General features: G+C 40.7%; 42 protein-coding genes. 21 read left to right on the forward strand and 21 right to left on the reverse strand.

Translation table 11 applies throughout. The features are described 5' to 3' along the window. The first annotated feature begins 64 nt into the window (after positions 1 to 64). From ACM0OY_RS10820 to ACM0OY_RS10835, 4 genes are all read left to right on the forward strand, one after another. Complete coding sequence (locus ACM0OY_RS10820; protein ID WP_414568858.1) at positions 65 to 328, forward strand: hypothetical protein; 264 nt, start codon at positions 65 to 67, stop codon at positions 326 to 328. A gap of 56 nt (positions 329 to 384) precedes the next feature. Further along, the gene (locus ACM0OY_RS10825) at positions 385 to 738 is read left to right on the forward strand and encodes a type II toxin-antitoxin system VapC family toxin (RefSeq protein WP_414568859.1); all 354 of its coding nucleotides are present in this window, start codon (positions 385 to 387) and stop codon (positions 736 to 738) included. A 314-nt stretch (positions 739 to 1,052) separates the two neighbouring features. Beyond that, positions 1,053 to 1,274 carry a hypothetical protein gene (locus tag ACM0OY_RS10830; protein WP_322731732.1) on the forward strand — a complete coding sequence of 74 codons (222 nt, stop codon included), beginning with the start codon at positions 1,053 to 1,055 and terminating at the stop codon, positions 1,272 to 1,274. After that, a complete protein-coding gene (locus ACM0OY_RS10835; RefSeq protein WP_414568860.1) occupies positions 1,262 to 1,705 on the forward strand; it encodes a type II toxin-antitoxin system VapC family toxin in 444 nt (147 codons plus the stop codon). Before ACM0OY_RS10830 ends, ACM0OY_RS10835 begins: the two co-directional genes overlap by 13 nt. Positions 1,706 to 1,812: 107 nt before the next feature. Here the strand turns inward: ACM0OY_RS10835 and ACM0OY_RS10840 are convergent, their stop codons facing one another. Genes ACM0OY_RS10840 through ACM0OY_RS10850 form a run of 3 tightly spaced genes read right to left on the reverse strand, consistent with a single transcriptional unit; the run spans position 1,813 to position 2,517 of the window. Then, the gene (locus ACM0OY_RS10840; RefSeq protein ID WP_414568861.1) at positions 1,813 to 2,109 is read right to left on the reverse strand and encodes a type II toxin-antitoxin system RelE/ParE family toxin; all 297 of its coding nucleotides are present in this window, start codon (positions 2,107 to 2,109) and stop codon (positions 1,813 to 1,815) included. After that, positions 2,106 to 2,330, reverse strand: coding sequence for an addiction module protein (locus ACM0OY_RS10845; RefSeq protein WP_414568862.1), 225 nt, complete (start codon positions 2,328 to 2,330; stop codon positions 2,106 to 2,108). Before ACM0OY_RS10845 ends, ACM0OY_RS10840 begins: the two co-directional genes overlap by 4 nt. Before the next feature lie 37 nt (positions 2,331 to 2,367). Beyond that, complete coding sequence (locus tag ACM0OY_RS10850) at positions 2,368 to 2,517, reverse strand: hypothetical protein (protein ID WP_414568863.1); 150 nt, start codon at positions 2,515 to 2,517, stop codon at positions 2,368 to 2,370. Between the two features lie 188 nt (positions 2,518 to 2,705). Here ACM0OY_RS10850 and ACM0OY_RS10855 point away from each other — a divergent pair, with 188 nt between their 5' ends. Next, complete coding sequence (locus ACM0OY_RS10855; RefSeq protein ID WP_292853812.1) at positions 2,706 to 2,921, forward strand: hypothetical protein; 216 nt, start codon at positions 2,706 to 2,708, stop codon at positions 2,919 to 2,921. Then, positions 2,914 to 3,342 carry an aspartyl protease family protein gene (locus tag ACM0OY_RS10860; RefSeq protein WP_414568864.1) on the forward strand — a complete coding sequence of 143 codons (429 nt, stop codon included), beginning with the start codon at positions 2,914 to 2,916 and terminating at the stop codon, positions 3,340 to 3,342. Before ACM0OY_RS10855 ends, ACM0OY_RS10860 begins: the two co-directional genes overlap by 8 nt. A gap of 418 nt (positions 3,343 to 3,760) precedes the next feature. On the opposite strand, the gene ACM0OY_RS10865 is transcribed toward ACM0OY_RS10860, so the two are convergent. The 9 genes from ACM0OY_RS10865 to ACM0OY_RS10905 all read right to left on the reverse strand — a co-directional run bounded on the left by ACM0OY_RS10865 (position 3,761) and on the right by ACM0OY_RS10905 (position 14,412). Continuing rightward, complete coding sequence (locus ACM0OY_RS10865) at positions 3,761 to 4,330, reverse strand: hypothetical protein (protein ID WP_414568865.1); 570 nt, start codon at positions 4,328 to 4,330, stop codon at positions 3,761 to 3,763. Beyond that, positions 4,311 to 4,559, reverse strand: a complete 249-nt coding sequence (locus tag ACM0OY_RS10870; RefSeq protein ID WP_414568866.1) for a type II toxin-antitoxin system RelE/ParE family toxin — start codon at positions 4,557 to 4,559, stop codon at positions 4,311 to 4,313. The genes ACM0OY_RS10865 and ACM0OY_RS10870 overlap by 20 nt, the downstream gene beginning before the upstream one ends. Before the next feature lie 58 nt (positions 4,560 to 4,617). Continuing rightward, complete coding sequence (locus ACM0OY_RS10875) at positions 4,618 to 5,193, reverse strand: Uma2 family endonuclease (RefSeq protein WP_414568867.1); 576 nt, start codon at positions 5,191 to 5,193, stop codon at positions 4,618 to 4,620. A 53-nt stretch (positions 5,194 to 5,246) separates the two neighbouring features. After that, complete coding sequence (locus tag ACM0OY_RS10880; RefSeq protein ID WP_414568868.1) at positions 5,247 to 9,233, reverse strand: magnesium chelatase subunit H; 3,987 nt, start codon at positions 9,231 to 9,233, stop codon at positions 5,247 to 5,249. A gap of 1,101 nt (positions 9,234 to 10,334) precedes the next feature. Continuing rightward, complete coding sequence (locus ACM0OY_RS10885) at positions 10,335 to 11,123, reverse strand: hypothetical protein (RefSeq protein ID WP_414568869.1); 789 nt, start codon at positions 11,121 to 11,123, stop codon at positions 10,335 to 10,337. Positions 11,124 to 11,211: 88 nt separating this feature from the next. Continuing rightward, on the reverse strand, positions 11,212 to 12,078 hold the full coding sequence (locus ACM0OY_RS10890) for an MBL fold metallo-hydrolase (RefSeq protein ID WP_414568870.1): 867 nt from the start codon (positions 12,076 to 12,078) through the stop codon (positions 11,212 to 11,214). Between the two features lie 406 nt (positions 12,079 to 12,484). Beyond that, positions 12,485 to 12,649: a hypothetical protein gene (locus ACM0OY_RS10895; protein ID WP_414568871.1), complete on the reverse strand. Its 165-nt coding sequence runs from the start codon at positions 12,647 to 12,649 to the stop codon at positions 12,485 to 12,487. Positions 12,650 to 12,880: 231 nt separating this feature from the next. Beyond that, the gene (locus tag ACM0OY_RS10900; RefSeq protein ID WP_414568872.1) at positions 12,881 to 13,153 is read right to left on the reverse strand and encodes a GlsB/YeaQ/YmgE family stress response membrane protein; all 273 of its coding nucleotides are present in this window, start codon (positions 13,151 to 13,153) and stop codon (positions 12,881 to 12,883) included. Between the two features lie 314 nt (positions 13,154 to 13,467). Beyond that, positions 13,468 to 14,412 (reverse strand): pentapeptide repeat-containing protein, encoded by a 945-nt coding sequence (locus tag ACM0OY_RS10905; protein ID WP_414568873.1) that lies wholly within the window; start codon positions 14,410 to 14,412, stop codon positions 13,468 to 13,470. A gap of 151 nt (positions 14,413 to 14,563) precedes the next feature. On the opposite strand from ACM0OY_RS10905, the gene ACM0OY_RS10910 reads away from it, so the two are divergent. From ACM0OY_RS10910 to ACM0OY_RS10935, 6 genes are all read left to right on the forward strand, one after another. Next, positions 14,564 to 15,160: an aromatic-ring-hydroxylating dioxygenase subunit beta gene (locus tag ACM0OY_RS10910; protein ID WP_414568874.1), complete on the forward strand. Its 597-nt coding sequence runs from the start codon at positions 14,564 to 14,566 to the stop codon at positions 15,158 to 15,160. A gap of 147 nt (positions 15,161 to 15,307) precedes the next feature. After that, entirely contained in the window at positions 15,308 to 16,645 is a 1,338-nt protein-coding gene (locus tag ACM0OY_RS10915; protein WP_414568875.1) for an aromatic ring-hydroxylating oxygenase subunit alpha, read from the forward strand. Positions 16,646 to 16,654: 9 nt separating this feature from the next. Continuing rightward, positions 16,655 to 18,145: a glutamine synthetase family protein gene (locus ACM0OY_RS10920; RefSeq protein WP_414568876.1), complete on the forward strand. Its 1,491-nt coding sequence runs from the start codon at positions 16,655 to 16,657 to the stop codon at positions 18,143 to 18,145. A gap of 81 nt (positions 18,146 to 18,226) precedes the next feature. Next, positions 18,227 to 19,786 carry a hypothetical protein gene (locus tag ACM0OY_RS10925; protein WP_414568877.1) on the forward strand — a complete coding sequence of 520 codons (1,560 nt, stop codon included), beginning with the start codon at positions 18,227 to 18,229 and terminating at the stop codon, positions 19,784 to 19,786. 19 nt (positions 19,787 to 19,805) lie between these two features. Continuing rightward, a complete protein-coding gene (locus ACM0OY_RS10930; RefSeq protein ID WP_414568878.1) occupies positions 19,806 to 20,888 on the forward strand; it encodes an AAA family ATPase in 1,083 nt (360 codons plus the stop codon). Between the two features lie 5 nt (positions 20,889 to 20,893). Continuing rightward, the gene (locus ACM0OY_RS10935) at positions 20,894 to 25,078 is read left to right on the forward strand and encodes an SAV_2336 N-terminal domain-related protein (protein WP_414568879.1); all 4,185 of its coding nucleotides are present in this window, start codon (positions 20,894 to 20,896) and stop codon (positions 25,076 to 25,078) included. A 44-nt stretch (positions 25,079 to 25,122) separates the two neighbouring features. Here the strand turns inward: ACM0OY_RS10935 and ACM0OY_RS10940 are convergent, their stop codons facing one another. Beyond that, complete coding sequence (locus tag ACM0OY_RS10940; protein ID WP_414568880.1) at positions 25,123 to 26,922, reverse strand: ShlB/FhaC/HecB family hemolysin secretion/activation protein; 1,800 nt, start codon at positions 26,920 to 26,922, stop codon at positions 25,123 to 25,125. A gap of 438 nt (positions 26,923 to 27,360) precedes the next feature. On the opposite strand from ACM0OY_RS10940, the gene ACM0OY_RS10945 reads away from it, so the two are divergent. From ACM0OY_RS10945 to ACM0OY_RS10960, 4 genes are all read left to right on the forward strand, one after another. Further along, the gene (locus tag ACM0OY_RS10945; protein WP_414568881.1) at positions 27,361 to 29,709 is read left to right on the forward strand and encodes a filamentous hemagglutinin N-terminal domain-containing protein; all 2,349 of its coding nucleotides are present in this window, start codon (positions 27,361 to 27,363) and stop codon (positions 29,707 to 29,709) included. Between the two features lies 1 nt (position 29,710). Next, positions 29,711 to 31,996, forward strand: coding sequence for a CHAT domain-containing protein (locus ACM0OY_RS10950; RefSeq protein WP_414568882.1), 2,286 nt, complete (start codon positions 29,711 to 29,713; stop codon positions 31,994 to 31,996). Positions 31,997 to 32,162: 166 nt separating this feature from the next. Continuing rightward, positions 32,163 to 34,118 (forward strand): protein kinase domain-containing protein, encoded by a 1,956-nt coding sequence (locus ACM0OY_RS10955; protein ID WP_414568883.1) that lies wholly within the window; start codon positions 32,163 to 32,165, stop codon positions 34,116 to 34,118. Positions 34,119 to 34,177: 59 nt separating this feature from the next. Continuing rightward, entirely contained in the window at positions 34,178 to 34,759 is a 582-nt protein-coding gene (locus ACM0OY_RS10960) for a COP23 domain-containing protein (RefSeq protein ID WP_414568884.1), read from the forward strand. 38 nt (positions 34,760 to 34,797) lie between these two features. Here the strand turns inward: ACM0OY_RS10960 and ACM0OY_RS10965 are convergent, their stop codons facing one another. Next, on the reverse strand, positions 34,798 to 35,802 hold the full coding sequence (locus ACM0OY_RS10965) for an SDR family oxidoreductase (RefSeq protein ID WP_414568885.1): 1,005 nt from the start codon (positions 35,800 to 35,802) through the stop codon (positions 34,798 to 34,800). A 90-nt stretch (positions 35,803 to 35,892) separates the two neighbouring features. Here ACM0OY_RS10965 and ACM0OY_RS10970 point away from each other — a divergent pair, with 90 nt between their 5' ends. Both ACM0OY_RS10970 and ACM0OY_RS10975 read left to right on the forward strand, forming a co-directional pair. Further along, positions 35,893 to 36,612, forward strand: coding sequence for a TetR/AcrR family transcriptional regulator (locus ACM0OY_RS10970; RefSeq protein WP_414568886.1), 720 nt, complete (start codon positions 35,893 to 35,895; stop codon positions 36,610 to 36,612). Between the two features lie 82 nt (positions 36,613 to 36,694). Further along, complete coding sequence (locus tag ACM0OY_RS10975; RefSeq protein ID WP_414568897.1) at positions 36,695 to 42,364, forward strand: AAA family ATPase; 5,670 nt, start codon at positions 36,695 to 36,697, stop codon at positions 42,362 to 42,364. Between the two features lie 249 nt (positions 42,365 to 42,613). Here the strand turns inward: ACM0OY_RS10975 and ACM0OY_RS10980 are convergent, their stop codons facing one another. From ACM0OY_RS10980 to ACM0OY_RS11010, 7 genes are all read right to left on the reverse strand, one after another. Beyond that, entirely contained in the window at positions 42,614 to 42,901 is a 288-nt protein-coding gene (locus tag ACM0OY_RS10980; RefSeq protein WP_414568887.1) for a Mo-dependent nitrogenase C-terminal domain-containing protein, read from the reverse strand. Positions 42,902 to 43,297: 396 nt separating this feature from the next. Further along, complete coding sequence (locus tag ACM0OY_RS10985) at positions 43,298 to 43,741, reverse strand: response regulator (protein ID WP_414568888.1); 444 nt, start codon at positions 43,739 to 43,741, stop codon at positions 43,298 to 43,300. A gap of 83 nt (positions 43,742 to 43,824) precedes the next feature. After that, positions 43,825 to 44,250 (reverse strand): sensor histidine kinase, encoded by a 426-nt coding sequence (locus ACM0OY_RS10990; protein ID WP_414568889.1) that lies wholly within the window; start codon positions 44,248 to 44,250, stop codon positions 43,825 to 43,827. Positions 44,251 to 44,337: 87 nt separating this feature from the next. After that, complete coding sequence (locus ACM0OY_RS10995; RefSeq protein WP_414568890.1) at positions 44,338 to 45,357, reverse strand: response regulator; 1,020 nt, start codon at positions 45,355 to 45,357, stop codon at positions 44,338 to 44,340. Beyond that, entirely contained in the window at positions 45,326 to 47,326 is a 2,001-nt protein-coding gene (locus ACM0OY_RS11000; protein WP_414568891.1) for a CHASE3 domain-containing protein, read from the reverse strand. The genes ACM0OY_RS10995 and ACM0OY_RS11000 overlap by 32 nt, the downstream gene beginning before the upstream one ends. Positions 47,327 to 47,689: 363 nt before the next feature. Next, positions 47,690 to 48,106: a response regulator gene (locus tag ACM0OY_RS11005; protein ID WP_414568892.1), complete on the reverse strand. Its 417-nt coding sequence runs from the start codon at positions 48,104 to 48,106 to the stop codon at positions 47,690 to 47,692. A 293-nt stretch (positions 48,107 to 48,399) separates the two neighbouring features. Further along, positions 48,400 to 48,729 (reverse strand): hypothetical protein, encoded by a 330-nt coding sequence (locus ACM0OY_RS11010; RefSeq protein WP_414568893.1) that lies wholly within the window; start codon positions 48,727 to 48,729, stop codon positions 48,400 to 48,402. Between the two features lie 264 nt (positions 48,730 to 48,993). Between ACM0OY_RS11010 and ACM0OY_RS11015 the strand changes: the two genes are divergently transcribed. The 3 genes from ACM0OY_RS11015 (at position 48,994) to ACM0OY_RS11025 (ending at position 55,624) form a co-directional block, all read left to right on the forward strand. Continuing rightward, positions 48,994 to 50,076 (forward strand): class I fructose-bisphosphate aldolase, encoded by a 1,083-nt coding sequence (locus ACM0OY_RS11015; RefSeq protein WP_414568894.1) that lies wholly within the window; start codon positions 48,994 to 48,996, stop codon positions 50,074 to 50,076. A 173-nt stretch (positions 50,077 to 50,249) separates the two neighbouring features. After that, positions 50,250 to 51,092 carry an HAD-IIB family hydrolase gene (locus tag ACM0OY_RS11020; protein WP_414568895.1) on the forward strand — a complete coding sequence of 281 codons (843 nt, stop codon included), beginning with the start codon at positions 50,250 to 50,252 and terminating at the stop codon, positions 51,090 to 51,092. Between the two features lie 626 nt (positions 51,093 to 51,718). Beyond that, positions 51,719 to 55,624, forward strand: coding sequence for a DUF2157 domain-containing protein (locus ACM0OY_RS11025; protein WP_414568896.1), 3,906 nt, complete (start codon positions 51,719 to 51,721; stop codon positions 55,622 to 55,624). The last annotated feature ends 103 nt before the right edge of the window (positions 55,625 to 55,727 follow it).

Raw genomic sequence — 55,727 nt, forward strand, 5'->3', positions numbered from 1 at the left:
TAGTGAGCATCAAACCCATATTTGTTAGAATATCTTTTGTTACTAAAAAGAGAGAAGTTATCTGGTGGACTCTACATTTAACTGGAAACTGGAACAAGCTTTACTAGAGAAAGTCATAAATCTGGCTAGTCAGCGAGGGCAATCTCCTGAATCAATAGTCAGTGAAGCTGTTAGGCTATATCTAGAAACCCAATTACTAGAAACAGTTGATAATCCTGCGTCTGACCCATTAATTGGCTTATTTGCAGGAACACCTGATTTGGCTACAAACTCAGAAGATATTCTCCAAGAGGAGATTACTGAAAAATCTGGTTGGACGTGGAAATAACCTTAGCAGTAGCTGATACGGGTTTTGTTGTAGCATTGTTGAACCGTTAGGATGCAATGCACAGTATTGTTGTAACAGTATATACACAACAAAAACAAATTTTGTTGCCACAAACAGTATTGGCAGAATTAGCTTATTTGGTAGGACGTAATGCAGGTATAGCGACAGTAGTAGCTTTTTTGCAAGGACTATCTGCGAGTCGATTTAGTTTAGTCGCTTTAACAGAGCAAGATGTAATTCGTGTAGCAGAAATCTTGGATGAGTATGCAGATAGTCGGATTGATTTTGTAGATGCAAGTGTTATGGCTATAGCTGAACGCTATGGTATTAAAAAAATATTTACTTTAGACCAGCGAGATTTTAGATTATATCGACCTCAGCACTGCGATAGCTTTGAGATTTTGCCCTAAATAAAATAATAGTTAATAAAAGAGCGATCGCCTTGCAGAAAAGCTCAAAAACTAAGCGATTGCTTTTTGTGGAAGAGTGAGCGATGTCTACGACGGGCTACGCCTACGCTTTGCAGAAAACCTTAAAAATAAAGCGTAGACGCGTAGCGGCTTGTCGTTAGACATCGCCTGTTGTGGAAGAGTTAGCGATCGCAGTAGTTATTCTGATAAACAAGCAGATATCAAGCCTGTCTACGTTTATTTGTAAAATAAAGAAATGCAGTCTGTCTGTGTATATTTGACTTAGAATCCAGAGAAGTAGAAGTGTAAATTTTATGTCTAATTATCAAGAAGTACTACTGCAAGCTCAAAGCCTAACTCCTGAAGAACAAATACGCTTAATTGAACATTTGTCGAGCTTAATTCGTCAACAGGTAACGATGACACCTAAGCCAAAGCGTAGCATCCTCGAATTACGTGGGTTAGGTAAAGAAATCTGGAATGACGTTGATGCTCAAGAATACGTTAATCAGGAACGTGATTCATGGAATGGCTAGTCCAGCTACAGGGGCAAATTGTGAGTTTGGATACTGCTCCACTGATTTACTTTATTGAAGAAAATCCTAATTATTTGGATGTTACAGATGCTTTTTTTGAAGCTATGTTTTGTGGTGAATTTAGCGTTGTAACATCAGTTTTGACTATTACGGAAGTATTAGTCTATCCCTTGCGACAAGGAAACACAGCATTAGCTCAACAATATCGTGAAATTCTATTTAATTCCCAAGGTTTAACAGCTATCGAGGTTTTTCCCGACATCGCTGAAAATGCGGCACAATTAAGGGCAGATTATAACTTAAGAACCCCAGATGCTATTCAGATGGCTACTGCTATTCGTGGAGGTGCATCATTTTTCTTGACAAATGATGCGCGGTTGCCCTCTTTACCAGCGTTATCAGTGTTAGTGTTGGATACACTCATAGTTTGAGTCTTTTTTGTATGTTGCGCTCTTCGTAGCTTCCCGTTGGTGTAGCCTCTCGTAGAGAAGCAGCTTGTCGTTAGACTGTTGTGTAAGAATGGTGCAATATCTAAGCGTTAGGTTCGCGTCTGCCACGATTTTGGATCTCTGCGACCATGAAAAATTGCTGTGACAATCACTCGACTCGAAACAATTCGATAGTACACAGCATAGGGAAATCGTCGTACTATTGCTCGTCGAATATCACGGTAGGCAACTGCATAGGATTCTGGCATCTGGCAAATTAGATTCACCGTCTCGTCTACACAATCCAAAAACTCATCGCCCAGACCAGGTTTCTGGCTCTCGTACCAACTGTACGCTTCATCGAGTTCTTCTTGAACCTCTGGGCGAAATAGCAGGACATAATTCATTGCTGTCCCTTAATTGATGCTTTGATTTCCTTCCAAGTCAGCACATTATCTGGATTTGAATCGGAATCAGCTATTCGACGATCAAGCTCTTGCTTCTGTGCATCGGTTAAATCAGGGTAAACTTGCTCGGCTGCGATGCTATCCCAAATTGCCTGTACAAGACGGATTCTATCTTCAACACTGAGAGTTGCGATTTCGTTCAAAGTAGCTGTGATATCCATGCTGATTAACTGGGAGTGAGGAAGCAACTGGTACACTTTAAATATAGCGGACAAGATTCTGCCCATCAAACTGAACGCTATATATGCTTTGATACCTAATAGTGCGATGTCTACGACGGGCTACGCCTACGCTTTGCAGAAAACTCACAAATAAAGCGTAGACGCGTAGCGGCTTGTCGTTAGACATCGCCATTTGTGGAAGAGTGAGTGCAATGTCTACGACGGGCTATTCGGCGTCGCATTATTAGCTGTTTGAATTGTCTCGTCTGTAAGTTGCAGACGTGATTATTCTAGTTGTAGCTTGAGGTAAACGCAGTGAAACCCAACGAATAAACTATGATCAAGAAGCAGACTTGATTTACTAGAGTGCTTTGCATGGTTTCAGCAGAATTAATCTCCACTTTGCGAGAACTTAGTCGAGCAGATAAGTTTTACATTATGCAGGTTTTAATCTCAGAGTTAGCCCAACAGGAAACCGATCTGATTAAGCCCGATCAGTCTTATCCTGTGTGGTCGCCTTATGATGCAGTTGAAGCAGCAGATACTATGTTAAAAGTGCTAGAAGCTGCTAAAACTCAAGATCATGCGTAACGCACAACGGTATTCCTTTATCCCGATTGATGTTGCATTGGGCGAAGCCAGTTTCCGCCCCTATCTACCCCTTACTTTGATCTACCAGCAAAGTTCTGTGATAACATCCGGTCTGTTGGATACTGGAGCAAGCGTGAATGTGCTTCCTTATTCGGTAGGAGTTGAGCTTGGGTATGTGTGGGAACAGCAGACAACTGTATTGAGTTTGACAGGTAATTTAGCTCAATACGAGGCGCGTGCCGTGGTTCTTCAAGCAGTAGTTGGGCAATTTGAACCTGTACAACTTGTATTTGCATGGACACAGGCTACAAACGTACCGCTAATTTTGGGGCAAGTTAACTTCTTTATGGAGTTTGATGTTTGTTTCTACCGTTCCCATTTACAGTTTGAGATCAGCCCTAAATCGTTAGCCTCAGAGTAGATTTATTGCAGTTGCCAGCTACCTAACGCATCAATGTAGAGGACGGAAGCTATTGGTGAAGATAATTATAAAGAGCGATCGCCTTGCAGAAAACCTTAAAAGAAAGCGTAGACGCGTAGCGCAAAGCCGGAGACGTTTCCGTTACTCCGGGTTTGTCGTTAGACATCGCCTGTTGTGGAAGAGTGGTGCGTTAGCGTAGCTTACCATAGATAAAGAATTATCCAGATTTTAATAAAAATATTACTGAGTTTTTTCTGTTTAATTTAACGTGAGTTCGACGGCTCTAAAAACCCCTCTCCAAACCTCTCCCCCACAGGGAGAGAGGCTTTGAAACTCTAATTTTTTCGTTGGAAACTAAAAATATTTCTGCCCCTCTCCGCCTCGGAGAGGGGTTGGGGAGAGGTTCATCGAACTCACGTTAATTTACTTTAAAAATTCCTTCTTTTTGAAGAAGATCAACAATGATTTTTAGGATTTCGCAAGCAGGTAGAACTAACTCTAAATCATCTGGATATAACTGCTGAAATAATTCAATTGATTCTACAAGAATATTGTAAAAAATAATTAAATGTATTGCATAAAAAGTCTTAGCAATATCTGGATTAAATATAGGTGTAATAGATACTCCTCTAAATGTACCCCCATCAACTGAAGTTAAAACATTTAGTACATCTGGTTTAGAAATATGCGCTATATCATTCATATCGCCATAATGTAAATTAAACATAGGAGGTGCATATTTAACATTTGGGGTCTTACCATCTTTAGCAACCCCTTTTTTAATTTCAGCAATACGAGTAATTATCTCAATTTCTTGCTTTATTGCCGCAGAAGCTAGAACATATTGTCCTTCTGAAATAATCTTCTCCGTATAAAATTGTCCTTGCCAAAATATAGTTATAAGTTGCAATATCTTGCCTAATTGTTCATTTGTATTTCCAGGAATACCTTCTTTAAAAGTTAGTAAATCAGCAATTGTTGTGAGCATTAAAAGTTATACGCCAGTTTCCTGATACCTTTATTGACCAAGTTCCTTTTCTGTCTCCTTTTAATTCATGCAAATCATAACCGGGTAATCTAATATCTTCTACAATTAATGCTGAGTCTATAACTTCAAGCCTGATTCTAATTTTCTTTTCTAAGTTTGCAGGAACTCCTTTATTAAAATTTTCTCTAAATAAATTTTCTAATGCTTTATTTTGAAATGTTTGAATCATTTCAATTTCGACCTTCCTAACCTACATAAATTATTTGACAATGGATGCCTTCATTCTGTTACCACACTAGTCCAAGATTTAAAATAAACCCCTGTAAAACATCTTCTCCTGACAAAGTAACAGGGGATTCCAACACCTCAACCTCTTTCTCTTGTCGATAAATCTCCACTTGCCGTGATTTACGATTAATTAACCAACCCAAACGCACACCATTATCTATGTATTCCCTCATCTTTTCCTGAGCAACTTTCAAACTATCACTTGGCGAAAGTAACTCAACCACAAAATCAGGAGAAATCGGAGGAAACTTTTGTTTTTCTTCTTCAGTTAAAGCATCCCATCGTTCTAACTTTATCCAAGAAGCATCGGGAGAACGATCTGCACCATTAGGGAATTTAAAACAAGTAGAAGAATCAAAAGCGATGCCAGTACTATCGGTATCTGACCAATTAAATAATTGTTGATTTAGTCTACCATTACGATTCCCGGTTTCTCCCCCGGTTGGTGGCATGATAATTAATTCTCCGGTTGCAGTGCGTTCAAACCTCAAATCACGGTTTGCCTGACATAGATTAAAAAACTGCTCATCTGTCAGTTCCAATACTGATTGCAGGTTGACGGTTAAAGCATTCATAGTCATATCTCGGATTGAAAAGTTAAGGCAGGTATCATACCTGCCTTGTAATCCTATTCTATTCCTTCAATCCGGTCTTCAACTTCTTGGTACAACTCGCGCAGTCGATCTAAATTCTCCTCGCTAGTCTCCCAATAACCGCGTCCATTCACTTCCAATAAAGTTGATACAACTTTGCGGAAAGAATGAGGATTCAGGTTCATCAAACGTTTCTGCATTTCTTCATCTTTGATGAAGGTTTCGTTAGTATCCTCGTAAATCCAGTTATCTACAGCGCCGGCTGTCGCACTCCAACCCATTGTATTTACCAATCGTTTGGAGAGTTCGCGCACACCTTCATAACCGTGATTCAGCATCCCCTCGTACCATTTTGGATTTAATAATTTGGTACGGGCATCTAAGCGCACGGTTTCTGATAATGTCCGCACTTGGGCGTTAGCTGTGGTGGTGTCTGCAATATAAGATGCTGGTTTTTTACCATCACCGCGCAGACTTGCAACTAACTTGGTGGGATCTGAATCGAAGTAATGGGAAACGTCCGTTAAGCTAATCTCGGAAGAATCTAGATTTTGGAAAGTTGCATCAGCAGTTTTCAATGTACTTTCAAAAATCTGCCGCGATTCGTCCATGATTCCGGGGTTATCGGAATTGAAGGCGAAAGATTTCCGGTTGAGATACATTTCCTGCAACTCGGCTTCGCTGTCCCAAGTGCTGTTTTCTACCGCCAAGTTGATATTTGACGAATAAGAACCAGAAGCATTGGAGAAAACGCGGGTTGCTGCTTGACGCAAGTTAACCCCCATATCTTGGGCTTGTTGCAAAGCATGTTTGCGAACAAAGTTCATTTCCAAGGGTTCATCTGCCTCAGCGGCCATCTTCACGCCTTGGTCTAGCAGGTTCATTTGGTTGATGAACAAGTCGCGGAATACACCGGAACAGTTGATTACGACATCAATTCTGGGGCGTCCCAACTCTTCTAAAGATATCAATTCCAACTTGTTTACCCGTCCCAAGGCATCGGGAACTGGACGCACGCCCACCATCCACATAATTTGCGCTAGGGATTCGCCGTAAGTTTTGATGTTATCGGTTCCCCAGAGGACGCAGGCGATGGTTTCTGGCCATTTTCCATCATTTTCGGCTTTGTTACGTGCCAAAAGCCTATCTACGACGATTTTGGCTGATTGGACTGCTGCTGTTGTTGGGATGGATTGGGGGTCAAGTGCATGAATATTCTTACCCGTGGGCAAGACATCCGGGTTGCGGATGGGATCGCCGCCAGGACCGGGTAGGACATACTCGCCTTCTAAGCCTTTGAGTAATGCTCCCAATTCGTTGTCGGCGCAAACTTGCTGGAGGCAGAATTCCAAATACTCAAACAGGGGTTTTAGAAGTGCGGTGTCAACTTTGGGATAGCCGAGTTTATGTAACGCTTCTACCCAAGGTTCTTTTTTGCCCATGTTGAAGAAATTCAACCGAGAAACCAGAGAAACTCGCCCTTCGGCGTCGATTTGCTCTTGAACAAGGGCGCTAACTGCTGCACGGGTGGCTAAGGTGATGTCTTGCAATAACTGGACATCTTCTAAAATGCCTTTGTCGTTATTGTGGTAAATATCGTCAATGTTACGCCCAATGCTGTTAGCGATAATTCGCGGTAAGCTGACAATTTCTTCTTCTGGACGATCTAAGCTGGCGATGTTAACAAGAGTGGCGATCGCTTCTTCTGCACTTGGCGGTTTCCCAATGACGTGTAACCCACAAGGCAACAAGCGTGACTCGATTTCCATCAACTTGCGGTAGACGTTGCCAACAATATTATCGCGATCGTCGGCGCTCATGTCTCTGGCATCGGTTTCTGGCAGGTTAATATCCTTATCCAGATTGACGATCCGGCATTTATCCATGATGGAGTTGACAATGGAAACACCGCGTCCAGTATCTTTTAAGGTTTGGTAAGAAGCAATTAATTCGCTGAGTTCCTTCAAACCTTTATACAATCCAGCATTTTCCGCCGGCGGTGTCAAGTAAGAAATTGTTTCGGCATAACCCCGACGCTTGGCAATTGTCGCTTCACTAGGATTATTCGCTGCGTAATAATACAGATTGGGTATGGAACCAATTAAGTTATCTGGATAACATTCTCCAGACATCCCCATTTGCTTACCCGGCATGAATTCTAAGGAACCGTGAGTGCCAAAGTGCAACACGGCGTCAGCTTGCCAAACTTGCTCTAGGTAGGTGTAGTAAGCAGCAAAACCGTGATGAGGACTAGCAGAACGGGAGAACAACAGCCGCATCGGGTCGCCTTCATAACCAAATGTAGGTTGTACACCAATGAAGACGTTACCGAATTGCTTACCATAAATCAGTAGGTTTTGTCCATCGCTGTTGAGATGTCCCGGAGGTGGCCCCCAGTTTTCTTCTAGGCGTTGGGAATAAGGGGTGAGTGCCTCATATTCCGGCACTGACATTTTGTAGGCGATGTTCAGTTCCGGGCTGGCGTACTGCGCTTGGGCGTCATGGATGACTTCTTGCATCAGCGCTTCGGCTGATTCTGGCAACTCTGGAAGGTCGTAGCCGTTATTTTTTAGGGCTTTCATCACTTCGTAGATGGAACCGAACACATCCAAGTAAGCGGCGGTTCCCACGTTGCCTTTATCTGGCGGGAAGCTGAAAACGGTGATGGCGACTTTTTTATCTAGCTTGGGCTTGCGGCGGAGGTTAGCCCATTTTAATGCTCTTTGGGCTACAGCTTCCATGCGGTCTTGGAGAGCGATCGCCTTTCCTGTTGCCCCATCTCTACCCGATAATATAATCGGCTCAATTGCCCCATCCAATTCGGGAATGGCAATTTGCAAAGCTACTTGAATCGGATGCAAGCCCAAATCGCTATCCATCCACTCTTCTGTGGTTTGGAAAACTAAAGGCAATGCCACCATGTAAGGGCGGTTTAAGCGTTTGAGTGATTCAATTGCCTTGGGATGGTCTTGTCTAGCTGGCCCGCCCACTAAAGCAAAACCAGTCAGCGATATCACTGCATCTATCAACTGGACGTTGGTGGTTGGTTCGTAAAAGTAGGCATCCACAGGCTTGGAGAAATCCAAACCACCAGCAAACACAGGTAATACCCGTGCGCCTAGTGCTTCTAACTCCTGCACCATTGCTACATAATGGGCATCATCCCCTGTAACTAGGTGAGTGCGTTGTAATACCAACCCAATACAGGGCGCTAGGGGATCTTTGAGATCCTTAGAGATATCCTTACGGGCTGTGTACCAATTGAGGTACTCTCTGACATCCTCAAACATACTGGGAGCCAAAGGGTGCCAAATCCCCATATCGGGATAAACCACTGGCTGTTGATATGTAGAAGGTGCAAAATTTTGTTTCTCTAAACCTTTAAATACGTATTTATCAGCTAGCATCAGCAAGAAGTTTTCCAGGTTTTCTGGAGAACCACCTAACCAATACTGAAAGCTGAGCATGAAATTTCGTGCGTCCTGTGCCTTGTCCATTGGCAGGAACTTCAGCACTTGCGGTAGCGTTCGCAAAAGCTTGAGCATCCCGTCTTGAAATCCCGCACCGGATTTTTCTTTGCGTTTCCGCATGAATTGGGCGATCGCACTTTTGGACTGACCCAACTGCGCCAGGGAAAAGCTGCCCATTTTACTCAGGCGCATAACTTCTGGCATAGAGGGAAACACAACGGCAACATCTAAGCGATCGCGATGTGGTTCTACTGCTGTTACTACTTTTTGTGCTAAGTCTTCGATAAAAATCAGGGAGGCGATAAATATATTGGCACTCTCCATATCCCTTTGGAACTCCTTATAGTTCTCTGGATCTCGGAGTTCCTCAATTAAGTAACCGCTGATTTCAATCGCCAGGTCTGGGTTGCTAGCGTTAATCGCCCGCACCGCTTGTGACAATGCACTCTGGTACTGGGACTCAAGCACGACATAGACCACCTTGATTAAATTACGTCCGCGTAAATTATCAGGCGCAATGTGTCTAATGGTGGACTTGACGTGGGTGAACATGCTTCCTCGGCTCCTTTGATGCGTGTTCTCTACTGGAAGTTCGTAGCTGCATCAGCCGCTACAGTTAACTTCGTTTTTATTGGGCAATATGAGTTTTTTATCAGAAAATGCTTGCCCAGAGGGCATTTTATCGTCTATCTGACACAATTCGATATAAAAAAAGAAATATTTATTAACCTATATTGACAACTTATTAAAGTAATTACTCTTTTTTATGTAACAGTTTATTTACATTTTTATTTAACTATTGAGTTATAAACTTAATATAGAATATAGCTTCTGCGATCGCAGAGATTTTGAATGCCTGTTAACAAAATTATCAATTAAGATTACCAACGCAGCGATCGCCTGTTCTCTCTTGGTTATAGGCACTAAGAGGTTGTTTGAAAAATGATTGGCTGTATCTTTGCACTTATTGATCTCCCCTAAGTAGAATGGCGCAAAAAAACCAAAGTATGTAACGGAAAGTAAAGTTGCTCAAAAAGCTTTTCCCTTCTGCCTCCTGCCTCCTGCCTTGTCATAACGATAATTTTCAACACCGACCTACTTAGCCCACGCCAGCCGCTTCACTTGGGGAGACCCCAAGACCGCGCTGGCTCCCCTTAAAAAGGCTACGGTGTACACACAAGTCGGAAATAGTAGTCTGTGAACGAATAATTGACGAGTAAATTCTCTGTAGAGACGGCGATTTATCGCGTCTTGTGAACGTGTCAGTCTTTTAGACGCGATAAATCGCGTCTCTACATGAGGGCTTTCTGGCTTATCCCAAGCGTATTGGAATAAAACTCGATCTGACTTGTGTCTACACCGTAGCCTTAAAAAGGGGGGAACCGGAATCAAAGTCCCCCTTTTGAAGGGGGATTTAGGGGGATCTAAAACGTTCTGCTACTGACAAGAGGACTTTTCAGACATCCTCTAAGATAACAAGTAACTCAATTGTAAAATTTATAACTGTCCGTCCTAATTGCTTTGCCAAAATTTTCCCACTTATGTGTGGCAGTCCTAAATCATTTGTGAAAAATCAAAGTACATTTGTAACCCTTGTTTCCTGTTCCCTACCTCAACGAGAAATTTCACGACTCATTTAGGAATGCTATATATCTAGTTCAATATTTTTGCTGAAGTCTCCCTAATGTCTCGATGCCATCGTCCATCTTCACCGAGTCCAGGAATTTCATTGATTCCTAAGGTTTTTCTCAAAGCTAAATACGATTTTCCTTCTTCCGTAATCTGAAAATACTTTTTTAAATCTCCTTCTCCCTGTTGTTGAAGTTTTTCAATACCTTTGCCCACAAAATTATTAATAAATCCCATAGCTCGAAGATGCTTCAGTTCCCTTGCTAAATCTTCGTCAAATTTAAAGTTAAATTCTTCTGGAGAATTAAGCTGAATCAGATGCTTCAGTTCATTACCATCAATCAGATATCTAACTAGAAATTGCAATGTTGCTGATTGTTGCTCCTGAAGCAAGTCAATCCGCCTTTGTTGTGTATTAAGTTCTGCTATTTGCTCATCTTGCAACTTATTTATATCATCCAAAACTTCTTGCTTAAGTCTCCTTAATGCAATCCCCGTACCAGAAATTGAAATATCATCGATGCTATCTAGCAAACCTGAGTTAAATAGCAAAATCAAACTAAATATAATAACTTCTGTATTACCAATTCTACGGTTTTCTTGAGGAGTGGGGTTAGGAGTAATTACGATAAAGAGTAAATACAATAATCCTAAAATAGACGCTATCTTTAGCAACCACCAGTTCATATTTCGCTTAGGCTTTTCTTTGTCTAAGCTAGTGTTGAATTCTGCTGGTGATAATGGCTGTTCTGAACTGTTTTCAGATTGCTTAAAAGCTAGTTTTTTGAGCGTTTCTAGCTCTTTGTTAGTCATTTTGCTTAGCTGGTGGCATAGAAGGCAAAAGATACTGTTTTACTCAACTTATAAATCGTTTTGAGCAACTCATAAACCTCTGTTTAACTCAGTTGACAAAGGGTGAATCATGTTTGGGCAATTGCGAATTATTTTGCTCTACAAAAGTTTTGAACTCAATAGCATCATGACTGCAAAACAGCTGCACGTCAGTACTGTGAGCCAGCGATAAAGCACGCAACTTTTGTTGATTATCAAGTCGAGCTTTGCGGTCTACCTCCATCATCCACTGATAGGCACGCAGGCCTGGTGTACAATGTCGTTGAGCAGAGCCGACTTCATGACGGTAAAAGTAAGCATCGCCTGCATGTAAAAGCCAGCCTTCCGATGTTTGGATGGCTATACCTGCATGACCTTGGGTGTGACCAGCCAGTGGTATGAGCAGAATTTCCGGCGGTAGTCCTTCAAGGTTGCGTACTGCTTTAAAGTCGAACCAAGGTTCGCCCCCAGCCTCATAAAACTTCCAGCGTTTTACCTCGTCCCACTGAGACTGACGATAGCGTCGGCTTTGAATAAAACCACGCCGCTGTTGCGCCGCTTCCATCTCGGCTTGCATGACATGGACAGTTGCTTCAGGAAAATCTTCTAAACCCCCTGCATGATCGAAATCAAGGTGGGTCAGCACAATATGACGCACGTCATGTTTAGAATAGCCGAGTTGCTCGATTTGAGCCAGCGCCGTGTATTTTTGCTCAAACTGGATGCCATTGAAATAAATGAAAAACTGGCTCAATCGTGATGATGGGGCTTGAATATCACGCTGACCAAACCCAGTATCAATCAATACTAAGCCTTGTTCTGTCTCTATGAGCAAACAATGGCAAACAAGATGGGCTACTAGACCGCGACTGAACCCATCAAAGAGTGCCCCACCAATTGGACACATACAGCCGCAATTGAGATGATGAATGTGCATGAATAGTTTTATTTAGCACTAGAGCAATCCTAGCAAGTTCTTTTACTGCTGTTAGTCCCCCATTAGTTGAGAAATTATCCAATTTTAAATATTAGTCTTTAGGCTGATGACGAGTGACTGAACTTAACAAAACAGTTTAAAAAACATCCCATTCCTGCGGGACGCTCCGCGAACGTAGGGGCGCACAGCTGATCGCTCAACTGTGGTTTAATTCCTAGAACACGAGCGTGCAAGCAACAACGATCGAATCGAGAGCAGTGCTGGAGCGTACCTGCTGTATGAATTACTTCGATTTGCGCGATCGCACTTTAGCAACTTGTCAACGAAACCGCAAATAATAATAGCGCCTACCTAAATATAGGTAAGCGCTATTGTTTTATTTCAATTCAGGCGGTAAAAGAGCTTACTAATATTTCTCTGTTTGTAAAATGTTACACTCGCATTCTGGTATATTATGCACCCAAATAATTTGGGAACCATCAAATAAGGGAATTTCTACTTGCCACCACTCCCCACGCCGTAGGCGACGATACCAGCAAAAGTTTGAGTAAGTCCAATCCAAAAATTGCATAAGCTAATTTGAAGCTATCTTGGCCTTGGTGTGAGCGAGTCTATATCTACCCCTGTGTAGGGTTTGCGCTATTAGTTATAGGACTTACGCACAGGTAACGGAAAATCAGACCACAGAGGAATAAGAGTTTCAGAGAGTTTTTGGGTAAGTCCTAAGTTAATTAAATTCAGGGAGAAAAATAGTTAAATTAATTCCCTGAACTTTACTCTTAATTGAGCAATATTTAATTTATTACAAAGCACTGCGGCTAGTTAACGCGTTCCACAAGAAAACTGCGACAATTGCGCCAAGAACTGCTACTGCAATGCCAGCAATGCTGAGTGTGGGGGCAGCTAATGTCAAGCTTCCTGTACTGAAGAATACGCCCAAGCTACCACCAACAAAAGCACCAATAATTCCTAATAAGATTGTTCCTAGAATTCCGCCGCCTTGATGACCGGGGTAGATAGCTTTCGCAATAGCACCAGCAATTAGACCTAAAACAATCCAAGCAAGAATATTCATTGTTTTAATTTCATAAACGCTTTTTATTGACAAATACACAATAGCAATCTAAACATTGACATTCAATCTCTCAACAGAACCAATTATTAATAGCCTTGAGGATGAATGCTATTACTTCTCGTGATTAACTCCGCTAATTCCAATGAATAATTAATTCAAAAAAGCTCCATAAAAAAAGCTTCTAGCAGGTCTAAAGCTGGAAGATAATAAGTTTATTGCTTGATAATTACAGTATAGATATTTCTGATTCCTTTTCCGATCTACTTGAAGAATGAAGCTCAAGTTTGAAAGCCGAATATTAAATATTAAGAATATTAAAAGGTACGAGTCATAATAGCTTTTCTAAAATCCGTACTTTTAAGTATGGCTCCCGTAAAATTAGCATCAGTTAAGTTGGCGTTGCGAAAGCTTGTACCACCTTTAGCTGCAAAAGCAACAGCGATGTTGCGAATCAAGGAGTATTTTTCATCTCCTTTTATTGCTCTCCAAGCAATGTAAGTACTAAGTAAAACTACGGCGAAAGCGAGAACGAAGGTAACGGCGAAGGCCAAGCCTCCGGCTGTGAGGAAGATGAATAAGTTGGCTCCGATTCGGGCTAAGGTGAAGGCTACGGCGAAGGCGAAGGTTAATGCTCCGGCTAAGGCTCCGGCTAAAGCCATGACCAAGGTAACGGCGAAGGACAATGCTTCGGCTAAGTCCAAGGCTAAAGCGATAGCGACAACGTGGGCAATGGCGATGGCGAAGGCGACAGCGAAAGACAAGGCTCCGGCTAAGCCCAAGGCTAAGACTAAGGCAACGGCTAAGGCTAAGGCAACGACGAGGGCTAAGGCGACAGCGAAGGCGACGGCGAAGGAAAAAGCTCCGGCTAAATCCAAGGCTAAGGCTAAGGCGACGATGAGGACGAAGCCTACAGCAAAGGCAAAGACTACAGCAAAGGCGAAGGCCAAGACCAAGACCAAGGCAGTCCAGCCTGAAACCTGATTCTCTAGACTTGGACTGTTAAATATCGAAATTAGAAACCCTCCAGTGATGGCTAAGAAAAATCCTGAAATTCCAGAGAGCAAGCACGAAACACAAACTAGAAAACTAGCCCAACGCTTTTGCAGTCCAGCTTGAGCATAGCTAAAGTTTGCCCCTCTGAGATTTGCCCCTGTAAAATCTGCACTCTTGATATCTGCATAGCTAAAGTTTGCACCCTCAAGGTTTTGTCCTTTAAAAGAACGACCTCTGAGATTTTGATAGGAGTTGTCCTGCGGCATGACCTTTAAAATTTTAGTTAATTATGATTCGGAGCGTAGCGAAACAACTTGCATGATTTTTTACCTACTTGGACTTTTCAAACATTCTCTAATTTTATAGTCTTTGAGACGGTAAACTAAGATAATATATTGACATTAAAAGAAGTAAATTGTGTCATTTAACAAAGAAGAAAACGGCGAAAGCTCACGAGATTCTTATCACGTAGATGAAAAATTTTATAGTGAATTAATTCAAAGACTTCCAGAGTGGGAGAATGTAGGAAAACCAGTTAATCAATCAATTGAGTTAGAGTGCCAAGCGTTGCTGTTTCTGGAAGCACGGTTACTGGATGATGGAAAATTTGATGATTGGCTGGGGTTGTTTACTAGCAAATGCCTTTATTGGATTCCCTGCACTCCAGGTGGTGGAGACCCTAGAAAAGAAGTATCCATCGCTTTTGATGACCGCAGACGTTTGGAAGATAAGGTATTTTGGTTGCAGTGTGGTTTTGCTTATGCTCAAACACCGCGATCGCGTACTAGCCGAATAATTAGCAACATTGAAATATTTTCGTCTGCAAAGGAACAAGAAGTCAACATTCGTTCTAACTTTCTCATCCATGAATTTCGCCAAGGACGGACGCAAGCCTTTGCTGGTTGGTATGGACACAGGTTGCACCAGCAGGATGGCAAATGGAAAATAGCTCTCAAACAGGTAAATTTAATTGATGCAGATCGAGGTCATGAAAACCTCAGTTTCTTGCTTTGATCGAGCTTAACCAGAGATCGCCTTTTAGCAGGTATTCATCAAGTTATAGAAAATGGGAAAAAAATGTGTAATTGAGACGGGTATTAGCTTAAAGTTAGCAATATCACATCAAGTTATTCGTCAAATTTATTTTGAGAAAAGCTAACCATGTTGCATGGAAACAGCGAAGTCAAGCAAGGCTATGATTGGGATTATCTAATTCAGCCAGAACGAGTCCACCGTTGTGTTTATACGGATGCGAGAATTTTCCAGGAGGAAATGATTCGGATTTTTGGGGGAACTTGGGTTTACCTTGCTCATGAAAGCGAAATACCCAACCCCAACGATTTTAAGACATCGAATCTGGGGCATCGTCCAATTATTATTCTGCGCGATCGCCAAGACAAAATTCGCGCCTTGTTCAACCGCTGCACCCATAGAGGCGCAACGGTTTGCCGTGAAACTCGTGGTTGTGCTAAAACTTTTACCTGTCCTTATCATGGCTGGACTTATAGCAACACAGGCAAACTCACAGGAGTTCCTTGGGCAAAGGCTTACGCTGCTGACTTGCATCGCCCAGAATTTGACCTGGGACAAATTCCTTGGGTAGAAAGCTATCGTGGTTTTATCTTTGGAACTTTGAATTCCCAAGCGCCAGATTTAATTACTTATCTCGGACGAGCCAAAGATTTATTAGATCAGTGGATTGACCGTTTTCCTAATGCTCAAATTACCGTCCAAAGTAGTGCACATAAAATGATTTATCAAGGTAATTGGAAGTTTACCTACGATAATGCTGCTGATGGTTATCATGTTGCGTTTTCACACCGTTCTTTGCTGGCTGTGGCCAATCGTTTAGAATCCGACAAAGACATGCAATATTTTGCCCACAATCCCGATGAAGGGCCAATGTACGTGCAATACCTCGGTCATGGGCACATGTTCATCGACCAGCGCCCTAGTTACGAAAAACGAGCCGGCGCTTTCTGGCAACAACAACGACCCCAGCCAGGACGGGAAGCTTATGAAACAAAGATCCGCGAACAGTGGGGCGATCGCGCGCCTTTCTGGTTAGATTTGTCTATTGGTTCGCAGATGAATTTAAGTATTTTTCCCAATCTGCTCATTGTTGGCAATCAAATCGAAGTCATTGAACCGCTAGCTGTTGATCGCACTCAATTAACAATATATGCTACGACGATCTCTGGAGTCCCAGATGAAGTTAATGTTTTGCGGATGAGAAGTCAAGAAGACTTTCCCAGTTTTGGGATTCCTGACGATATGATGAATTTTGCCGAATGTCATCGGGGGCTAAGTATTCCAGAAATCGAGTGGGTGGCAATGAATCGCGGATTTGGCATTAGCGATCGCCATTATGTAGATGAAGATGGTGTCATCACCGGGCCTGTAACAGATGAGTTAGCAATTCGCGGTTATTACCAAGAATGGAAACGCCTGATGAAGGCTGATTTGAAACTCACCGCACAACCTGTTGAATGTGATTAGGCAATGCAAATGAAAAGACCTGGATTTATTGAACGTCATCACCTGTGGACAGACATCCAAAAAGAAGCAGCACAAAAGATTAAGGCTGTTGTGAAAGAACAGGATCTATTGTTGATTCGTACTGCTTGGTCTGACCAGCATGGCATTGTTCGCAGTAAGTCGCTGTTACCGCAAGCGTTTTTGGCTGCCTTGGAAAACGGTATGCAAATCAGCACGGGGACATTCCTGTTTGATACTGGTGGTGCGATGGTATTTAATCCTTTCGTTCCCGGCGGTAGCTTAGACATGCCTTTAATGACCGGTGCGCCAAATCTGGTGGCTGTTCCCGATCCTCATACTTTTACAATTGTGCCTTGGGCAAAACGCACTGGCTTTATTCTCTGCGACGAGTACTTTCAAAATGGTCAGCCAATGCCGTTTTCCAGTCGCGGGATTTTGCGCCAAGCATTGCTAGAGTTACATCAAAGAGGATTAGAGCATATTGTCGGGTTAGAAGTTGAATGGTATCTGGCAAAATTGGAAGATCCGATGTTAGCGATCGCTAATGTTGGTACTTCTGGAAAACCCAGCGAACCTGCCAAAGTCAGCGCCGTAGAGCATAATTACCAATACCTTTTAGAATCCCACAATCCAGAAATTCATGATTTGCTGGGCCTTCTGGCAGAAAACTTAGTTGCAATGAAATTGCCTTTAAGGAGTGTAGAAAACGAAGGCGGTGCCGGTCAATTTGAATTTACCTTTGACCCGATTCCGGCATTGCAAGCTGCGGATACAATGATGATATTCCGCATGGCCACCAAGCAAATTTGCCGTCAGCAAGGTTACATCGCTTCGTTTATGTGTCGTCCAGGATTGCAAGGTTGTTCTTCCAATGGTTGGCATTTGCATCAATCCCTTGTAGACAAAACCACAGGCGAGAATGCTTTCATGTCTGCAAACTCCGAAACTCTCATGTCAGACTTAGGTCAACACTTCATTGGCGGTCTTCTCAAACACGCCCATGCAGCTTCTGTGTTCGCAGTCCCCACAATTAACGGCTACAAAAGATTTAGACCCTATTCCCTAGCCCCCGACCGTGCCGGGTGGGGATTGGAAAACCGAGGGGCAATGATTAGATTACAAGGCGGTTTTGATGACCCCACTACCCACATAGAAAATCGAATTGGAGAACCAGCAGCTAATCCTTATCTCTACATGGCATCACAATTGATTTCTGGTTTAGATGGTGTAGATAATAAACTTGACCCTGGCTCCCCAACAGAAGAACCTTACACTACAGAAAACCCCACCTTACCCAAAAGTTTGCCAGAGGCAATTTCATATTTGAGCCAAAGCGAACTTTTTTCTCAAAAAATGGGGCAGCAGTTCATAAGCTTCATCGTGAAGATGAAACAAAGTGAAATTAATCGCTTTTTGCAGTCCGTTGGCGACATACCAGCAGAGGAATATTTAAAGCAAGTGACTAACTGGGAGCAAAGAGAATATTTTGAATTATTTTGAGTTGAGTTTGGTTTAAAGGACTTCTCAAAAATCAGGTTCTTCAGTACATACGTATGCAAAAATATTTACATTAATCGACAGATGGCAGAATCAGATAATCCAGCCCAACCGCAAAGCCAACAAGAGCGATGGCAGAAGGAAAGAGACTCACTAGCAGAAGCCTACGAGTTACAAACAAAGAAAGTTGCAGAACTGCGAAAAGCATGGGTAATTGAGACAGACCAGGCTCTCAAGTTTAAATACGAACAAAATCTTCAGTCAGCGCAATCCGAACTAAAGAAGCTTGATGATGATTTGAATTCAATTGAACAAAAATTGAATTCTCCAAGCATTTTTAATTATACTAATATTTCACCTACAGTTTTTATTTTTCCAGACCAATATTGGGAAAATTTAGTTGATATTATCTCACAAATAAATTCCAATATATGGACACAAGCTTGTGATTCAACTCTAAAAGATATTACTCAAGATGTTCGGGGTAGTTACCCAAAGATTGAAGAACTAAAAAAAATAAGTATATTGAAGAAAATTTTTTTAAAAGATTACCCATTCAATAATAAAGATATTCCCACAATCATTGAATTTGCCCACCGTTTAAGTAAATATGAGGAAGTTGATAAATTTTATCGATATGAATTAAAAGAATGGATTGAATGTGTAACTAGAGAACTTAACATTGAGTTACCAAATTGTAATGAATCTAAATTAGCTGGAACTGCTCAGTCTTATTTACTCATCATAGTAATTCCTCAAGGAAACAATAAATTTAATTTAAAATCTGAGTTAATTTGTAATTTTACTAATATTAATGATAGTCCTAAACATATTAATCTAGAATTAGAATCTGGAATATCAGCAAGTAAGTGTTCTTGGAATGAAATCATAGATAAAATTTATAGTTTTATCAAAATCAGCCGCAATCATCTTCGAGACTATGAAGATTACAATCTAACAATTGAAATTTTTTTACCTTTGCCTTATTTAGATAAGAGCATAGATATTGAAGAAATTCCCATTGGGTTTGGAGAAAAAAGGGCGATCGCTAATGAATATCAGTTTGTAATTCGTTCTCTGGAGCGGGTTATTGAGGAAGATGGTAAATATTTAATGTTGTTGCGTCGCCGATGGAAGATATTAACTCAATTCTTAGATCGGAAACCTACATTTAAAACTTTTCATGAAAAAATTGAGCAAATTCCTCCAAGAAAAAAATCTTGTTCTTCTAATTTTACTTGGGAAAATTGTAACTTGAAAGAGTTTGAAAATGATTGGGATAGTAAAAAAAGTTTAGGTATTAAAGTTACTTGTGATTTACCAATAGATAAAGAGGCAAAAATAAAATTTTTTATTGCTTTAATTAGAAGTGGAGTACCGATATCTTTATGGACAAGATCTACTGCTATTCCAAATCTAGATACAGAATTTAATGAAATATTTGTTGATCAAACAGAAATTATTGCTGATTTAAACAATATATGTGAATCTATATGGAAGTTACGCAGAAAAGCTCATGCAAAAAAAGATGAAGAAAAGCAAAATTATTTAGGTTACCATTTAGGATTCTTATGTGATAATCCTGATCGAATTCCGTTTAGTTTGACGAATCAAAATCAATGGCTTTTAGAACCAGGTCAATAAAAAACAGGAAAATTAATATATGCAGGACTGGCGCTTTTTTTATGGTAATGGCGAACAAAATAAAGAAGTTGAAGATAAATTAAAAGCTCTTGACCCGCCTCCTTGGCGACAGTTTGCTAGAAAAGAAGATATTCAAATTAATTCTGAAGATGATAAACGCTGGCAAAAACTTCGGCAATTAGCTGAAAATCAAGATAGGAATAGAAAACGGGGACAAAATTTTCGCATTTCCCAAAATGCAACTGATGTAATTAATGCGGTTAATGCTGCCATTTACTTACGAAGACCATTGCTAGTTACAGGTAGGCCTGGAGCCGGAAAAACCTCTTTGGCTTATGCCATTGCTTATGAATTGAATTTAGGCTCTGTTCTATCTTGGCCTATCACAGCCCGTTCTACCTTGCAAGAAGGGCTTTATAGTTACGATGCATTAGCCCGATTACAAGATTCTCAACAAGATAAAAAGATAGCTCAAAATATAGGTAAATACATTAAATTGGGGCCGCTAGGTACCGCCTTCTTGCCTTCTATTTTGCCTAGAGTTCTCCTAATTGACGAAATTGATAAAAGTGATATTAATCTTCCCAATGATTTATTAAATATTTTAGAAGAAGGAGAATTTGAAATTCTAGAATTAGTCAGACGTTCTCAATCTCAAGAGGGAATATTTAAACAAATTCAAGAGAATGAATTTAAAGTTCTTACCCAAGATAAGGGTATCGATGCTTTAATTAATGCAGGTCGGGTAGGCTGTTGTGCTTTTCCGATTATTGTGATGACTAGTAACGGAGAACGAGATTTTCCGCCAGCTTTTAAGCGCCGATGTCTGCGGGTTAGAATGCCAGATCCCAACCAAGAAACACTAAAAGCTATTGTTGAAGCTCATTTTGGAGAGAAAGGAAAAATAGCTTTCAAACAAGCAGAGTCTAAAATTAATGAATTGCTCAAAGAGTTTATGCCGGATGAAAACCAACCCTTGGAGAGAGCAACAGACCAATTACTAAATACTATTTACTTGTTAACTCGTGAGGTCAATATTCAAGAAGAGGATGAAAAGTCAGTGAAAGAAATATTATTTAAAACCTTAACCAGTGGTGATTAATGTCAATGACTAATGAATCATTGGCAAATAATCCACTAGAACAGCTAATTGCTATTTTAAGTAGCAAAAATTTTGACCTGACTGGAGAAGAAATTGCTGATATTCTCTGGTTAAACCTCCAACGGCAATCAATCGAGCAACAAAAAATCAGCGTAACTTCTCCCTCAACATCCTCAACCTCCTCAACATCCTCAACCTCCTCAACCTCCTCAACGTCGCCAACGTCCCCAAGTGCTGAAATTTATCCACAAACTCTACCCAGCAATAATCCAAATCTCCACAGGACAAAAGCGCTTCCCTTGCGAGTACCGGATGCACCTTCCTTACGAGAACCCCTAATTTTGGCCCAAGCGCTAAAACCTTTGATGCGCCGGGTTGAGTCTGGAAAAAAAACAGTATTAGATGAAACCACTACATCAGAACGTACCGCCGCCGAGGGAATATGTATACCTGTTCTCAAGTCTGAACCAGAACCTTGGTTAGAGTTGGCATTGGTGATTGATGAGAGCAAATCAATGCTGATTTGGCGACATACAATAAGGGAATTAAAACGACTGCTAGAACATTATGGTGCTTTCCGGGATGTGCGGACTTGGGGATTGATCTTAGTTAGTGATGAAAACAGAAAACAATCTATTCGCATTCGACCTGGAATTGGGGAAACAGCAAATGACCAACGGCTTGCTAGTCCCACTGAATTAATTGACCCTAGTGGTCGTCGCTTGGTTTTGGTTGTGAGTGACTGTGTTGCAGCCATGTGGCGTGATGGTACTGTCACCCCGGCTTTAAAATTTTGGGCAAAGAGCCAACCTCTAGCCATTGTGCAGATGTTACCAGATTGGTTGTGGTTGAGAACAGGTTTGGGTGCAGGTGCTTCAGTACGGTTGGGTAGTTTGGCTCCTGGGGTTGCTAACCAGTATTTATTGATTAAAGAACTTTTGCTGTGGAAAGATTTCGATCTCGACAGTGGAATTAAAATTCCAGTTTTGACCTTAGAACCAGAAGTCGCTTTGACTTGGAGCCAAATGGTAGCAGGAAAAAGTCAGGCAATAGTTTCAGGGTTTGTTTTTCCCTCGCAATTAAAATTAGAATCACAAGCTAACACCAAAGATTTATCAACAGTATCAAAAAATAATATTAGTCAACTCAATGCAAAAGACCGGGTTTACCGCTTTCGCATGACTGCTTCACCAATGGCGCGGAAACTTGCAGGGTTACTTGCAGCAGCACCAGTTATTAATTTACCCGTGGTGCGATTAATTCAAGAAACTATGCTGCGTGATTCTCGACAAGTTCACGTTGCAGAAGTGTTTCTAGGCGGATTATTAAAACCATTAACAGAGATTGAAAATGATACCAATCCCGATGCGGTGCAGTACGATTTTATGGATGATGAGATCCGAGATATCTTATTAGCATCGGCACCTATAAGTGATTCAGCAGAGATAATTAATGTAGTTTCTCTATATATTGCAAACAACTTAGGTAAGTCCCTAGCAGATTTTGTTGCCTTATTACAAGCACCAGAAGGAGCAGAATTTTCACTGATAAAACCGTTTGCCAAGATGACAACTAAATTATTGAAAAAACTAGGAGGTGACTACGCTGAGTTTGCCAATCAAATAGAAGAAAACCAAGTAATTAACTTTGCTAAATCTTTGAAAAACGAAGATTTAGATATTGTTGCTATTGTCAGAGGAATTATCGCGAATTTTCATGATTTCACACCTTCATATCTTACTCAACACATTAAAAATGCTTTAATAATTCAACCAGTTTATGAAGAATTTATTGAAAAATTTGGTGGAGGACAAGGCAATAGGTTTTCCACTAGAAGATTACAAATTAATGGAGAAGCAAACGAAATATTTTTAATTCGAGGTAAACAAATTCAAGCAACATTAGACATTAATCATGATTGCCCTGAATGTGGTACAGCTATTAATCAAATTATTGTTGGCATAGGAGGTGAAGAACAAGCCCAAGCTTGTGTATGGATTGGGGGAAGTTCAAGTTATGGCTGGCAAACCGTTTCTTTTTCTTTAAATATTCCTGATATTCCTGGTGTTTATTACATTCGCACTCGCTACGCTCAAGCTTATAACCGCGAAGATGCATTAGGTTGGTGGAAAGTAGATCGCCCTGATGGCCCTACAGAAGCAGCGAATATTGGTGCTGTAGTAGTTGGGATAAATATTGTTTTAGAATTATTTGCTGGAGAGTATCTTTGTGGTGTGAAATGGGGTGGAGAATCTGGTGATTGGCATGAAGGTACAGAAAAATTATTTGTTTCCAGAGATGGTGAAGTGCGATTTATTTCCCGATTTGGTTATGCTGTGATTCATAATTGGGAATTAACAGAAAATACGCTTTCGTGGAACTTTGATGTTAATCAAACTGCTGCTAGTTTTACTTTTAAAGTAAATAGTAAAGATAGTTATTTTTGGGAAAGTAACCAGACAGGTAAGTTATTTGAAGGATGGTTGAATTATCCCAATGAAGGTCGAATTGATTTTCGAGGCAGATTTGTAAATGACCAATATCAACCAATTCATAACACTGTAAAAAAAATCCTGATAGTCTCGGCTAATCCTCAAGATAGCAATAGACGGCTTGTGCGAGAAGTTAGAGAAATTCTGGCAGAGTTGGAACGTGCCAAAATTCAAGAGCATCTTGTAATTATTACTACATTGGCAGTGCGTTTCGATGATTTACGCCGCGCTACTTTAGATCGCGAACCTCAAATTATCCATCTTTATGGATATGGGGAAGGAAATCAAGGTTTCGCTTTAGAAGATAACACAGGGAAAATACAACTTGTCAGTAGTGAATCACTCTCAAGCCTGTTTTCTTTATTTCCAAGTATTGAGTGTGTATTATTAAATGGCTGTTACGACGAAGCACAAGCAGAAGCTATTAGCCAACATATTGATTATGTTATAGGCCTAAATCAAGCACTAGGAGAACAAGCAGCAATTAAGTTTGCAGTTGGATTTTATAGTGCCCTTGCTGCTGGAAGATCCTATGAAGATGCTTACCAATTTGGTTGTGTATCTATTGATTTAGAGAATATCTCAGAATCAGCAATGCCAATCTTCATACATCGAAAAAACACAATTAATGCTGACATCCTGCAAAGTAACTCTTCACCATTGCCCCGGCCTTTTCCTGCCGTACAACCAGTTTCACTGGAAATGCCAGAAGGAACGATGTCGAGTGAATCTCAATTTTACATACAACGGTTATCAGATCTACTTGCCTTAGAAACAATTAAGCGGCAGGGTGTGACTATCACCATTAAGGGCCCTCGCCAGATGGGCAAAAGTTCCTTGTTAATTCGTACTCTTGATGCTGCTGTTGCAGTAGGTAAGCGGGTAGCATTTTTAGATTTTCAATTATTTGACAAAGCTGCTTTAAACAATGCTGACAACTTCTTTCGGCAGTTTTGCTGTTGGCTAACTGATGAACTAGAAATGGCAGATAAAGTAGATGAGTATTGGCAGATGCCTTTAGGTAATAGCCAACGTTGTACTCGCTATGTAGGCCGATATATCCTGAAGGATTTTGGCAAGCCTTTAGTATTGGCAATGGATGAAGTGCAAAGTATTTTTGATACCGAATTTCGTTTTGATTTCTTTGGGATGTTGAGAAGCTGGCACAATAGCCGTGCGACTACTCCCATCTGGAAAAATCTCGATTTAGTACTGGCAACATCCACGGAGCTTTACCAGTTAATTGATAATCTTAACCAATCACCTTTTAATGTTGGGCAGGTGATTGATTTAGAAGACTTCACAGTAGCACAAGTTTCTGATCTCAACCGCCGTCATGGTTCCCCCCTCAATTCCAGCGAAGAACGGCAATTGATGGCGTTGCTGAATGGGCATCCTTACTTGGTGCGTCTTGCACTCTATCTAATTGCTAGCCAGCGTCTCTCCACTGCTGAATTATTTACCAACACTACCGCCGATAATGGCCCCTTTGGCAATCATTTGCGTAATTCCCTTTTTCTTTTGCATAACAAAACAGAGTTGGTTCAAGGTATGCTCCAGGTAATTCGCCAGAACATTTGCGATGAGCGCGTTTTCTTCCGCTTGCACGGTGCAGGTCTGGTGCGTCGAGAAGGGCACAAAGTAATCCCCCGTTGCCAACTTTACGCTGAGTATTTTCGTGAGAAACTTCGTGGCTGAAGCAAGCGTTTACACTGTCGGCAAAACTGTACAAGCTGGTGGAATTAAGGACTGTAAGTAAGACTAAAATGCAAACCATTGTCCTGAAGACTATCGCTTGGTTTTTCTATGTCTACAAAGGGAATCCCATAATCAACTCGAATGTTAAGATTACGGATTGGCTGCCATAATAAACCTAGCCCTGCACTAGCTAGAAATGAATTGTCAGGATTATCTCTTTTATTCCAGATTTGTCCTAGATCGATAAAAGGAGCTAGTTGCAAAGTCGGGATTTTCTGGCGATCGCGCAACAAAGGAATTCTAGCTTCTAGTGATAGCCGATATCCATTATCTCCAGAACGAGCATTTTGACGGTAGCCCCGGAGAGATTGACCGCCTCCAATAAAAAATTCATAGAATGCCGGTAGATCGTCTGGTGTCAGCTGTATATCGGCTTGCACAATTAATAAATTGTCATTACCCAATTGTTGAACCCGTTGTACCTGACCTAACCAACTAAAAAAGCTGCCATCTTGATTTGGCTCGGAACTGACTATAGCATCGAAGATATCTAAGCCAAAGCTAAATTGAGATTGTATTGCCCAAGCTCCCTGAGTATCACGACGAGTATAATCTTGGCCAAATTTGAGAACACGAGTACGGCTACGCCCAGCATTTATCGGGATTCCATCAAATGTAAATGAGCCATCATTACCTTGAAAGGCAAATGCAGTAGATAAAGCAAACTCTTCTTTTAGCGATCGCACTAAAGGCTGACGATAACTAATTTCATAGAAATCTAAACTACCTTTGATATCGGAAAATGGCTGTATTGCAGGAGGATTTACAAGTTTATTATTATTGGGAGCGGCGCGAAATTGCAGAGTCCCATTCATGGGATTGAGCGGTACGCGGTAGGTGAAATCATAGACGTTAGATGCAGCTCGGTCAAAATCGCCAAAGTTTAAGCCAAAGTTATAAGATGCGCTAATTTCATCTCCAATCCCCGTTAAGTTACGGTAGCGTAAAGAAACTCCCCCTCTTTCTGGAGCAATGCTAGGTGGAGAATAGTTATCTACGTTAAAAACACTGACAAACGGATTTGCTTCCTTGACTCTGACGGTGAGAATGCTTTGGCCTAACTTAGTGCCAGCACCTATACTAGCTTCTACCTTGTCAAACAGAGGATCGATTCGCAGTAGCCTCAGTTGTTCTTCTACTTTATTGATATTCAAAGGTTTCTTTACTGCCAAACGCACGCGGCTACTTACATAATCACGATTCAACCGCCTGGTTCCCTCAATTTGAATTTCCTCTAAACTACCTTCAATAACTCGAATTTGAACAACTCCATCAGTAATTACTTGATTAACTAAGACTGCCCTTGAGGTAATGTAACCTTTGTTTAAGTACAGTTGAGTAATTGCATCGGCTACCTTTTGCAACTCTTCTAAAGTTGCAGAACGTCCTTCTAAAGGTTGCACAATTGGATTGATTTCTTTTTCAGTAAAAATAGTGCTACCAATAACCTCTAGTTTGCGGACAAAAATAGACACATTTGGTTGTGATGGTTGCGTTTGTGGCGTTGGAGGTGTCAGAATTGGCTCTTGTTGTTCGGGTAGTGGTGTTGGAGTTGGTAGGGGTTGCGGAAAGCGATCGGGGTTCGGATTTACCGTTGGTGCTGACTGGTTTTGAGCTACCTTATCTACCGTATGCGCTGTAGTAGTAGGACTTGATGTGATCGTTAAAGTGTTGGAAGCTGCGTAACTAGGTAATAACCAAGCTACCAAAACCGCACTTGGAAGTGTCAAACTACACCAATAAAACACATACCTGACACTCCAAAACATAGGGCTTTTATTCATATCAAATAAACTTTATTCTCACTTAGGAAAAGTTATATTTTGTTAACATTTCAATCAAGCAAGTACGCTCATATAACTAGTAACTTTGCACTCATAAACTAAGTACTGATAAATAGCGATCGCGATTTGCTGAGGTGATAAAACACAGAAGCTAAGCGTATATTCGGAATAAATTAATACACAATTTGTCTTATTAAAATAATATGAATTTATATCTGATGATAGATGAAATTATAAAAAATTTACATTTATTTTTTAAAGCATGTGTGAAAATCAGTGAAACAACTTAAATATTTTTTCCGAAATCAAGCAAATAGTAAGTGTATTTGTATATCGAGCTTTGGCGAAAATCTAGACTTTTAACAGAAAGGTCGAAATTCTACAGATTGACTAAAGCTATTTGCTAAAAGACTACGTATTAAGTCGAGGAAGTTGGCAGTGAATAGAATTGGTGTATGGTTAACAACACTCCCTTTGCTGGGAGTTATTGGAGTAGGGCAAGTACAGGCTCAATCAATTACTCCAGCAGTAGACGGCACAAATACCGTTGTGACTCCTGAGGGCAACCAATTCAATATCACTGGTGGACAAACTTCTCAAGATGGAGCAAATTTGTTCCATAGTTTGACCAAGTTTGGTCTCAATCAAGACGAGATAGCTAACTTTATTTCTAAACCAGAAATCGCTAACATTCTGACTCGGATCAATGGTGGCGATCCTTCTGTAATTAATGGTTTAATTCAGGTTACAGGCGGGAACTCCAACTTATTCTTAATGAACCCAGCAGGGATTATTTTTGGGCCGAACGCTAGCCTCAATTTGCCTAAATCCCTAACAGTAACAACAGCTAACAGCATTGGATTTGGTTCTAATTGGTTTAATGCGACTGGTAACAACAACTATGCAGAACTCGTAGGGAATCCAACTGCTTTTGCTTTCACTATGGAAAAGCCAGGGGCAATTATCAACGCTGGTAATTTAAGTGTTGGGGAAGGACAAAACTTGACATTTTTGGGTGGTACTGTGGTGAGTACCGGAGAAGTATCAGCATCAGGGGGCCAGATTACTGTTGCGGCGGTTCCAGGTAAGAGTGTAGTGCGGATTAGTCAAGCAGGAAATCTACTGTCTCTAGATGTACAACCAACAACAGTAAATGGTACTCAGCCAAACGACTGGACGTTACCAGTTTTATCCTTACCGCAACTATTAACTGGTGGTGATGGTGGCAACGCTACAGGAATTACAGTCAACAGCGATGGCACAGTTGCATTAACTGGTTCTGACCTAGTTGTAGAGAACGGAGATGTGGTTGCAAAACAAGTGAATGCCCTAGCTCTCCTAATTGATTCTCAAAAAAACATTACACTTACGGAAGATATAAGAACTACGAAAGACTTCGAGATACCTTTAGACGATACTTCTATTAAGATTAGTGCTGTAAATTTAACTGCTAAAGGTTCTATCACAGTAGGAATTATCAGTATTGGAGATAATGAAAATATTAGCGGCTCTCTAAAACTGTCTGCGGTTGGTAATATTACAGCAGGCAATATTGTAGTCTTAGAAGACTTCCAAAACCTAGATGATGATTATAATGCACCTGCAATCTTGTCTTCTACAAAAGGTAACATCATAGTCCAAACTATTGAAGCTGGATCTGGCGGTATTGACATTACAGCTTATGGTACTTTTCAAGCATTAGGGGCGTTCGATTCTGGATTATTTCAGTTTGAATCAGTGACAATCAAAGATGACCCTGACTTAATCGCGTTTCTTGAAAAAAAAGGAATTCCAAGAGAGCAATTAGTTAACTCTGACAAAACTGCTTTGGTAGACACACTAAACCTTCCAACTAGTATTATCGTAAGACCTGTAGGTGGACGTGGTAATATAGTTATCCGGCATGGTGGTACTTCAGTATCTGATAATACACCTAGCAATGAGCGCATTATTGTTAGCCCAGAAAGCAATTTTAAGTCGGGACCCAATGTTACTAAGAAGGATGATGGATTTGTACTGAATAATGATGATGGTTCTAATGATTTACCATTGCAACTTGAGAATAATTTTATTTCTTTGACAAGGAATGAAACCTACGAGCTAATAGAGCTTTCCGATGGCATAAGTGGTACTGTTGGAGCCATTGTGATTGGAGGTGGAAATAATTCAAACTTAGTAACGTCTTCCTTAGGCAGACCATTCAGCTCTGGTAATGGTGGCTCCGACGGCGGTGGAAATGGCGGTGGTGGCTCCGACGGCGGTGGAAATGGCGGCGGTGGCTCCGACGGGGGTGGAAATGGTGGTGGTGGCTCCGACGGCGGTGGAAATGGCGGTGGTGGCTCCGTTGGAGGTGGAAATGGTGGCGGTTCCGTCGGAGGTGGAAATGGTGGCGGTTCCGTCGGAGGTGGAAATGGTGGCGGTTCCGACGGAGGTGGAAACAGTGGCGGTTCCGACGGAGGTGGAAATGGTGGTGGTTCTGGCAGCGTTAGTGATGGCGGTGTTGTAAACCCTGGTGAAACAAAACCTGGCAGCAATGACAGCAATAACGTTGGCAGCAACCCACAAATCACCTCGCGTTTTGGAATTTTGTCTCTAGACGAATCGTTGGTTGCTCGTCTCAAAGACAGTGGTCATGCTACGAAATTAACACTTAGCAATGATGGGCAAGGGGAATTAACAGGCTCAAATCTCAATGCTGGAGACAAAGAAGACGAAACAAGTTTGAATCAAGTCTTCAATTTTGATGGGAATTTATTAGATAGCAACGTAGTTTTTAATAACAAATAATATGTTAACAACAAACTATCAGTTGATCCTTAAGCTCATTCCTATCTTGGCTAGCGTTTTAATGCCTGTTTTAGCAACAGTACCGTTTGTTAGTTCACAAGCGATCGCCCAATCTCAAGTAACTGCTAAAACCAAAGCAGATGAGTTTTTGCAACAAGGACTGAAACACTATCAACTTAGTCAATTTGTACCAGCCATCCAATCTTGGCAACAAGCACTGATAGTTTATCGAGAGTTAAAAGACCGTCGAGGTGAGGGACAATCCTTAGGAAATCTGGGGCTTGCTTATAGAGCTACAGGCGAATATAGCAAAGCTATTAGTTATCAACAACAAGCTTTGAGCATTTTTCAAGAACTTAAAGACCGCCAATCTGAGGGACAGCTTTTAGGCAACTTGGGTAATGCTTATTTAGCAATAGGTGAATATGACAAAGCGATTAAGTCTCAGCAACAGAGCTTAACTATTGCACGAGAAACTAAAGATCGTGCAGGAGAGGGTTTTGTTTTAGGTAGTTTAGGGATCGTCTTTGCTGAATTGGGCAACTATCCCCAGGCTGTTGAGTCATATGTGCAAAGTTTAGCGATCACCCGAGAAACTAAAAACCGAGAAGGTGAGGCAAGTACGCTTAATAATCTCGGAGCTGCTTATCAAGCTCAAAACAATAATAGCAAAGCAGTGGAATCCTACCAGCAAAGTTTAGCGATCGCGCAACAAATCAAAAACCGCAGCATCGAGCAAACAGCTTTGAGCAGTTTGGGGGTTGCATATGAAAGCTTACGCAACTATCCCCAAGCCATTGAACATCAGCAACAAAGTTTAAAGATTGCCCAAGAAATCGGCGATCGGCGAACAGAGGCGCTAGGTTTGAATAACCTGGGACATACTCTATTTTTATCTGGCAATTTAGTTGAGGCAGAAAATAAACTCCGCCTTGCAGTCAAGGTTTTAGATTCTCTAAGAAAGGAATTAGACGATGGGGGCAAAATATCAATTTTTGATACCCAAATTACAACATATAACTTACTACAACAAATCTTAGTAGCGCAGAATAAACCAGAACTATCTTTAGAAGCTTCTGAACAAGGACGCGCCCGTGCTTTTGTAGAGTTAATGGAGACAAAGCTTAAATCTAAGTCAGCCTCACAAATCGCTCCCTTAACGATTGCTCAAATCAAACAAATTGCTAAACAGCAAAAAGCTACACTAGTAGAATATTCAATTGTTCCTGATGATTTTTTGCATCAAGGTAAACTAAAAGCACCAGAATTAGAACTCTTAATTTGGGTGGTTAAACCTACAGGTGAAGTAGCCTTACAACGAGTTAATCTCAAGTCACTACGGGAGCAAAAAACGTCACTCAAAAAAATAGTAATTAACACTCGTGATGCCATCGATCCAGCAACAAGTAATTCTATAAATCCAGAAGTAGTTTCTCAAGGTTTAAAGCAACTACATCAACTCCTAATTCAACCAATTGCTGACCAGCTACCCAAAGACCCCAATGCTCGCGTTATCTTCATTCCTCAAGATTTTCTGTTGTTAGTTCCATTTGCAGCACTGCAAGATACCACTGGTAAGTACTTAATTGAACAACACACTATCGTTTCTGCTCCTGCCATCCAAGTCTTAGATTTGACTAATCAGCAAAGACAACGCAGCCAAGGAGTAGCAAAAGATATCTTAATTGTAGGTAATCCCACTATGCCAAAAATTAAGGTAGGAAATCCGCCTCATGAGTTGTCACAGCTACCTGGTGCAGAACAAGAAGCTAATACAATTGCTAGTCTTTTGCAGACCAAAGCGATTACAGGCGATCGCGCCACTAAACTAGATATCCTCAAGCAGATGCCCCAAGCCAGGATCGTTCATTTAGCGACCCACGGTTTACTTGATGAAGTCAAGCAACTGGGTGTTCCTGGTGCGATCGCTTTAGCTCCATCTGGTAATGATAATGGCTTCCTCACCCCAGGAGAAATACTGAATTTGAAACTCAATGCCGAACTAGTAGTACTGAGCGCTTGTCAAACAGGTAGAGGTGTAATTACGGGAGATGGGGTGATTGGGTTATCTCGGTCTTTGCTTTCTGCGGGTGCTGCTAGTGCGATCGTTTCTTTATGGGAAGTGCCAGATGATACTACAACAACATTGATGTTAGAGTTTTACCGTAATTTTCAGGGTGAGACTGATAAAGCTCAAGCCCTACGTCAAGCAATGCTCAAGACAATGCAACAATCCCCAGATCCTACAGATTGGGCTGGCTTCACTTTGATTGGTGAAGCTGATTAATAATTTATAACCGTTGTCTAAAGAATAAAATACACACCATAAAATGAAATAAACATTTAAAACATTCTTTTTTCCGTCTCTTGAAGCCAAAAGATAGCATACCTAAGTGATAACCGCCATAGATAATGTTAATCCTATTTTCCTACCTTAAATATAAGTTAAGCCTATGTTAGATCAGCTACTAGCCGGGCATTACCAAGTATTAAAAATCCTGGGTGCGGGGGGATTTGGACAAACTTATGTAGCTCAAGATCTCCACAGACCAGGTAATCCAACTTGTGTTGTTAAGCATCTCAAGCCAGCTAATTCTGACCCTGCCTTTTTAGAAGCAGCTAGACATTTATTTGCCAAAGAAGCAGAAGCCTTAGAACAACTAGGTCATCATCCCCACATTCCCCGGCTTTTAGCTTATTTTGAGGAAAAACAGGAATTTTATTTAGTTCAAGAACTGATTGATGGCAATTTATTGAGTACAGAGTTGTTACCTGGCGATCGTTGGAGTGAAAGCCAAGTAGTCCAACTACTGCAAGAAATCTTAGAGATTCTAGACTTTGTTCACAGCAATGGCGTTATCCATCGGGATGTTAAACCCAACAACATCATTCGCCGCCAGCAAGATAATAAACTAGTTCTGGTTGATTTTGGTGTAGTTAAGCAAATAAATATGCAACTGGCTACAGCACAAAGCCAAATGAGCACTTCTGTTGCTGTCGGCACTTTAGGCTATATGCCACCTGAACAGCTAAGAGGTAAACCTCGCTTCAGCAGTGATATTTACGCCTTAGGAATTATAGCTATCCAAGCATTAACAGGACTAAATCATAAGCAATTGCAAGAGGATGCTAAAGGTGAAGTTGACTGGTACAGCTACGCTCAGGTCAGTCCTGCGTTAGCTGGTATTATCAATAAGATGGTACGCTACCACTTTCAAGAGCGTTATGAGTCTGCAAAAGAAGTACTGGCTGCACTAAAAACCTTGGTGTTTCAATCGGGATATTCAACAACCCAGCCAGAGTTTCCCCTTCAATACTTCGATACCGAGCAGGATACTTGTCCTCCTACTGGATTTGATACTAATCCAGTATTTTCATTTGGACAACACCCATTAAACACAACAGCAAATAATTCCAGACCATCAACAGCGTCAACTTCAGATTTAGCTGTTTCTCCAAACAACTTGCAATCAGTAGGTTTGGCTAAAGCGAACGCTGTGGTTAAATCTCCAATAGTAGTGACATTAAGTCTTGCTATTGTTGTCAGTATACTTGGTATGTTTAGTTTTGATTGGTATAAAAATCAAAATTTATTAGCAAGCGTGCAAGATGTTAAATCTTTAAAGCAAGCAAAAGATTATGAAAAATGTATAGAAAAAGGTACTCGCCTGAGTCTTTCAAGTGAGAATTCATCATCAAATTTCCAAGCAAAAACTGAGCTTGTAAGTACCTTAAATGAATGTCGTATCTTTCAAGCTAAGGCTCTGGCAGCGCAGTCTAACTTTCCTCAAGCAATTAAGCAGGTTGATAAAATTCCAGCTAATCAACCTTTTTCTGAAGATGCTCAAAATCTCATTAATGAATGGTCTCAAAAACTTCTGACACAAGCGACACAAAAGTATGAGCAGTTAGGAGATGTAGATAATGCTATTCTAACAGCTAAAGATATTCCCCAAAAAAGTTCTAATTATAAAGAAGCTCAAGATTTGAGTGCTAAATGGCAACAGGAATTTACTTCCAATAAACAACTGTTGAATGTGGCGCAAACTGCATTATCTCAAAATAGATTTAATGATGCCATAAGTTCAGCAAACAAGATTGCTGCTACTCAATATTGGCAAGACAAGAAAGAGGCAATCATCCAAGGAGCTAAATCTAAGCTCAAATCAAATAATACCAAAAAATCTGATTCTTCTAAAACTACAGTTGTAATAAGTAAACCAATAGGAACTAGAGTCAGGTCTTTAAGAGACAAACCAAGCAACTCAGGTTTAGTTGAAAAGTTAAGACAGGTAACCAGAGAAAGAAATAATAAACCAAAATCTCAACTATCATCTACTCGCAAAAATCAAACAATTGATAATTGTCAATCTCCCAACTCTCTTTTAGGTCAGGGTTCCAAATGTTAGAACAATTAAACAGAACAAATGTAAATAAAATACTTCTAATTTGATTGTTTCTTGATAGTATGAAAACTAATTTTTTTCTCCCAGTTTTGGTTACGTTTACTGCTGCGATCGCTCTACCTGTTGTCGCTCTAGCCAGAACTCCACTTAAAGTACAATACGTCTGTGAGATCAAGCAAGGTATTCCTACTACTTATGCACACACTCCCACAGAAACTGTTGAGTTTATTGGCTGGCAATCTCAAGCTTTTATTAATTCAGGTTACACTCCTGAACGGCGCTGCCAAGAAGTAACAGCAAGATTTCAAAAACATTCAGATGCGGGTAATCTCAGGTTCATTACAACTGGCAAAATGAATAATCACAATGTGATGTGTATTGCCCAAAATAAAGGTGGTAATTGTGTATCAGATGGCTTGCTACTTACCTTTGAGCGTAAAGACGATCCTCAGAAAGTTCTTGTAGAACTATTCAATGTTTCAACTAGAGTCAGAAAGATTAGGCTTACCAGAGGTAAGCCAGTTTATATTGATGTAGATGAATATTTGAGCAACGTTTCCCAAACCAGACATAGGCAACCAATACAGTCAGAAAAACCTGTATCTCCAGTTAACTGTAATGGGTCGTTTTTTTGCTCTAACTGATCATCTATATCAAACGTGTTTAATTAAAAATATGGATTCTATAGATAGCCTTGGGACTGATACCACAACACCGTATCTTTCAATGTATCCTTGAAGGGGCGAAAGGTTACTCCCAACTCTTGGCCAGCTTTGGCTGAACTTAAGTTCGCTTTTTCCAACAAAGTTTGAACGCCAGCCAGTGGCATAGGGTTGACCCCACCCGTCAAACCTGCCCAGGTTTCCAATAACCATGCGATTGAGAGTGCAAGCCAATCAGGAATTTCCATTCTAGGAGCTTTCACACCTGAAATCGCTTCCAGTTCTAAGGCAATATCCTTCATGGTTTTCAGTGGCCCCGCTACAATGTAACGCTCACCCCGTTTCCCTCGTTCGGCAGCGGTAACCATAGCTGCCGCCACATCCCGAACATCAGTCAATGAAGCACCACCATTAACTATCCCCGGTAGCTTACTTGCCAATAGATCCAACACCAGTTGCCCCGCAGAAGTCGGTGCGGCATCACCAGGGCCCATCATCCAACCAGGCAAAATCATCACCACATCCATGCGACTGGTGTCCAGAAACTGATAAATTTCGCGTTCTGCCAAAATCTTAGTTTTGAAATAGAGGTTATTTTCAGCGAAGTTGCTATAAGCAGCTGTTTCAGTAGCAGCCTCATTTGGGTGTGTCTGAATCACCCCACTTGATGAGGTGAAAATCGTTCGTGCCACTCCTTGTGCCTCTGCTGCTTGCAAAAGCTCTATTGTGGCATCGACGTTGATGCGCTTCATCTTCTCCCAATGACTACCTGGCTGGTAATACTCCCGGAAAAAGGCTGCCGTGTGGAACACCACATCTACTCCCTTTAATGCTTGAGCAAAGGCAGATACATTCTCGATATCACCTTGAACAAATTGAATTGGGCTGTTTTTGAGGAAGCGTTTAGCCTTATCAATAGACCGAACCAACCCCTTGACTTGCCATCCTTGCGATACTAGCAATTGGCAAAGATTACTACCAAGCAGACCTGTCGCTCCAGTCACAAACGCTGTTTTGCCACTCATGATAGTTATCCCCTGGCGATCGCATTTCTTGTAGATTTAGTCCGAACTTTGCTAATGTGAGCTATTACTCACATCCATATTTGAAAGTATATGAGCAAAAGCTCACATCGTCAATCTCCAGGCAACAAAACAGTCAAGTCACCCGTTTCAGAGGATGGTAATCTGACATCTGATAAAATCCGCCGCAGTCCCTCAGGGGAGCGTGGTCAGCGACGGCGCAATTTAATCCTGGATACTGCCGCCGATTTGCTGGCAGAAGGAGGGGCAGAAGCTATCAACACCAATGCCTTAGCCGATCGAGCGGGTATTTCAGTTGGGTCGGTGTACCAGTATTTTTCTAACAAGGAGACAATTTTAAAAGCCTTGGGGGAGCGATATATGCAGCAATTGGGCAGTAATACGGTGGCTGCTCTACAACAGGATGTGTCCGGTTTAGATTTTGCTGCGATGGTCGATCGCGTGATTGACCCCATGATTGCCTTTGAACGCAAACATCCTGGCTTTAGACATCTCAATGCTGGGCAGGAAGGGGAAGGAACTCTGGTACAAGCGGCTCAACGGGTCGATCGCGAGATACTGGCAACCATCTACGATTTACTGCTACGGGTTTGTCCCGATGTGAATCCCATCCAGGGCTGGCAGATTGCGCGGGTAACGAAAGCTCTCTACAAAGGCATGAGTTATCTTATACAGCAGGAAAAAGAGATTGTGAAGGATGGTGGAGATGTTGGTGGTATGATTGCTGACATGAAACAGATGATGGCAGATTATCTAGAAGACCATTTAGGTTCATCGCCTTTTCGTAAGTAGTGCGATCGCTCCTTTCGGCGTTAATTAATTGAAAATTAAAGGGAATACTAAGCCCAGTAAAAATATTGTGAAGACTGCTGCAATGTTAGTTTTATCTGATAAAATATACGCTCTTGCTGGATATAGAATTTTAGAACAAATCTATTGTGGCAGCAAAACACTAGTTTTTCGGGGCGTTAAAGAACAAAGTCAAACACCTGTTATTATTAAACTGATACGAAATGAGTGTCCTACCTTCAGTGAAATTGCTCAATTCCGTAATCAGTATACAATTACCAAAAATCTCAACTTACCAGGAATAGTTCAACCTCTGTGCTTAGAAAACTATGGCAGTGGCTATGCCTTAATCATGGAGGACTTTGGTGGGATATCGCTCAAAGATTGGGGAAGGTATAACAAATTACAATATGGGGTTACACTAAGAGAATTTTTTCATATTGGCATAGCGATCGCATCTACTTTAGAAGAATTGCATCGCAGTCGCATTATTCATAAAGATATCAAACCCGCCAATATCCTGATTAACCCTAAGACTCTGGAAGTCAAAATTATCGACTTTAGTATTGCCACTCTGCTACCAAGAGAAATCCAATACCTAAAAAATCCTAACGTCTTAGAAGGGACACTAGCTTATATATCACCAGAACAAACAGGCAGGATGAACCGTGGTATTGATTACCGCAGCGATTTCTATTCCTTAGGCGTGACCTTTTTTGAACTCCTGACTGGACAGTTACCCTTCACTAACACTGAACCCATGGAGTTGGTTCACGCTCACATTGCTAAACAACCACCAAGCATACACCAAGTTAATCCTAATTATCCGCAAATTTTGTCTGCAATTGTGAGCAAATTGATGGCCAAAAATGCTGAAGACCGCTATCAGAGTGCCTACGGACTTAAGTATGACTTAGAAACTTGCTATCATCAATGGCAAGAAAGCGGTAATATTGCCATCTTTGAGTTAGCAACTAAAGATATTTCAGACCGTTTTCTCATCCCGGAAAAACTTTATGGTCGTCAACAAGAAGTTGCCACCTTACTAGCAGCCTTTGAGCGAGTAGCTAGAGGTACAACAGAAATGATACTAGTCACTGGGCTTTCTGGCATTGGTAAAACCGCCATAGTCAATGAAGTACATAAACCTATTGCTAGACAGCGCAGTTATTTCATCAAAGGTAAATTTGACCAATTTCAACGTGATATTCCATTGTCAGCATTAGTACAAGCTTTTCAAGATTTGATGGCACAAATACTGGTAGAAACTGATGCTCAAATTCAAGAATGGAAAGACAAAATTCTCTTGGCGTTAGGTGAACAAGCGCAAGTAATTATTGATGTGATTCCTGCCCTAGAACAGATAATTGGCAAACAGCCAGAAATTCCTGAACTATCTGGCAGTGCTGTGCAAAATCGATTTAATTTATTATTCCAAAGATTCATCCAGGTATTCAGCACTAAAGAGCACCCTTTAGTTATTTTTTTGGATGACTTGCAATGGGCAGACTCAGCTTCTTTGAAATTTATTCAACTATTGATGAGTCGAATTAATGAACTTAATAAAAATTCTGAATTAGTTTCATCAGAAACTAAAGAAAACTTATGGAATCCTATATTTGACGGCGATCCTTGGGGAGCCGATCAAGAACCAAAAATTACTCAAACTGAAGGATATTTTTTACTAATTGGTGCATATCGGGACAACGAAGTTTACCAAGGACACCCACTTTATTTAACATTAAAGGAAATTGAAAAAGCAGTAACCAATATTAATCAGATTACCTTAGTACCTCTAAACCAAGATAATTTAAATTGTTTGATTACTGATACCCTTGGTTGCCATAAAGAGATTGCTATTCCTCTGGGGCAAATGGTGTTTGCCAAAACAAAAGGTAATCCCTTTTTTGCAACTCAATTTCTCAAGTCCTTACATCAAGATGGCATCATTAAATTTAACTTTGATGTAGGCTATTGGCAGTATGACTTAGCAGAAATATACGCATTAGCTCTCACCGACGATGTTGTAGGCTTTATGGGACGGCAAATAGAAAAGTTGCCAATAGTGACGCAAGAGGTATTGAAACTGGCTGCCTGCATCGGCAATGAATTTGACTTAAATACTCTGGCGATCGCCCATGAAAAATCTGTATTAGATACAGCATCTGACTTATGGATAGCTATACATGAGGGGATCGTTTTACCTCAGACTGAGCATTATAAATTCTTTCATCATGGTAATAGTTCAACTGAAATTTTCCAAAATTTAAATCCTACAGAATCTTTCAGTAGTAGTTTTCCAATTCCTAAATACAAATTTATACACGATAGAGTACAACAAGCTGCTTATTCTTTAATTTCTGAAAGTGACAGGAAGCAAATTCATTTAAAAATTGGACTATTACTGTTCGATAATATCCCGGTAGACCAACGAGAAGAAAAGATTTTTCAACTTGTTAATCAATTCAATACTGCATTAGAACTGATTGCTCACCAGACTAAGCGTGATGAAATAGCCCAAATGAATTTTATGGCTGGACGTAAAGCTTTAGCATCAACAGCTTATGCAGCAGCAATAAAATATTTGATTGCTGGGATAGAACTCCTCTCATCTGATAGGTGGGAAACACAATATGAACTCACTTTAGCTTTGTATGAAACAGCAGCAGAAGCAGCATACCTAGCTGGCGAATTTGAGCAAATGGAGCAATTAATTGATGTTGTCTTAGCACAAGCTAAAACATTACTAGAAAAAGTAAAAGTCTCAAAAGTCAAAATTCAAGCTTACGGCACACAAGGTAAAGCACTAGAAGCCATCAACATTGCACTACCATTTTTGAAGTTATTAGGAGTAGAATTTCCTGAGAATCCCAGTCAGTCTGATTTTCAGATGGCAATGGCAGAAATCACATCAGATTTAAGTGGGAAATGCATTGAAGATTTAATTAACCTACCAGAAATGACGGCAGCCGAACCACTTGCCGTCATGCGTATCATCACCAGTACAATTTCTGCTGCTTACCAAAGTGTTCCTGGGCTTTTCCCGTTGTTTGTATTTAAGCAAATTAAGTTATCACTTCAGTATGGTAATGCTTCCTTATCTTCCTACGCATACATGAATTACGGAGTTATTCTTTGTTGTGTAATGGAAGATATTGAATCTGGTCACAAATTTGGCAAACTAGCTTTGCTCATGTTGGATAAGTTGAATGCCAAAGAAGTCAAAGCAAAAATTATAAATTCTTTTAATGCAGTTATCCGACATTGGAAGGAACACCCCAGAGAAATATTAACATCTCTACTGGAAGGTTATGCGACTGGACTGGAAACAGGAGATTTAGAGTATGCTGCCTATGCTCTTTACAATTATTCCTGTTGTTCGTATTTCATTGGTAAAGAACTAACTCTATTAAAACAGGAGATGGCAACCTATCATTATGCCATTGGCCAAATCAAACAAGAGAGAACGTTTAACTGGAATGCTATTTATCGGCAAAGTGCCTTAAACTTGCTAGGTTCGGAAGAAAATCCTTGTCGTTTAACTGGTGAAGTCTACGACGAGGAGAAAATGTTGCAGTTTCACCTGAACAGTAAGGATGGAGGTAGTCTTTTTGCTTTATATTTGAGCAAACTATATCTATGTTACTTATTTCAAGATTTTTCTCAAGCAGTGAAAAATGCCACCTTGGCAGAAAAATATTTAGCAACTGTTACAGGACAAATCCAAGTCCCTCTTTTCTATTTTTACGATTCTCTGGCAAGATTGATAATTTATCCTGACACGCCTGATTCTGAACAAAAATACATTCTCGATCGGGTACAAGCTAATCAAGAAAAGATGCAGAAATGGGCGCATCACGCTCCAATGAATTATCTACACAAATTTTATTTGGTAGAGGCTGAACGATATCGCGTTACAGGTCAATATCTCGAAGCAATAGAATCTTACGATCGCGCCATTTCTCTGGCTAAAAAAAATGAGTATCTTAATGAAGAAGCTCTGGCTAATGAACTGACAGCTAGATTTTATCTTGAATGGGGAAAAGAGAAATTTGCTCAAACATATCTTAGCGATGCTTATTATTGCTACGTTCGCTGGGGAGCAACAGTCAAAGTTAATGATTTGGCAAAACGCTATCCCCAATTACTCATGCCAATACTTCAGCAAGAAAAACTTAGCTTAGAATTATCTGAAAAAATCACTGTTCCTAATTCTCAATTTATATCAAACCAAAGTAGTCATCAAACACTCATCAGTTCTAATACAAGCATTTCTGACTCGCTGGATTTAGCAGCTGTAATCGCAGCCTCTCAAGCACTCTCTGGAGAAATTGAGATGGAGCAACTGCTTTCTACATTAATGCAAGTTGTAATTAAAAATGCCGGAGCTTCTAAATCTGCTTTGATTTTGAGTGAGAATAATAACTTAGAATTAAGCGTCACTGCTATCAGTTCTAGTTCAAATTTTGCATCTATCTCTACACAGTTCCCATCAACTTCTCTAGAGTCCAGCAACGATGTTCCCATTACGTTGATGAAATATGTGAAACGCACTGGAGAAGTCTTTGTGGTTGATGATGCTCAGACTGTTGCTTTCTTAGCAGGCGATCGCTACATTATTCGCGAGCAGCCTAAGAGTCTCTTGTGTATTCCAATTATCAATCAAGGTAAATTGTTTGGGATTCTTTATCTAGAAAATAATTTAACTACCGGAGCATTTACAGGCGATCGCGTGGAAGTTCTAAAACTGCTTACCACCCAAGCGGCAATTTCCTTAGAGAATGCCATACTCTATAAGAATTTAGCACAAGCAAATCAACACTTAGAGGAATACAGTCATAGTTTAGAAGCAAAAGTAGAAGCTAGAACACAAGAACTACACAATAAAAATCAACATCTACAACAAGCTCTACAACAACTACAACGCACCCAAACCCAATTAGTTCAAAGCGAAAAAATGTCTTCCTTGGGTCAAATGGTGGCAGGAATCGCTCATGAAATTAATAACCCGATTAACTTTATTCATGGCAATATTGGTCATGCTAGTGAATATACCAAAGATTTACTAGATTTACTTGCCATCTATCAGCAAGAATATGCCAATCCTTCGGATTTAGTTCAGGAAAAATCTACACAAATTGATGTAGATTTCTTAGCTGAAGATTTGCCTAAGGTTCTTGATTCTATGAAAATAGGAAGTTTTCGGATTCGCAATATAGTTTTAGGTTTACGTAACTTCTCCCGCCTGGATGAGTCAGAAATGAAGCCTGTTGATATTCATGAAGGTATTGACAATACCTTGATGATTTTACAGCATCGATTCAAGGAAAAGAGCGATTTTCCGGAAATAGAAGTTATTAAAGAATATGCACATATACCCAAAGTTAGTTGTTATGCTGGTCAACTTAATCAAGTATTTATGAATATTTTGAGTAATGCGATCGATGCTTTGGATGAGCCAAAAGTCAACAACTCTGAACTATTGAATAGACCACAAATTCGCATTTATACTGAACTAGTAGGTTCCAATACCTTGCAGATTGGCATTGCTGATAATGGTTCTGGGATGACCGAAACAGTGAGGAAGAAAATCTTTGACCCATTTTTTACTACTAAACCAGTCGGTAGTGGTACGGGGTTAGGATTATCTATTAGCTATCAGATAGTTGTAGAGAAACACAAAGGTCAGTTAACCTGTAATTCTACTCCTGGAAAAGGAACTGAGTTTGTGATTGAGATACCAATCCAGCAGTAATACCTTTTCACTTTTAGGTTGATACAAATACCTTGTTGGGGACGTACAACTTTTGTCTGTTCCTTACTAAGCTAATCGTCATTCATTTTTCCAGAGTGATTCGCTTGTAGTAAGCGGCTCTATCCCTGGTTTTATGCAACTTAAATGCTCATTAGCTTATACATCTAAATAGTAAGGGTTGAAATATTATTTATAAGTTTCCATCTAGAGAATTTTTTTTAATTCTCTTTATGTCAAGGAAACTTATATTTAACAATATTTTGTAGCATCTTCACCACATTCATCTACTAAATACAATAAACACTTAAAACGCAGGCCAACTACTTGTTCATAGAGGGGGTTTAGTTTACACAAAGGTGGAATACGAAAAAGAGTCCGACCTAGAATTTTCACAGTTCTTTCAAAAGGACAATTTGAGGGAATAATTTTGCACAAGAGTCTGGCAAGATTATAATTATGTATTTCTACAGCCTCAAGCTGATATCGTATCTGGTTTAACAAACTGTTATTCAAACTGGCTTTATTTGATAAGTTCATAAATCAAATCTCCGTCAATAAATATTTGCTCCTTTAAAAATACAACTATATTCAGAGAAAAACATAGTAGAATTACGAAACTATTTTTGCAATTTGGGAAAATCAATTTAAATATCAGTAATCTTGCTTAATCAGCCGTAGAAGTACTCAGTTATGACCGAATGGCACGCTTGTAAAGCTATTTCTTGGGGTGAGGCAGGAGGCAGAGGGCAGGAGGCAGAAGTTATGAAATCTTTGTGCTGCAAAACTTTCGGGTTTTTATTTTCTTTTCCTTCTGCCTCCTGCCTCCTGCCTCCTGCCTTATCTTCGTGCCATTCAGTTATGACCAAGAACTGTTAGGAGCGATAGTCAGTTTATAGCCAATGAGGACAAAAAAGCCAAAAATGTTCGCACAGTTTAAATTTGCGGTTTTTGGTTAAAAATAATCCAGTGGAGATTAAGGGTTATAACAATTTCTACTAATTCATTAAACATAACTGGCTTAACTATGTAAGCATTTACACTTATATCATAGACATTATTGATGTCCGTATACTCCTGAGATGAGGTGAGAACTACGACTGGTAAGCGCTTGAGTTTTGGTTGCTCGCGTAACCACATCAAAACCTCAATTCCAGATCTGCGGGGTAGTTTGAGATCGAGCAAGATTAGTACAGGCAAGGGATAACGGGTGCGATCGCCATAAGGTTCCTGTCCAGACAGATATAATACTGCTGCATCGCCATCATTTACAACCTGAACTGGATTTAAAATGTTAGCCTTGCGGAGCGCTCGTTGCAGCAGAAGCACATCTTTGTGATTATCCTCTACAAGCAGAATAGTTTCTTGCTCTTTACTCATGAAATTTTTGTTCTTAAAGGCAATAGGCAAGAGGATTCTAGAAGATTAAGTGTACCTAGCTTCCCAAAAATCAAATATGAGTCCTATATTATAGGTAAATCTAACCAAAATCGGCTTCCCTCTCCAGGTTGTGATTCTACACCAACTTGCCCATTCATACGTTTGACTCCTTTACGGACAATTGCTAAGCCGATACCGCTGCCAGGATAAACTTCAGAACTGTGTAGACGCTCAAAAACATTAAAAATGCGTTCTTGATATGTTTCCTCAATACCAATGCCATTGTCTTGCACCCATAAGCGAACCAATCCATTACGTTTCTCAGTCCATATCCGTAACTGAGGTTGGACTCCTGGTGCAACAAATTTAATCGCATTGGTTAGCAAATTGGTAATTACTTGAATCAAAATAGTAGGGTTCGCCGTAACTTCAGCTAAAGGTTCTTCAATTTGCACTCTCGTCTGTCGCTGTGTTAATTCTAGTTCTAGCTGTCTAAGTATTTGTGTCATCAATAAAGATAAGTTAACAGCTCGTAATGGCACTTCAGTTCGGCTGAGGCGACTGTATTCAAGCAGATCTTGAACAAGCTTGTCTGCTTACTGTGTACTTGCAATAATACGTTGCAAATAGTTTTGTTGGTTCTCTAAGTCAGATTGCCTATCTTGATTCTCTAGGAGGATTGAACCAAATGCTTGGATAGCGCGTAATGGTTCTCGCAGATCGTGGGAAATTGAATAAGTAAATGCTTCTAAATCTTGATTAGCGACTGCTAAAAGCTGATTTGTCTGTGTTAAATCTCGATTTGCTACTTCTAATTCAGCAGTGCGCTCCCTGACTCGCTCCTCTAAGGTGAGGTTGAGTTGTTGAATTTCAATTTCAGCCTGTTTCCGAAATGTAATATCTTCTATTAAGCCATCTAGTACCTGTTGTCCCTCAACTGTATTTAAAGCTATGCTTAACTCTACCCAGATGAGGCTTCCATTTGCTCGTTGTAATTGAATCTCTTGTTCTTGGTGTTGAGGTGGCGGCAGTTGTTGTAGTACTGAGTAGTATTCAGGGATATTCAATAGATTCATTGCTGAGGCTTGTGATAATGAATCCAGCCCCAATAATTCCAGAAACGCTGGGTTACACTCAATAAAATTTCCATCTAGGTGAGTACGAAATATACCCAATTTTAATTGGTTGAGTAAACCTTGGAGACGAATTTCGAGTAAGGTAGCTCGTTGTTTGATTTGTATTCGTTCTAGTGCAACTCGCACAGCAGAGGGTATGCGAATGTAGCGGTTGGGTGATTTGAGGACATAATCATCTAGCCCAGACTTCATTGCCTCTACCGCAATTTCTTCACTACCTGTATTAGTAAACATAATTACTGGACAGTTAGGATATTGCTGCTTAATGGTATGTAAAACTTCTAGTCCAGTACTCCAGCCCAGTTGATAGTCGGTAATAACTAAATCGAATTCACCGGCTGCTATTGCACTAGCAAAACCAGCAGCTTCGCGAATTTCTTGAGCTTGCAATTGCGGAAATTCTCGCCTCAGTTCTCGCATCACTAAGGCCCGATCGCCTGGATTGTCATCAATTATCAGAATGCGGAGTACTTGCGTCATCAGTATCATTGCTATGAGAAACAGCTTTTGGCAAAGCAATCCAAAAGCGACTACCGGCACCTAATTGCGATTCTACCCCAGTTCGACCGTTCATTCGCTCTACCCCTTTACGGACAATGGCTAAACCAATACCAGTACCTGGATAGATTTCAATGCCATGCAGTCGTTCAAAGACTCGAAAAATGCGCTCTTGATGTTCTGGCGCAATGCCGATGCCGTTGTCTGATACAAATAATTGTATGTAATTATGCTGTTCTTTGGCGTATATTTCTACCTTTGGTTGTATTCCAGGCTGCACAAATTTCATCGCATTACTGAGTAGATTGGTTACTACCTGGACAAGGGTAGAGCGGTGAGCGATCGCTGCGGGTAATGGTTTTGCTATCGTGACTTGGGCTTGCTGTTCCTGTAGTTCTGTACTTACTTGTTTTAAAGCTTCTTTGACAACACTAGTTAAATCAACTTCTTGCATTTGAATTTCGGCACGGCTGAGACGGCTGTATGCCAAGAGATCGGCAATTAGGGTGTCCATTTGTACTGCACCCTCTGTAATATATTCAATGTATTCTTGCCCAACTGAGTCCAGTTTGTCTGTATAGTCCTCTTCCAATGCTTGAGCAAAGCCTTGCATAGTCCGTAATGGTGCCCGTAAATCGTGCGATATCGTGTAAGTGAACGCTTCTAGCTCTTGATTTGTTTCTTGCAACTGTGCGGTGCGCTCAATAACACGCTGTTCCAGTTCATTAGCGTAACTTTGAAGTTGTTCGCGTAGCAGAGATTGTTGGATAGCGATCGCTAACTGAGCGGTGACTTCAGAAGCAATATTGTGGGCTTCGTCATCAAAACCATCAACAACAGTTGTCGACAAGTTAAGTTCGCCAAATAGTATTTCTTTGGCAAACATAGGAAGACAAATACTACAGCGTAATCCTTGAGAACGCAACTGTGCTAATATCGGCGGACAGGACTGTGCTGTTGCCAAATCAGCTATATAGCGAATGTTTTGTAACTCGGTTGTGTTAGCTGCAAAGTCAGTCAATGACATTTGAGTGCCAATTGGCGGTCGTAATTCTCCAGTAGTAGTGCTACCTGCGATAATTTTGCTTGTAGATGTTTCAAAATCAAACACAGCTACAAATGCTTGCTGGTAAGGTAGAATTTGACGCATTTTAGCTAGAGCATTACTAATCAGAGATTCAATCGATTCAGCTCTTAAAATTGCTCTGTCAATATTATTTAAAGCAGCTAGTCGTTGGGCAGCACGTTGAGCCTGTTGTGCCTGCTGTTGGGCATTTTCTGTTTGCTGCTCTGCTGTTATAAGCGCTGTTTGATAAGTTTGAGATACTTGCCGAACTTGTCGCCAAATAAAGTAAGCTAAAAAAATACCAATTACTATTGCTAAAGCAATACTGGTGAGAATAACTTGCATTGTTGTTGCTTGCACCGTTTGAGTACGCTGATTGCGTAGTTGCTCCTCAGTGGCGATAAAATTAGCAATTTCGTTTCGCATTCTGTCCATAATGCGTTTGCGAGCCTCAAAACCTGCGATGGGTTCAACTTCACCGCGTTCTTTACGGGCGATCGCTTGGGAAAATTGACGATTCCAATTTGTCTGCTGGACTCGAATCAGTTTTAAACGTTGAGTCTGTGCAGGATTATCTGAAACTAAGTTGCCTAGTTTATCAAAAGCAGCATTAATTTGAGAATTAGATTGTTGATAAGGCTGAAGAAATTCAGGATTTCCTGTAAGTTGATAACCGCGTACTCCGGTTTCCAAATCGACTAATAGTTTTTGAGTAAGGTGGGCTTGAGCAATTACTTGGTCGGTATGTTCGACCCAGTTCATTACCAAAAGCAGGCGAGTAATTTGCCAAATAGAAATTCCTGACAATGACAACAACAATATAATTGGTAGACCAATAGTGCTGAAGATTTTGCGTTTAAATACAGTTTGAGCAATGTTTAGCATGTTGGCTATTCAGAAAATGTAACGTTTTTTATAAATATAAATTTTAATTTTTGAGTTCAGTCTAGGTAGAAAAAGCTGGTTTTGTTTGAAGATTTACTAACTCACACTTCATGTGAATTAAAAACGCCTCTTATCCCATAAGAGTTTCTAGATTTGCTCCTAATCATTGTTTTGGGACTATCTACCAGGGCAAACGCATCTAAATATTGAAGATTAATGAGCGAGGTAAAACTCACCAACGCTCTCCCACATAAGACTTTCAAAAAATAGGTGTCAATCAAATAATAATAATAATAATAATCGTTTGTGAGGGGCAGAGGTTTATGGCAGGCGACAGCTGCAAAGCTAAAATCGAAAATCGTATTAGTTATAACTAGTGCTTAGCTCAATTAAATTAGTAACTACAGAAACTAACTCTTTCAAGTCAATCGGCTTGTACAAATGACCCTGAAAACCTGCTAACAATGCATAGGTACGGTCTTCTTCATGAACGAATGCTGTCAGAGCAATAGCTGGAATTTCTGGTTGCGTTTGTTGTTTGTTCAGTGTTCTAACTTTCTCCAGTAGGGAGTAGCCGTCTTCACCTGGTAAACAAATATCACAGATCAAAATGTCTGGTTTAAAATATAACATTGCTTCCAAAGCTTCCAGGGCTGAACCAACTGCGATAACTTCTGCTCCCTCTAATTTAAACAAAATAGCAAGTATCTTTCTTGTATCAGGGTCGTCATCGACAATTAGTAACCGTAGTTCTTTTAGAGATATGGATTTTTTGGGCATTATTCTTATTACAATGTAATACTAACACTTGGTATTAAAATGCACGCGTTTCTGGGATGGCATTAATAATGCGCCTACTAAGTTATTAACTTATGGAAAATGCGATCGCCGCATCTACTGAAGGTGAAAACTTATTGCATCCTAAGGACTAGAAAGTGGGGAGTGTGAGGGGAGGTTATAACAAAGCTTCCTATCCTTTGAGGCTTTAACTTAATACCAATGCCATCCTGACCACACTTCCCACCGATCCCAATGCCCAGTTCCTTTGACCGAACTCAAGATGAGTGTGCTAATTACCTAGAACTTTGCTGCTTGTGCTGGCGTAATTGCTCTAGTATATATACTTGTAACTCTTGCCTTTCTCTGTTGCTGGCATTTCGTTGATAAGTTCTTCCTGTTTCTTGAATAAACCGACGTTTCTCGCTTTGAGAAGATTTGAGTTTACCTCCAGATACGTTGAGTTTTTGCTGTAATTCTTCCCATGTCTTTTCGCCAACGCTTTCACCTAGTTTTACCAGTACCTTTGGCAATAATATTTTTGCCTCTCTTTCCAAATCGTCTTCTGTCTCTAGGGCAGCTAAATCTATATTGCTGAAATCGATATTGATTTGAAAGTTACTCATGGCATTGATTGATTTTATTAATAATTATTAGCACAATTGATTCTTGATTGATTGCTGTTGATGCTTAACACCGACCACTGATATTTTTCACAACTCAAATAAAATTGCTATAGTACGATCGCTATATTTATTTATCAAATATTATTCTGATTTTTTAACTATTCAGAATTCTGAGTCCTCAATTCTGAATTCACCAATTCTGAATTCTGACTAAAATGCTATCTTAAAGGCAAGGTCATTTGCTCAAGTTTTGAGGAAAACGCTATGACTACAACGCTCATAGAGACTAATTCTATCGAGTCATTGCTAGGTAAAGAGGCAGAAGACCTGCTTACCTACAAAGCAAAGGTTTCTAAGGATTTATTGCATTTGCCGGGACCGGATTTTGTAGATCGAATTTGGATTAATAGCGATCGCAATCCTCAAGTATTGCGTAATCTTCAGTTACTCTATTCTACTGGTCGCTTGGCAAACACAGGTTATCTGTCTATTCTCCCGGTAGACCAAGGTATCGAACATTCCGCCGCTGCGTCTTTTGCGCCGAATCCGATTTACTTCGATCCAGAAAATATTGTGAAGTTAGCGATCGCCGCAGAATGCAACGCTGTTGCGACTACTTTGGGAGTTTTGGGTATCGTATCACGAAAATATGCCCATAAAATTCCCTTTATTGTCAAAATCAATCACAACGAATTGCTGACCTTCCCCAATCAATTTGACCAGATATTATTTGCTGATGTCGAACAAGCTTGGAATTTAGGGGCGGCCGCGGTTGGTGCAACAATTTATTTTGGTTCAGACCAGTCTACCAGGCAAATTCAAGAAATCAGCCGAGCTTTTAAACGCGCCCATGAATTAGGGATGGCGACCATTCTCTGGTGCTATCTGCGGAACAACGCTTTTAAACAAGATAAAGATTATCACCTTGCAGCCGACCTCACCGGACAAGCAAACCATTTGGGTGTAACCATTGAAGCCGACATCATAAAACAAAAGTTACCCGAATGCAACAATGGTTATGGAGCAGTTGTCAAAGCTACTGGTAAGAGTTATGGCAAAACTGACGAACGAGTTTACACAGAATTGACAACTGACCACCCAATTGATTTGACTCGTTACCAAGTACTCAATTGCTACTCCGGACGTGTGGGGCTGATTAATTCTGGTGGCGCCACCGGCAAAAATGACTTCGCCGAAGCAGTTCGCACCGCCGTCATTAACAAACGCGCTGGTGGTTCCGGATTAATTTCTGGGCGCAAGACATTCCAGCGTCCCTTTGAAGAAGGTGTCAAACTATTTCACGCCATTCAAGATGTTTACTTATCGCCAGATGTGACAATAGCTTAGGAATCAATATTGCTCGCTTTGTGCATTTTTGACTCGTAATTAGGGAAAGGGAAAGAAGAAGGGAAAAGGAGGGATTTGCCCTTTTCCCTTTACCCTTTGCCTTTTTCCCTTAACCGACAAGTATTAGGAAAGAAGCTCTACTTGGCATTAAAACATACGAAACTACAAATAATATGAAATTTCACGAATATCATACCAAGCTATTACCTTATGTTCCACAACCAAAATATGTTGTTTTTACAGATTTTGACGAAACTTATTTGGCTCACCAAAACGAAGAGTGCCATAAAAGCGATCGCAATGAACTAGAAGAGTATTTATTAAACCAAAGCTATGAAAAACAAATTATTTTGGGTTGGGTGACTGGCAGTAGTTTAACTTCAATATTCTCGAAAATAAATAAATATGGTTTAAAAGTCTTACCTAATTTTATTGCCAGTAGTTTGGGTACTGAGCTAACGTATTTCAATCAAAAACAATACGGTGAAAAAGATAAAATATGGCAGAATAATCTCAAAAAAACTGGGTTTTCAGAAAAATTAGTTAACAATTTAGTTAGTATCTTAAAATTAGATGATATTCATTTGACACCGCAACCTCAAATACAAGATTCTTGTTTCTTAAAAAATTACTATTACCATCAACAAAACAAGGAAGTTGATTCACAGGCAATATTGCAGATAAAAAATATAGCTAAAAAGGCTGGTATTTCAGTGAATATTAGCCAATGTAATCCCTTATGTGGAGACCCCGAAAATTGCTATGATGTGGATTTTACACCTTCGGGAACAGGTAAAAAAGATATAGTTAATTTTATTTTAAAACAGACGAATATCAACTATAAAAACTCCATAGCTTTTGGTGAAAGTGGCAATGATATTGAAATGCTTCAAGCAGTTGAACATGGTTATTTAGTAGGAAATGCCACAAGCGAAGCTAAAAAATTACATTCTCGAATAGAAGAGAATGAGTACACTAAAGGAATATTATCTGTATTAAAAACACTCATCCAATAAATCGAGCTAGTGGTCTGTGTCATTAATTTTGGGATTACCAAGAAATAAATTATCAAATATTGTGGGGTGGACATCTTGTCCGCCCTTGCTTATGGGCGGGCGAGATGCCATTGGTGTCAAGTGAAAGCAGATGCCGAGATGTCAAGCGACCTTGCGGCGCAGCAACATCAGCGGATAAATCATTAGACTTCTTGCAGAAGTGGGGAAAAGGGTAAGGGGTAAAGGGGAAAGGGCTAATAAAAACCCTTTTCCCTTTAACCTTTTCCCTTTCCCCCCTCTTGCAAAAGTTACTTTTGCAAGAGGTCTACTGCTTGAAGAAGGCAGAAGGCAGCTATGCTGAGGGCAGAAGGAACAAGTCAGAAGGGGATTCAGACCCCTCCTGACTTGGAGCCACTGAAGTCTTGTTATTTTTCTTAACTTGACACCAATGGCAAGATGCCCTCCCCACAAGATATTGAGAAAATTTTAATATGCTACTTTGTTTCTTTAGCCCTTCTTCTTGGTACGCCTCCGTTGGAGACTGACGTTAAAAATTAATATCAATTAGCTTATAAGCGGGAAATTTAGAGCAAAAATATACTTTAATTAATCCATCATTTCAGTAGATACCTCTATTGTTGCGGCTTATGTCATCGCCCCTTGAGCGCCCGCTAAAAATTGAAATCAGACTTCCATCTTCCCATCCTCACTTATTAGAAGGACTTGATATATGGGTGCGCTTGGGTTTGATATCCGATTCCCAAGTCAGGCAGCTATGCCGAGAATTTCTCGTTTGTAAGGTGGTGTTACAACCTCAGGTTCAAGTTGAAACTAAAGTAACATTTGCAACTTCTGATCCTGTGGAACAGTTGTCTGTAGCAGCTTTACAAGCTAGTAGCCCTAGAAAACTGCCAGAAACACCAGCTCAACCCAACTTTATTAGCACAATGTTGCAGTCACTAGGGGCAGAATTGAGTGTCCGTTGGCTGCTTTTTCTAGGAGTATTTTTAGTAGTGGTGTCCTCTGGGGTACTGGCTGCTAGTCAATGGGAGAAATTTCCTGCTTCTGGACAGTATGGAGTTTTATTTGCTTACACTTTGAGTTTCTGGGGGTTAAGCTTTTGGGCGACTAGGCAAAACAATTTGAGATTGACGGCTCAGACATTATTGATTGTCACTCTGTTGTTAGTGCCAGTGAACTTTTGGGCTATGGATAGCTTTGGGTTATGGCAAAATCCTTTGAATTGGATTGTAGTTGCGATCGCCTGCCCTACCCTAACTGCTATTACTGTTTTAATCTCCAAAAATCGTACTGTTTTTACCAATTTACATACCGCTAAATTACCTATATTAAATATTCTGGGGCTGAGTTATCTGCATTGGGGTTGGCAATTAAAGGGATTTCCCTTAATTGCTGTTTATCTGGCAACGATCGCCACAACTATCATTACCGTCCTGGATAATCGTTATTTATATGTAGAAAATGCAAGCGATCGCCATAAGTTAAGTATTAGTTTACGCACTACAGTAATTATTTATGCTTTAGTCATCCTGCTAGTGCGGGCGATTTTTATTGCTGGGGTAAATGTCACGCAATTGGGTTTAGCTATTGGTATTTGCGGCTGGTTGGTAACTTGGTTAGCACAGCAGGGAGGGGAGAGGGCAGGGGGAGATGAGGAAGTAACAGTAATATCCCCCTCATCTCCCCTATTGTGGGAAAGACTTGGTGCAATTTTACTCTTGCTGGGTTGGCTGGTATCAGTAATTAATTATCCCTGGCAAGCGATCGCTGTGAGTGGTTTGGGTTTGTGGTTTGTGGGAAATCGCTTGCAACGCTACAGTTTAAAAATTGACTTAGCGGCAGTTTTTGTTATTGGTTTACAGACAATTTGGCTGGCTTGGCGATTAGTACCCGATCGCTTACAGGAATTAGCGATCGCTACTGCCACCCAACTGACAAATTCTCAAAAGGAACCTTGGGCGTTGCTGGGTGTAGTTTTATTTCCCTACGTAATTTTGATGGTGGCACTCACAGATAATTTGCATCGCGCCCAAAAGCGAGAATTGGCTAAGTTTGGCGAACTACTGACTTTATTATTAGGAACTTTTCTGACAACCGTCGCCCTAGTCAATCCCACGTTGCGATCGCTAAATCTGCTATTTTCCACCATCACCCTCGCCTTTGTCACCAAACGCCGCCCTGCCCCATCACCTCCCCTGGTATACCTAACTCACATCATCGGCGTACTGACGTTTTGTTCTTGCATTCATTGGTTATTCCCAGCACTCAGTAGAGAAGCCTGGGCAAGCATTTTATTGGCTTTGATGGTTGCAGAATGGAGATTTAGCCTGGGAAATGGAATATGGCGACGTAGTGCATGGGACATCGGTTTAGGATTAGCCGCCGTTAGTTTTTTGCTCTTGTGGATGAATGCAGAATCATCTTGGTATGGTATGGCTGATAGTAGAGCTAATTGGGGAGTTATTTGGCTAGTTACGCCCATAGCTCTCACGGGTGTTGCCAGTGCCACAAGGATAGAGAATCGGACTATTACCTGTTACTTAAGTATCTTGGCTGTGGGAATTGTTCAGTTACTTACTTTACAGCTACCAGGAACCAGATTAATCAGTTTGGCTGTGGCTGCGGGGTTAATGTTGGTAAATACGCGCTATTTACGTAACCAAATATCTGCGGTAATCACAGAAGGATTCGTTCTAAGTTTTATTGGAGTGGTGCTGTGGACGGGTGTACCTGGTTTGCCTCGTCTGGCGGTGGCTGGTTGGTTTGTTGTGGGAGCGATCGCCACTTTAAGTTTATGGTTAATCCGGACAGCACTCAGGCAACGCGGTAACGAATTAGCCCTTGTCTATGCAGCCGCTAGCGATAAATGGGCGATCGCTTTGTGTGGTTATGAGTTGTTTGGTTTGACGCTGCACTCAGTCCTGATTTATCGAGGAGTGACTAGTTCCGGATTTTTGTACTTAATTGCCACTAGTATCACTTTGGCAGGCATTGTCTATCGCAGTTGGCGACAACCAACAAATTGGGCATTTTATGGCATTGGTTGGTGTTTGGAATTGTTGACAGCCCAGGCATTAGGGTTTGGGGAGCCATCGATTATTAGGATGGCGATCGCAAATATCGCCTTGGGTTTACTGGCTCAGTTTGTAGGAGAGTGGTGGCGAAGACGACATCAATTACAAAGGCTACCTAGCAGCTTTCACATTCTGCCATTAATTTATGGTGTATTCAGTGTATTCCTGCGTGTAAACACCTTCACAGATTGGACGGGTTTGTGTTCCTTGGGTGTAGCTTTAATTATCATTGGTGTGGGACGACGCCGGGAAGACTTTAAACCCTTGCTGTATTTAGGAATTATTGGCGTATCAATTTCTGCCTACGAACTTTTGTTTTATCAAATGTTACAAGCTTCAGGAGGAGCATTAGGCGATGGATTGATTGCCATGTCTGCCCTTGGTGCCAGTATCATGTATGCCTATCGCATCCTCTCCCCTTGGCTAATGGGCTACTTACGCTTAACTCCCCAAGAACTCAAAGGCATAGCCGATATTCACTGGGCTTGGAGTAGCTGCTTATTAATGGCTGCCATTGCAGTTCCCATTGGAGTTAACCGTTTGGTGGGATTGGGAACTGGGGTATTTTTGGTTCGGTATGCGATTTTTCAGGGAAAGCGATCGCCCGAACAATCCGCGTCTTCAGCCTGGGGTATGACAACAGATGAAATTTGGGTTTATCTGGGTTTATTAGAGGCGGGTGTCATCAGTCTTTTATTGCTGGAAATGCCAATAGGGCGTTTATTTACTACACAATTACTTCCCTGGAATGCTGCGATCGCCTCTGTAGCCGCCTATTTTCTGTATATCCTACCTTGGGAAAATTGGGGCTGGTCTAAAAGGCCTTGGCAACAAGCTGCATACGTTTTACCACTAATAATTTTATGGCAAACTAGACTGCAAGTTTACCCGATCGCTTTACTACTCACCGCTGGATATTACATCTTTTTAGCAAAAGTGGGTGAAAACATCCGTTTTACCTATATTAGTGTAGCGTTGGTTGATTGGGCGCTGTACCGTTGGTTGTATAGTTTGTATCTGCGCGAAGCTTTGTGGTACGTAACACCATTTGGGTTATCACTACTTTATATTGCTCAAGTAGATACACAACTGAAACTACCAGAATCTAAAATAGTTCGTCATAGCCTGCGGTTGCTAGGTAGTGGTTTAATTTGTGGCTGGGCAATTTTATTTCATCAAGACACGCCTTGGATACCGGGAATTTTTAGCCTTATTGCCATTTTCGCCGGATTAGCTTTGCGAGTGCGGGCTTTTCTCTACATTGGTACAGCTACTTTTGTAATTACTACTATCTATCAATCGGTAATCTTCAGCTTGCAGTACTCATTTTTAAAATGGGTTGTTGGCTTGTTTCTCGGTATTTTACTGATTTATATCGCCGCCAACTTTGAAACCCGCCGCGCTCAAATAACTTCCCTAATTCGTAACACCATTGATGAATTGCGATCGTGGCAATAGCGGTTTGTAATTGCGTACTCTATCGCTACGGACTTGTGTTGTCAACCAACGGACTTGTGTTGTCAACCAACGGACTTGTGTTGTCAACCAACGGACTTGTGTT

Origin of the sequence: Nostoc sp. CCY 9925, assembly GCF_963920935.1 — a bacterium.
Classification (GTDB): Bacteria; Cyanobacteriota; Cyanobacteriia; order Cyanobacteriales; family Nostocaceae; genus Nostoc.

Bases quoted from the DNA above. Each gene is read 5' to 3' on its own strand.
- ACM0OY_RS10825 (WP_414568859.1), top strand. From the start codon at position 385: ATGCACAGTATTGTTGTAACAGTATATACACAACAAAAACAAATTTTG.
- ACM0OY_RS10830 (WP_322731732.1), top strand. From the start codon at position 1,053: ATGTCTAATTATCAAGAAGTACTACTGCAAGCTCAAAGCCTAACTCCT.
- ACM0OY_RS10835 (WP_414568860.1), top strand. From the start codon at position 1,262: ATGGAATGGCTAGTCCAGCTACAGGGGCAAATTGTGAGTTTGGATACT.
- ACM0OY_RS10840 (WP_414568861.1), bottom strand. From the start codon at position 2,109: ATGAATTATGTCCTGCTATTTCGCCCAGAGGTTCAAGAAGAACTCGAT.
- ACM0OY_RS10845 (WP_414568862.1), bottom strand. From the start codon at position 2,330: ATGGATATCACAGCTACTTTGAACGAAATCGCAACTCTCAGTGTTGAA.
- ACM0OY_RS10850 (WP_414568863.1), bottom strand. From the start codon at position 2,517: ATGTCTAACGACAAGCCGCTACGCGTCTACGCTTTATTTGTGAGTTTT.
- ACM0OY_RS10855 (WP_292853812.1), top strand. From the start codon at position 2,706: ATGGTTTCAGCAGAATTAATCTCCACTTTGCGAGAACTTAGTCGAGCA.
- ACM0OY_RS10860 (WP_414568864.1), top strand. From the start codon at position 2,914: ATGCGTAACGCACAACGGTATTCCTTTATCCCGATTGATGTTGCATTG.
- ACM0OY_RS10865 (WP_414568865.1), bottom strand. From the start codon at position 4,330: ATGCTCACAACAATTGCTGATTTACTAACTTTTAAAGAAGGTATTCCT.
- ACM0OY_RS10870 (WP_414568866.1), bottom strand. From the start codon at position 4,559: ATGATTCAAACATTTCAAAATAAAGCATTAGAAAATTTATTTAGAGAA.
- ACM0OY_RS10875 (WP_414568867.1), bottom strand. From the start codon at position 5,193: ATGAATGCTTTAACCGTCAACCTGCAATCAGTATTGGAACTGACAGAT.
- ACM0OY_RS10880 (WP_414568868.1), bottom strand. From the start codon at position 9,233: ATGTTCACCCACGTCAAGTCCACCATTAGACACATTGCGCCTGATAAT.
- ACM0OY_RS10885 (WP_414568869.1), bottom strand. From the start codon at position 11,123: ATGACTAACAAAGAGCTAGAAACGCTCAAAAAACTAGCTTTTAAGCAA.
- ACM0OY_RS10890 (WP_414568870.1), bottom strand. From the start codon at position 12,078: ATGCACATTCATCATCTCAATTGCGGCTGTATGTGTCCAATTGGTGGG.
- ACM0OY_RS10895 (WP_414568871.1), bottom strand. From the start codon at position 12,649: ATGCAATTTTTGGATTGGACTTACTCAAACTTTTGCTGGTATCGTCGC.
- ACM0OY_RS10900 (WP_414568872.1), bottom strand. From the start codon at position 13,153: ATGAATATTCTTGCTTGGATTGTTTTAGGTCTAATTGCTGGTGCTATT.
- ACM0OY_RS10905 (WP_414568873.1), bottom strand. From the start codon at position 14,412: ATGCCGCAGGACAACTCCTATCAAAATCTCAGAGGTCGTTCTTTTAAA.
- ACM0OY_RS10915 (WP_414568875.1), top strand. From the start codon at position 15,308: ATGTTGCATGGAAACAGCGAAGTCAAGCAAGGCTATGATTGGGATTAT.
- ACM0OY_RS10920 (WP_414568876.1), top strand. From the start codon at position 16,655: ATGAAAAGACCTGGATTTATTGAACGTCATCACCTGTGGACAGACATC.
- ACM0OY_RS10925 (WP_414568877.1), top strand. From the start codon at position 18,227: ATGGCAGAATCAGATAATCCAGCCCAACCGCAAAGCCAACAAGAGCGA.
- ACM0OY_RS10930 (WP_414568878.1), top strand. From the start codon at position 19,806: ATGCAGGACTGGCGCTTTTTTTATGGTAATGGCGAACAAAATAAAGAA.
- ACM0OY_RS10935 (WP_414568879.1), top strand. From the start codon at position 20,894: ATGACTAATGAATCATTGGCAAATAATCCACTAGAACAGCTAATTGCT.
- ACM0OY_RS10940 (WP_414568880.1), bottom strand. From the start codon at position 26,922: ATGAATAAAAGCCCTATGTTTTGGAGTGTCAGGTATGTGTTTTATTGG.
- ACM0OY_RS10950 (WP_414568882.1), top strand. From the start codon at position 29,711: ATGTTAACAACAAACTATCAGTTGATCCTTAAGCTCATTCCTATCTTG.
- ACM0OY_RS10955 (WP_414568883.1), top strand. From the start codon at position 32,163: ATGTTAGATCAGCTACTAGCCGGGCATTACCAAGTATTAAAAATCCTG.
- ACM0OY_RS10960 (WP_414568884.1), top strand. From the start codon at position 34,178: ATGAAAACTAATTTTTTTCTCCCAGTTTTGGTTACGTTTACTGCTGCG.
- ACM0OY_RS10965 (WP_414568885.1), bottom strand. From the start codon at position 35,802: ATGAGTGGCAAAACAGCGTTTGTGACTGGAGCGACAGGTCTGCTTGGT.
- ACM0OY_RS10970 (WP_414568886.1), top strand. From the start codon at position 35,893: ATGAGCAAAAGCTCACATCGTCAATCTCCAGGCAACAAAACAGTCAAG.
- ACM0OY_RS10975 (WP_414568897.1), top strand. From the start codon at position 36,695: ATGTTAGTTTTATCTGATAAAATATACGCTCTTGCTGGATATAGAATT.
- ACM0OY_RS10980 (WP_414568887.1), bottom strand. From the start codon at position 42,901: ATGAACTTATCAAATAAAGCCAGTTTGAATAACAGTTTGTTAAACCAG.
- ACM0OY_RS10985 (WP_414568888.1), bottom strand. From the start codon at position 43,741: ATGAGTAAAGAGCAAGAAACTATTCTGCTTGTAGAGGATAATCACAAA.
- ACM0OY_RS10990 (WP_414568889.1), bottom strand. From the start codon at position 44,250: ATGACACAAATACTTAGACAGCTAGAACTAGAATTAACACAGCGACAG.
- ACM0OY_RS10995 (WP_414568890.1), bottom strand. From the start codon at position 45,357: ATGACGCAAGTACTCCGCATTCTGATAATTGATGACAATCCAGGCGAT.
- ACM0OY_RS11000 (WP_414568891.1), bottom strand. From the start codon at position 47,326: ATGCTAAACATTGCTCAAACTGTATTTAAACGCAAAATCTTCAGCACT.
- ACM0OY_RS11005 (WP_414568892.1), bottom strand. From the start codon at position 48,106: ATGCCCAAAAAATCCATATCTCTAAAAGAACTACGGTTACTAATTGTC.
- ACM0OY_RS11010 (WP_414568893.1), bottom strand. From the start codon at position 48,729: ATGAGTAACTTTCAAATCAATATCGATTTCAGCAATATAGATTTAGCT.
- ACM0OY_RS11015 (WP_414568894.1), top strand. From the start codon at position 48,994: ATGACTACAACGCTCATAGAGACTAATTCTATCGAGTCATTGCTAGGT.
- ACM0OY_RS11020 (WP_414568895.1), top strand. From the start codon at position 50,250: ATGAAATTTCACGAATATCATACCAAGCTATTACCTTATGTTCCACAA.
- ACM0OY_RS11025 (WP_414568896.1), top strand. From the start codon at position 51,719: ATGTCATCGCCCCTTGAGCGCCCGCTAAAAATTGAAATCAGACTTCCA.